Here is a 53,813-nt window from a genome sequence, read left to right as displayed (position 1 = left end):
ACTTGGGCGTAGGCGATGGCCAGATCGACCCCGGCGCGAAATTCTTCGACACGGTCCGGCAGGCAGGCAATCCCGCGCTCGCCTTTGGCCCAGTCGCCCGCGGGCAGGTTGAACAGCACCTGGGTCAGTTTGTTGGCATCCAGTTGGGCCTTGATTTCGGCAGAGCTGTAGTCGTACGGAAACAGGTATTCAACGCCGTGGAAACCAGCGTTGGCAGCCGCTTGAAAACGGACAAGAAAATCCTGTTCGGTGAACAGCATGGACAGGTTGGCGGCAAAACGCGGCATGGCGGACTCCTGCAATTTTGGTGTCCCCTCTCCCCGTGGGAGAGGGGCAAGGCTTAACGTTAATCGAGCATCGAAATAGCGGTCGGGGCGTCGTTGCCCACCAGTGCCAGGTCTTCGAACTCGTTCACGGCGTTGATTTCGGTGCCCATGGAAATGTTGGTCACGCGTTCGAGAATAATCTCAACCACCACCGGTACGCGGAACTCTTTGATCATTTCTTGCGCCTGGCGCAGCGCCGGCTGGATCTGGCCCGGCTCGAACACACGCAGCGCCTTGCAGCCCAAACCTTCGGCCACGGCCACATGGTCAACGCCATAACCGTTCAGTTCCGGTGCATTGAGGTTGTCGAACGACAGCTGCACGCAGTAATCCATTTCAAAGCCGCGCTGTGCCTGACGGATCAAGCCCAGGTACGAGTTGTTCACGACTACGTGGATGTAAGGCAGGTTGAACTGCGCGCCCACGGCCAGCTCTTCGATCATGAACTGGAAGTCATAGTCGCCGGAGAGCGCCACGACGTTGCGGTTCGGGTCAGCCTTGACCACGCCCAGCGCAGCCGGAATGGTCCAGCCGAGCGGGCCAGCCTGACCGCAGTTGATCCAGTGGCGCGGCTTGTAGACGTGCAGGAATTGCGCACCGGCAATCTGCGACAAACCGATGGTGCTGACGTAGCAAGTGTCTTTGCCAAATACCTGGTTCATCTCTTCATACACGCGCTGCGGCTTGACCGGCACGTTGTCGAAGTGGGTCTTGCGGTGCAGGGTGGCTTTGCGTTGCTGGCAGTCTTGCAGCCATGCGCTGCGGTTTTTCAGTTTGCCGGCGGCTTTCCACTCGCGGGCTACTTCAAGGAACACGTTGAGGGCTAAACCGGCGTCGGAAACAATGCCCAGATCCGGGGTAAAGACGCGCCCGATTTGCGTCGGCTCGATGTCCACGTGAATGAAGCGGCGGCCTTCGGTGTAGACCTCGACCGAACCGGTGTGGCGGTTGGCCCAACGGTTACCGATGCCCAGCACCACGTCGGATTTGAGCAGGGTCGCGTTGCCGTAGCGGTGCGAGGTTTGCAAGCCGACCATGCCCACCATCAGCGGGTGATCGTCAGCAATCGAGCCCCAGCCCATCAGGGTCGGAATGACCGGAATGCCGGTCAGCTCAGCGAACTCCACCAGCAGTGCGCTGGCGTCGGCATTGATGACGCCGCCGCCGCTGACCAACAGCGGGCGCTCGGCCTGATCGAGCATGGCCAACGCCTTTTCGACCTGCACGCGGGTAGCGCTCGGCTTGGCCAGTGGCAGCGGTTCGTAGGCGTCGATGTCGAACTCGATCTCGGCCATTTGCACATCAAATGGCAGGTCGATCAGCACCGGGCCGGGGCGCCCGGAGCGCATTTCGTAAAAGGCTTTCTGGAAGGCATATGGCACTTGGCCCGGTTCCAGCACGGTGGTTGCCCACTTGGTCACGGGTTTGACGATGCTGGTGATGTCGACCGCCTGGAAATCTTCTTTGTGCATACGGGCGCGGGGGGCCTGACCGGTGATGCACAAAATCGGGATCGAATCGGCCGAGGCGCTGTATAGACCGGTGACCATGTCAGTGCCCGCAGGGCCTGACGTGCCGATGCACACGCCGATATTGCCGGCCTTGGTACGGGTGTAACCCTCGGCCATGTGCGAGGCGCCTTCCACGTGGCGAGCAAGTACGTGATCGATGCCGCCGACCTTTTGCAGGGCCGAGTACAGCGGATTGATGGCGGCGCCCGGGATACCGAATGCGGTATCGACACCTTCGCGACGCATCACCAGAACGGCGGCTTCGATTGCTCTCATTTTGCTCATTGCTTTGTGCCTCTTACGTTTTGTAATTGTATACAAGTGGCTGTGGGCTGAGTGTATTCATCCGCCCCGGTGCAGGTCAATGGCTTTTGTTCAATCAATTGTTGATAGACCGACACCCTTGTATTAGGCAGGTTTAGAGATTTTTAAGGGGAAAGCCGCCAAATAATTGTATACAAGATGAATATTTATTGTGTTCTATTGGTGTTGTCGAGACGTCTTCCAAGACGCCCTAAAGGCTTTCCAATAACAAGACGAAGGACGGCAACCATGAGTGCGTTAACTTTGAAACTGGCGTTAAACCTAGCCACCCAGGCCCTTGCGGCCGGGCGTCAGATCGCGGCTGCGCCGCTGGCGGTGGCGGTGCTTGATGGCGGTGGACATCTGGTGGCGTTGCAACGTGAAGACGGCGCGAGCCTGCTTCGCCCCAGTATTGCCATTGGCAAAGCTTGGGGCGCAATCGCCCTGGGCAAAGGTTCGCGCCTGTTGGCGCTGGATGCGCAGCAGCGGCCAGCGTTTTTTGCGGCACTCAATGGCATGGGCAAAAGTGATGTTGTGCCCGCGCCGGGTGGCGTGTTGATACGCGACGAGCACGGGCAGGTAATTGGCGCGATGGGGATCAGCGGCGATACATCGGACATTGATGAGCAATGCGCGATCAGCGCCATCGAGGCGCAAGGCTTGCGGGCAGATGCAGGGGTGGTGGTCTGACCGGCGTTGTGTAATGGCTGGCGCAGCCTGCGCCAGCCATTAAGGACTGAGCGGTATTAGTCGGGCGTACAGCCTTTGAGCACCAAGCGAATGATGGTCCGGGTCGCCGCCTCGTAGTCGCCGTCGTCGAGTTTGGCTTTGCCGGTGATGGCGGAAATCTGCCAGTCGAAGTCAGCGTAAGTCTGGGTGGCGGCCCATATGCTGAACATCAGGTGGTGCGGGTCGATGGGGGCGATCTGGCCCCGGTCGATCCAGATCTGGATGCATTCGATGTTGTGTTTGGCCTGGGCATTGAGCAACTCGACCTGTTTTTCACTCAGGTGCGGAGCGCCGTGCATGATTTCGCTGGCGAACACCTTGGAGGCAAACGGCAGGTCGCGCGAGATCATGATCTTCGAGCGGATGTAATTGCTCAGGACTTCGTTCGGTTCACCGTCGGCATTGAACGGGGTCGAGGCCCGCAGAATAGGGTCGATGATGCTTTCGAGGACCTCGCGGTAGAGGTTTTCTTTGGATTTGAAGTAGTAATACACATTGGGCTTGGGCACGCCTGCCTTGGCCGCGATGTCGCTGGTTTTGCTGGCGGCGAAACCCTTGTCAGCGAATTCTTCGCTGGCGGCGCGCAAAATCAGCTCTTTATTACGTTCGCGGATGCTGCTCATAAACCCGTATTTCCTTGCCTGCTGGGGCGGTCGGGCATGGTAGCACCGGGCTTGCAAGCGGCTCAAGATTGCCGCTTGAGGGGTGCCACGCGTTATGCTTGACGTCATTCAATTCACAAGGGACTGACACCCATGGCAGGCAGCAGTTTGCTGATGTTGCTCGACGACATCGCCGCCGTACTCGATGACGTTGCGCTGATGACAAAAATGGCCGCCAAAAAGACCGCCGGGGTGCTGGGCGATGACCTGGCATTGAACGCGCAGCAAGTCTCCGGCGTGCGGGCTGAACGGGAATTGCCGGTGGTGTGGGCAGTCGCCAAGGGCTCGTTTCGCAACAAGCTGATTCTGGTGCCCGCTGCGCTGGCGATCAGCGCGTTTGCGCCGTGGGCCGTGACGCCGTTGTTGATGGTCGGCGGCGCCTATTTGTGCTTTGAAGGCTTTGAAAAACTGGCGCACAAGTTCTTGCACAGCAAGGACGCCGATCATCAAGCACGTGCGGCCTTGTCTGACGCCGTGGCCAACCCCGATATCGACTTGGCGGCGTTCGAGAAAGACAAAATCAAAGGCGCGATACGCACCGACTTCATCCTCTCGGCGGAAATTATCGCAATCACCCTGGGCACCGTGGCGGACGCGCCGTTGATGCAACAAGTGGTGGTGTTGTCCGGGATTGCCATTGTGATGACGGTCGGGGTGTATGGCGTCGTGGCCGGTATCGTGAAGATGGATGACGGCGGTTTGTACCTGACCCAAAAGACCGGGGAGGGCAGTTGGCCGCGTTTTCAGCGCAGTTTCGGCCAAGGGGTGTTGAATGCCGCACCGTACATGATGAAAGCGCTGACGGTGATTGGCACGGCCGCGATGTTCATGGTCGGTGGCGGGATACTGGTGCACGGGGTGCCGCTGTTGCATCACTGGGTTGAAAGCGTGGCCCTGAGCAGTGCGCCGTTTGTAGGGCCGCTGTCGGTTATCGTGCCAACCCTGCTTAACGCCGTGGCCGGCATCCTGGCCGGCGCGGTGGTGTTGGCGGGTGTGACGGCGGCCAGTGCAGTATGGCGCGCCATCAAGGGCTGAGGATCAGTGGCTGAGGTTGTCGAGCAGGGCGCTGACGTTCAGGCTGGCGCTTTCCATGTCGTTGATCTCCAGCAGCACCTGGCTCCAGTTTTTCTCCTGAGCCGCGTGCAGGGCGTTGTGCGCGGTTTCATGCACAATCCGGTGCGGCTCGTTGAGTTGCTGGAAGTCGCGGTTGTCGCCATAGCGCGCCTGGGTTTCAGGCGCCAGGTACCATTTGCCGAGGCGGCATGTGGTGTGGGTCGACAGGTGCAGGTTCTCGTCCTGTTTGAACAGGCGCTGGTAGACCATCAATTTGAACAGCAAGTGATCGAGCTTCACCGACTCGCAGAACGAGCGCAGGGCGATGCCTTCAATCAACTGGCCCATGTGTTCGCCCAGGGTCATCATCTCGTCGAGGGTTTCGGCCGAGCGCGACACATCGCCTGACAACCGCGAGGCTTCATCCGACAGCACGCCAATGGCGTTGCTCGCGGCTTCGGTCTCCTGGTTGATGCTCGACACCAACTGGCTGATTTCCTGGGTTGCGCCGTTGGTGCGTTGGGCCAGGGCGCGCACTTCGTCAGCGACCACGGCAAAACCACGGCCCTGTTCTCCGGCGCGCGCGGCTTCAATGGCGGCATTGAGGGCCAGCAGGTTGGTCTGGTCGGAAACGGCCTTGATCAGCTCGACAATGCGGCTGATTTCCCCGACTCGCTGGCGCAGCACGCCGACGCTTTCGACGCTGCTGACACCCTGATCGGCCATATGCCCCAGCGAACTGGAAAAGCCGGCCAGCAGGGCCGAGGTTTGCGCAAACACGTTGCTGTTGTCGCGCAAATGAACGACTTCGCCTTGCAGGCTTTCGGCCTGGGCTACCACGCCATCGCGGGTTTTTTGCAAGGATTCGTCAAAACGCTCCAGCTTGCTGTGCAAGTCTTGTTGGTAGCGTTCGTAGTGTTCCAGCACTTGCTGCTGGTCGTGGTCTTGAATCACCTGTGCACGCAGGGCTTGAACCTCCTGTTCAAGGGCCTGTTTATCCTGCTCTAACGCATTGAGTTGCGTTTCAAGGTTGGCGCAGCGTTGGCGCCATCGGCGGTTGAACATCCGTTTGTACTCCCGAGGCTTGAGACAGAGCGTCTGATAAAAAAATACAGCACCCTGTTTATCGGCCGTTTGGGGGTAAACATAATAGCCACAGTAAACGCATTGTCTTTGTTGAATCGATGCGCCTGGCAGCGCGCAGGCGCATCGGTGTGTATCAGGCCAGACGGGCACCCTGCGGCACGGTGCTGTTGCTGAGCAGGCGATAGCCCAACACGGCGAACACCAGCACCCCGCATCCCGCCCCCAACGACACTGCGAACCCGGCTTGCGCCCCGTAAGCGTCAATCACCCAGCCGCCGAGTACGGCCCCCAGCGCAACACCGATGCCGAGCCCGGTAATCATCCACGTCAGGCCCTCGGTGAGCTTGGCGGCAGGTACGATGTTTTCCACCAGCCCCATGGCCGTGATAAGCGTCGGGGCGAAAAACAGCCCGGCGACAAACATGGCAGCGGCCAGCGTGGCGATGCTATTCACCCACATCAGCGGCAGCACGGTGATCGCGGTGGCCAGGGCGCCGATCAGGAACTGTCTGGGCAGCGGCATCTTCAGTTTCAGTGTGCCGAAAACCAGCCCTACCACGCAGGAACCCAAGGCATAGACCGAGAGCACGATACTCGCAGCGGCGGGCTGACCCTGTTGTTGGGCGAAGGCGACACTGACCACGTCCACCGTTCCGACAATGGTGCCCATGCCCAGCAGTACCATCAGCAAAATCACCACGGCGCCCTGACGCAGCACGGTGCCACGCTGTTCAGTGCTGCGTGGGTGAACCGGCGGTTCGGTGCTGCGTTGCAACACAAACGTGGTCACGCCGATGGCCAGTAGCAGGGCAGCGGCCAATGGCCCGGCCTGAGGGAAGACTGCGACGCTCAGGCCAACGGAAATCGGCGGGCCAATGATGAAACTGACCTCGTCGAGCACCGACTCCAGTGAAAACGCCGTGTGCAGTTTGGGCGAACCCCGGTACAGCTCGGTCCAGCGCGCCCGCACCATGGCCGGCATGCTGGGGATGAAGCCTGCCAACGCGGCAAACACGAACAGCGTCCAGTCGGGCGTACCCAAGTGGCTGCACAGCAGCAGGGCCAGCAGCGAACTGACGCCCACCGCCGTGACGCCAGGCAACACGCGGCGTTGACCATAGCGGTCAACCCAGCGGGAAATCTGCGGGGCGATCAATGCCATCGCCAGGGCAAACGTCGCGGCCACGGCACCCGCCAGCCAATACGATCCGCGCAGTTGCGCCAGCAACGTGATGATGCCGATCCCGGTCATGGAAATCGGCATGCGTGCGATCAGGCCCGCGGCGCAAAAGGCCAAGCTGCCGGGGGCGCGGAAAATCTCGCGATAAGGGTTAGCCATACACGCTCCGAAACAAAAGTGAGCCGCGTGTTCCTGCCCGCTGCTTGATGCAGCGGCACTGTAGACATCTGACATACGCGGCGTATGCAGAAATATACGCATACGTGACGTATGTCAATTAACATACGCGGCGTATCTAAAAATGCAGGAGGCCGACATGGCGCCCAAAGCGCGTTCACAAATGATAGAAGAAACCCGCAACAAGTTACTGGAGGCGGCACGCCAGGCCTTCGGCGCAGTGGGGTACGCGCAAACATCGATGGATGAACTGACGGCCTCGGCAGGGTTGACCCGCGGTGCGCTTTATCACCACTTTGGTGACAAAAAGGGGCTGTTGCAGGCGGTTGTGCAGCAGATCGACGCTGAACTGGACGCGCAATTGGCAACAACGTATGAGCAGGCGGCCAGTCCGTGGGAAGGCTTCAGGGGGCGCTGCCGGGTGTTTCTGGAAATGGCCACGCAAATCGAGGTGCAACGCATCATGTTGCGCGATGCACCCTCGGTGCTGGGCTCGGAATACTTGCAGAGTAGCCAGTCGGCGTGCAGCGCATCGCTGGCGGCGATGTTGCGCGACCTGATGGACACCCACGTGATTCAACACACTGACCCTGAAGCGCTGGCGCGTTTGATTCAGGGTGGGTTGATGGATGCATCGTTCTGGATCGCGGCCGATCAGCAACCGCCGCAGCGCCTGACCTCGGCGCTGGACAGTCTTGACTTGATGTTGCGCGGGGTATTGCGGGCGCCTCAGCCGTGAGGGCAGGCTGAGGCCCGTGTATTAGAAGTGGTACTTGACCAACAGGCTGGCAGTGTCTTGGTTGGTTTTGAATGAACCGCTGTCTTCGATGCCGTACTTGTTCTTCCAGTAGTCGTACTCGATACCGACGTACAGCTGTTTGGCGCCCCAGTTCAACGCTTTGCCCAGGTCGTATTTGACCTGCGGGTTGAAGTGCAGGTTGGCGTGGTAGGTGCCGCGCGAATTCTGGTCGTTGTCGACCACCCAGTCCATGTAGCCGTCGATCACCACATCGGAATTGCCCAGCGGCAGGGTGTAGGACCATACCGGGGTGATCTGCCATACGCCCTTGCCGGGCCGATTGCCTTCGGGGAAGCGTTGGTAGAAGTTCAGCTGGAAATAGTCGAAGCCCGGCACATTGAGGTCGAAGCCCGGGCCGATCAGGTAAGCCTCGGTGTCGCCTTCGCCGTACTCATACGTCATGGCCAGCAAAACATCTTTGATCGGGCCGAACTCAAACTTCTGGTCGAAGATTTTGCCGAAGGACAAGCGTGGCGTGAACTCGCCGTAATAGGTGTTCGGGCCGACGTTGCCGTCTTCCTTGCCGTTATAAAAGATACGGTCGAGGAAAAAGAAGTTATCGCCGTACTTCCAGCTGTCTGCGTGTTCGAACGTCAGGGTTTGTTGAATCGACGGATTGACCTGAAAGTTCTTGCCCCACAAGTAAGTCAGGCTGTTGGTCTGCCATTGCAACAGGTCGCCGGCAACGGCCGGGGCCCCGCCCAGCAAGCTCCCCGCGAGCATCAGGCCGGTCAGTGTGCGCTTCATTCGGTTGCTCCAAAAAATAAGTGTTCCGCAGTGAATGGAACGCAGTGCTCGGTGTTGGCACTTTGGTTCCGTGTTTAAAAGTTGGCTCTTCGGTCAACTTTATTAGCCTGAGCAAGTCTTGGGCCACGCCTGACAATTGGCCAAGGAAAATCCCTCGGCTGCTATGGGCAGTTGAGTCCTAAGTTGCGTAACTACTTGATCTTACTGAATAAAGTTGGCTTTAAAGTCAGCTTCGAAACAGCGCCCTTATGTGAGCGCGGCGCAGAATACTGGCTCTGCCTGCGGTACTCAAGCGTTGCGTCACCACCGTTGGGCGGACGGTGACGCAATGTGCACTGAAAAGGCGCTAGAAGTGGAACTTGATCAGGGCACTGGCGGTGTTTTGGTTGGTGTCCAGGCGGCTGCTGTTCTCAATCCCGTATTTGTTCTTCCAGTAGCTGTATTCGAGCCCGACATACAGCTGCTTCTCCCCGATATTCAGCGCTTTGCCCAGGTCGTATTTCACCTGCGGGTTGAAATGCAGGTTGGCGTGGTAGGTGCCGCGTGAATTGCGGTCATTGTCGACCACCCAGTCCATGTACCCGTCGATCAGCACGTTGGAGCGGCCGGCGGGGATGGTGTAGGAAAACGACGGCGTGATCTGCCATACGCCTGTACCCGGCCGTGGGCCTTCGGTGTGGCGCCGATAGAAGTTCAGGGTGAAATAGTTGAAGCCGGGCACGGCCAGGTCGAATCCGGGGCCGATCAGGTAGGCCTCGCTGTCGCCTTCGCCATACTCATAGGTCATGGCCAGCAACACGTCCTTGATCGGGCCGAACGCCAGCGTGCGGTCGAGGATCTTGCCGAATGACAGGCGCGGGCTGAACTCGCCGTAATAGGTGTGCGGGCCTTTGTTGCGGTCGGGTTTACCGTTGTAAAAGATGCGGTCGACGAACAGAAAGTTATCGCCGTACTTCCATTTGTCTGCGTGTTCAAAGGTCACGGTTTGCTGGATGGACGGGTTAATCGCAAAGTTCTTGCCGTAGAGGTAAGTGAGGCTGTTGGTTTGCCACAGGAACACATCCCCGGCCATGACCTGACCGGCAACCAATAACCCACCCGCGAGCGTAGCGCCCCAGTGTATGCACTTCATGAGTAACTCCTTTTTTATTATTTTTGCAGAGCTCAAGCCCTTCACCCTGAGCGTCTGCGGCATAGAAACGCTCAGGGTGAAGGTGGGTACATCAATGCTGGTGCACGTGGCCACTCAAGGCAGCGCGCTCGGCGCCGCCCAGCACGTTGAACAGCAAGTTGAGGCAGACCGCGCTGACGGCGGCCATGGCGATACCGCTGTGGGTAATAGGACCCATCCACAACGGCAAGTGGGCGAAGAACTCGGGACGGACCACGGGGATCAGGCCCATGCCGATGCTCACGGCCACCAGCAACTGGTTGCGGCGGTCAGCGATGTCGGCTTCCTGAAGGATCTTGATACCCGTTGCGGCGACCATGCCGAACATGGCAATTGCCGCGCCACCCAGTACAGCAGGGGGGATCGACGCCACCAGAAAGGCTGCTTTGGGCAGCAGGCTCAAGGTAATCAGGAACGCGCCGGCCATGATGGTCACCGATCGGCAGCGCACCCCGGTCATTTGCACCAGGCCGATGTTTTGGGCGAAGGAAGAGTGGGTGAAGGTGTTGAAGAAACCGGCGATAAACGAAGCGCCCGCGTCACACAGCAAGCCGCGACGCAACATGCGCGGGGTGACTTCCTGACCGGTGATTTTGCCCAGTGCCAAAAACATCCCGGTGGACTCAACGAAGATGATCACCACCACCAGGCACATGGAGAGAATGGGTGCCAGATGAAACTCGGGCATGCCGAAATGCAGGGGCGTTACCACTTGGAACCACGGCGCGTTGCCAATACCGGTCAGGTCGACCATGCCGATAGCACCCGACAATACATAACCCAGCGCCATGCCGATCAGCACCGAGATATTGACCCAGAACCCGCGCATAAAACGGTTGATCAACAAGATCGTGCCCAGTACCAGCGCGGCGATGCACAGAAACACCGGCGAACCGAATTGCGCGGCAGCACTGCCGCCACCGGCCCAGTTCACGGCGACCGGGAACAGCGACAAACCAATCGATGTGATCACGGTGCCTGTCACCAGTGGCGGGAAGAACCGCACCACTTTGGACATGAACGGCGCGATGACCATGCCGAAGAAGCCCGCCGCAATGGTGGCCCCGAAGATGCCGGTCATGCCAATCCCCGGCATCCCCGCCATGGCCACCATACTGCCGACGGCCGCAAAACTGGCCCCCATCATCACGGGCATTCGGATGCCCATGGGGCCGATGCCCAGCGATTGAACAATGGTTGCGATCCCCGCCACCAACAGGTCGGCGTTGATCAGAAACGCAATTTCTTCACGACTCAGGCCCGCAGCTTGTCCGATGATCAGGGGCACGGCGACAGCGCCACCGTACATCAGCAACACGTGCTGCAAACCCACCAGAATCAACTGTAACAACGGCAGCCGCTGGATGGGCGGCGGGGCGGTCACGGCGGGTATGCGCGGTTCGGTTAGATCGGACATGCAACACCTCGGTCATTTTTATTGTTGTGAACTAGTGGTGTGGTTTTGTAGCCGCTACCGAAGACTGCGACAGACCCGACAGACTGCAAAACGCATCGGATCGGGCACCCGTCAAGGGCGGTCGCAGCCTTAGGTAGCGGCCACAAAGTGTGTGTATCAGTTAGTTTGGGCTCCTGTGTTAATCCAGGAACCGATGAGTTCACGCTCTTGCTGGGTCATTTGCGTAATGTTGCCCAGCGGCATGATTTGACTGGCGACAGCCTGTGCCTGAATGCGCGGTGCCATGAGCTTGATCTGTTGCGCGGTGTCAAACATCACCCCGGCAGGCGCTGCGCTGAACAGCGGGCTGGTGGGTTTGGAGGAGTGACACACGGTGCAGCGCTCTTGAATCACGGCATGCACTTGTTCGAAGTCAACTGTGGCAACCGGGGTAGCCGGGGCAGCGGGTGCAGTGACCGGTGCCGGGGTGGCGTCGGGCTTGGCACCGCTGACAGCGGTTTCCGGAATCGGTTGGTACTTGATGACCTTGGCGGTTTCAGGGGCTGTCGGCGCCGTGTTCGGGCCGGTGACATACGCCAGGCAGATCATGCCCAATGCGGCGACCGGCAAGGTCCAGGCATATTTATGGCTGTCGTGGCGGGTGTTGAAGTAGTGACGAACCAACACGGCCAGCACCGCGATACCGGCCAGAATCAACCAGTTGTACTGGCTGCCATAGGTGCTCGGGAAGTGGTTGCTGATCATGATGAACAGCACGGGCAAGGTGAAGTAGTTGTTATGACGCGAACGCAGCAAGCCTTTGGCCGGCAGGGCCGGATCGGGGGTGCGGCCTTCCTTGATCGCGGCCACCAGTGCACGTTGGGCCGGCATGATGATGCGGAACACGTTACCCACCATGATGGTGCCGATGATGGCGCCCACGTGCAGGTACGCGCCACGGCCACTGAACACCTTGCTCAGGCCGTACGCCGCCGCTACCAGCAGCACGAACAGGATGAAACCGAGCAACGCCGGGCGTTTGCCGAGGGCGGAGTCGCACAGAAAGTCGTAAACAAACCAGCCGGCAATCAACGAGCCGATACCGATGGCCACCGCTTCAGGCCCGCTCAGGGTGCTGCCGGGGGCGATCAGGTACAACGCCGGGTTGAAGTAAAACACCAGGCAAAGCAGGGCGATCCCTGACATCCAGGTGAAATAGGCTTCCCATTTAAACCAGTGCAGGTTTTCCGGCATGGAGGGTGGCGCCAGCTTGTATTTTTCGAGGTGATAGATACCGCCGCCGTGGATGGCCCATAAGTCGCCGGACAGGCCGTCCTTGGGGTTGTTGCGGTTAAGGTTGTTTTCCAGCCATACAAAGTAAAACGACGCACCGATCCAGGCCACGCCCGTAATCATATGAATCCAGCGCACGCTCAGATTCAGCCATTCCATCAAATGTGCTTCCACAGTCTTTACCTCTACCCGTCGCTCTTTTTTGAGCGTTTGGGCCTTCTCTTATTGGTGGGGGGCGAGGATCAGCAACTCATCCTCTTTAAAGAAATGCTCATCGCAGTTATTGCCTGTGCCACTGCGATCAACCACCAGGAAGTCATCCCGCTTTTCGATCGTCAGCACCGGGTGGTGCCAAACGCCGCGATGGTAATTAATGCCCTGCCTGCCGTTGGTGACGAAGGCGCGGACCAAGCCTGATACAGGTTCATCGCCAAGTGGCGCGACCACGATCAGAAAAGGGTGGCCGAGCAGCGGAATAAAAGCCTGGCTGCCCAACGGATGTCGCTCCAGCATGCGCACGGTGAACGGCATGTCCTGCGCATCGGCGCGGAAGATGCTGATGATCGCCTTGTCTTCTGGAGTAGCTGTTTCAACTTCGGCCAGACGATGAAAGCGCATGGTCGAACCGTTATTGATCATGAAGTGGTCGCTGCCGTCGGTTTCGATCACGTCACCGAACGGGGCAAAAGCTTCTTTGGTCAAGGGTTCAATCGTTAATGTGCGCATGGTCTGTCTTCTTGTTCTGGTTTCTGTGGTGTGTAGCGTGTGCCGTCGCTGCCGCGGGTGGCGGCAGCGACGGCAGATCAAGCCTTACTTCGCGACTTTGCCCAGTACGCGTAGGCGGCTTACACCGCCGTCCGGGAACAGGTTGAGGCGAATGTGGGTGATCGGGCCGAGGTCTTTCAGTTGCTCGCTGTAAGTATGCTCAGCGTGCATTTCCATCTTCTGGCTCGGCAGCAGCTCACGCCAGAACAGGCTCTGGGTTTCGATCTGGCTGTCGGTACCGCCTTTGACGTAGGCGCCCTGGATCGAGCAGCTGTCCGGGTAGTTGCCCTTGAAGTGCAGGGTGTCGACGATGATTTTTTCGATCTCGCCCGGATGGCCCAGCGCCACGATGACCCAGTCATTGCCCGGTGTGCGACGGCGCGCAGTTTCCCAGCCATCGCCCATGTTGATGCCGCGGCCCGGGTTCAGGATGTTGCTCATGCGGCCGAAGTGTTCATCGGAGCAAGCCAGGGCACGACCGCCGTTCAGGGCAGCAGCCAGGTCAACCTGTTCGTTGTCGCCGATCGAAGACCAGTCGCGGAACGGCACACCGTACACGCGCAGACGGGCTACGCCACCGTCCGGGTAAATGTTGAAGCGCAAGTGGCTGAATGCCTGATCGTTGCTGATCTCGTGGTAGTGATGGCTGTTGCCTTGCAGCTCAACGGCGGACAGCACTTCAACCCACTGGGTGGTTTCAGTCGGCTCGCCTTCGGCCAGGAAGCAGGCTTCCAGCGAGGCAGACGGCGGGAAGTTGCCGGTGAAGAACGAAGTGTCGATGTCCACGCCTTTGATCGAGCCGGGAACGCCCAGGCGGATCACTGCGCTGTCGTAGCCTTCAAAGCGCTTGCGGCGTGACTCCCAGCCGTCCATCCACTTGCCGTTGTCATCGAAAACGCCCTCCTTCCATACGGCCGGGGTCGGCTGGAACATGCGGTTGGCGTCAGCAAACCAGTCATCGGTCACGGAGATGATTTTGGTACCCAGGCGGGCGTCGGCCAGGTTGACGAACTTCTCGAACGGTACGGCGTAAGCTTTCATTCTTCTTGTCTGCCTTTGAATAAGTGGCTGGAGATGCCTGACCGGCAAGTGCCGGTTCGGCTTAGAGCTGGAGTAATCGGAACAGGGCTATTTTGTTGATTTCTGCCAACGCGCACGTGAACTCGGCGTCTGCCTCGTTGTGGATGCGGGTTTCGAACGCGGCGAGGATCTGATGCCGGTCGCTGCCTTTTACCGCCATGATGAAGGGAAACTTGAACTTGGCCTTGTAGGCGTCGTTCAGCTCGGTGAAGCGTTGGAACTCTTCGGCCGTGCATTGGTGAATACCGGCGCCAGCCTGTTCATGGGTGCTGGCTTCGGTCAGTTGGCCCTGAACGGCAGCTTTGCCGGCCAGGTCCGGGTGAGCGTTGATCAGTGCCAGCTGACTGGCGTGATCGGCGCTCAACAAAATTTCACTCATACGCTGGTGCAGGCTTTCGATCTGATCGACGCTGGCATCCAGGCCCAGGTCGTAAGCCTTTTCAGCGACCCACGGCGAGTGCTCGTAAATATCGGCAAAGGCCTGGACGAATGCTTCGCGGCTCAGGGTTGAAGGCGTGAGGGTCTTGAAGGTGCTCATCGGGCATTCTCTGCTTTAAACGGGTGTGTGGCTTGCCAGTGGCGGGCGATGTCGACACGGCGGGTGATCCACACGTGGTCATGGCCTTTGACGTACTCAATGAAGCGCTTGAGGGCAGCCAGGCGGGCAGGGCGGCCGATCAGGCGGCAGTGCAGGCCAATGGAAAGCATTTTTGGCGACTCGGCACCTTCGGCGTAGAGCACGTCGAACGCGTCCTTGAGGTACTGAAAGAACTGCTCGCCGTTATTGAAGCCCTGCACCTGGGTGAAGCGCATGTCATTGGTATCCAACGTGTACGGGATCACCAGGTGCGGCTTGCCGGTCGGGTTGTTGGGTTCCCAGTACGGCAGGTCATCGTCATAGGTGTCGCAGTCATACAGAAAACCGCCTTCTTCCATCACCAGACGGCGCGTGTTCGGGCCGGTGCGACCGGTGTACCAGCCCAGCGGACGTTCACCGCTGATTTCAGTCAGGATGCGGATGGCTTCGAGCATGTGTTCACGCTCTTGGGCCTCATCCATGTACTGGTAGTCGATCCAGCGGTAGCCGTGGCTGCAAATCTCATGGCCGGCGGCAACCATGTCTTTGATGACTTGCGGGTGACGCTGGGCTGCCATGGCCACAGCAAACACTGTCAGCGGCAGGTCGAATTCCTTGAACAGCTTGAGAATCCGCCAGACGCCGACACGGCTGCCGTATTCATAAAGCGATTCCATGCTCATGTTGCGCTCGCCTTGCAGCGGTTGCGCAGAGACCATTTCCGAGAGGAAGGCTTCAGATTCTTTGTCACCGTGCAGGATGTTGCGCTCGCCGCCTTCTTCGTAATTGAGGACAAACGACAGGGCAATGCGGGCGTTGTTCGGCCAGTGCGGGTGGGGAGGGTTGGGACCGTAACCGATCAGGTCGCGTGGGTAATCAGCGCTCACTACAGTCTTCCTTATTATTCGTGTTGACAGTCGATCGGCCACATCTGGCTTCACTGCGATGGCCTGATTGTATACAACTTAATAAACACTTTGTAAGCCTGATTTTTTGCTTTTTTAACATGAATTGTGCTCGATGTGTACAAGCAAGAAACCTGCCTGATCGGTCATGCCGTGAATATAAAGTCGTGGAGAGGGGCGTCGTTGACGGGAAATCGCTGTGAGGCCGCGTGAACCGGGGCCTGCGTAAATGTGTGATTTTAATTGTGTACAATTTTTTTGATAAATGTCTTAATCATGGCTTCGCTGGCGCCCAATCGTGCTCCATACGGGTGCAGCGGCTCTTTTTATCAACTGACACCGGGAGGCGCGAGGCCTGCACGATCGACGATTCGGCAGGCGCGCAGAATCAATGGGACGTTTGACCACTCACGTTTTGGATGCCGCACACGGTTGCCCTGGCAGCTCGATCAAGGTCGAGTTGTTTCGGGTTGAAGGTTCACAGTTGGAACTGGTTGCCACGGCCCTGACCAACAGCGACGGTCGTTGCGACGCGCCGCTGCTGGAGGGTGATAATTACCGCTCCGGGGTCTACCAGGTGCAGTTCAGTGCCGGCGATTACTACCGCGCCCGCGGTGTGCAATTGCCAGAACCGGCCTTTCTGGATGTTGTGGTACTGCGCTTCGGTATTGATGCCGAACAAGCGCACTACCACGTACCGTTGTTGATTTCCCCTTACAGCTATTCCACGTATCGCGGAAGCTAGTTTCACCCTGCGCATGTGGTTTTTTGCCCGCTCACACTGCGGGCTTTTTTTATTTCACGGCCCAATCATTCGTATGCCTTGAGCACGCACCAGTACGCGTATCGGGCAGCGCCAGGCAGGGTCCAGACTGTCGCGCGCTTCGAGTTGGAATTCCCCCCAGTATTCGCCCATGCGCAAAGAGCCATTGTCACTCAGGTGGTACTCCAGGGTGAAAAACAGACTGGATCCCTCAGGGCAAGGCTGGTTGTTATTCATTGGGCTTTTAGCGCACCCGCCTATAGATCTGGAGGCTCTGAGTTTAACGCTCGTTTGGGCGCCTGAAGGCCCTGTCACGCTAACGTTCAGCAAGGTGAAATTTTGCTCCTCGGCCCGATCAGTCAACTGGGTGGGGCCGACTCCCGAATTTAAGGCAACGACACCGGATTCGCTGAGTGCAGGTCGGGGAATCTTGATTTGAGCAGCGCTTAGAGGGCTGTTATCTGTGCTGAGTCGCGAGAGCACCATCAATTCTGTGGTGCTTTGATTCAACGGCTGCCATGTGCTGTTGAGCAGGGTGAAAACCACAGAGTCATTGTTACGTAATGCATAGCGAGCGCCTTCCGGGGCCACGATGTCGGCAGGCAATTGGGCGGAAGAAACCGCATGGATAACGGCATGTTCAGGCGTATTGGCCGGTAGCAGGACTTCTCGCGAATAGTGTCGATTCGACATCTTAAACGCGAGGGTTGGGTAGCGTGATGTGAGTGCGTGCACAGTATGGCGATCTGACTGGGTCGGATTCTCCACGGGGGAATGTAGTTTCCACCGCCGCAGTGCACCGTCATAGATAAAGAAAAAACAAAGGCCATTACTTAATGGCAGGTGCTCAACATTCAGGTCCAGATTGCTGCCATTGATAAGCGTGACGCGTTGGGCCGTTGACGTGATAACGATCGTGTCATTGTGTGATGCACTGCTGGAGAAGAATACTTCCCGGCACCATTGACCATCGTGGAGCACTATCGTCAGTGCCCGGTGCTCGCCGGGCATAATCCCTTTAACAAAATGACTGCTATCGGGGCTTAATTGCACCGCTGGCCTTAATGCAGCCACCTTTATCAGATTGGCATGTCGGCAATTACCCACGATGTAGCTTCTTAATGTCCAGTCCGTATTGATTATTCTAAATGTTTGAATGTAGCTGTTGATATCCTTCGAGGCGAACCATTGACCGACTTTGTCGGAGAAATCATCGGGTGTGGGTGGGAATTTATTATATTTTGCGCATTGGATGGAGCGTAATTCTCCCTCTGGTATGGTCTCCTGCGCGACGCTGTCCATGAACGTTTTCAACGCATTGGTCGAAGGGGAGAAGTCACCTTTCCAACGCTGATTGACACCCCCCCAAAATAACGCGTCGCGCAGGCCTCTGTTATAGGCAATTACCGTATTCATGGGGCCTCTGGATTGAATCTGTTTTAGCGTAAAGGATCTGTAATGCGCAGGAATGAGCGCGTCAGTTCCCAGAGTCGTTTTAATAAGCGTAGCCAGTTCGGCATGTGCATCAGGGGTGAAATGTTCAAAGGTGTGGAAGTCCAGAATAACCAGTTCTTTGCCACCGGTGCGCTGGTGGAAACTGTTCAGTGCATCCAGAATGTCTCTTTTAATATTTCTTCCGGACCTTATGTGGTGAACCAGTAAGAAACGCTCTTGCTGCGTGCGTGCGGTCGGGTCGAACTCCACGCGCAAATCCAGAACGCGAACACCCCGGATAAGTTGGTTGAAGGGAGAGTAATCTTGGCAGGTTCCGAAACTGGACGTATATAAAGCCTCACTGTCGACGCCCGAATTATGAGTGCCTGGCAATATAAGGTCTTCGATTCTTAAGTTCTGAATATCTGGCGTTTCTGAAATCCAGCGGTCCCAGCGATCAAGTTCAGTAATTTGAACACTTTGTGGTGTCATGGTTTTGCACGTCCTTGTGGAGAGAAAAACCATCATGGAAATGCGTGAGCGATTGCTCAACTGCCAATATGTAAGTTTGACGTGATTATAAGTCACAGCATATGTATAGCACGGTTAACGAAAAAAACCGTCGGGTTCAGGAAGGAGGGCACAAGCCAGACAATCTATGTTCTGGCTTGTTTGAAGTACTTAATGAATCAGCGGCTCAACAGTGACGCTGTTCCCGCGACACTGAACAGCCCTGCACTGACCCGGTTGAACCAGCTTTGGCCCTTGCCGCTGCGCAAGTACGACGCAGCCCCGTGGGCGCCCAGGCCATAGGCCAGTTTGCAAAGCAAGTCGAGTACGGTCCAGGTCGCAATCATCACCAACAACTGATTAAGGAACGGCAAGTCGGGATTGAGAAATTGCGGCAGAAAGGCGGCAAAAAACAGGATGTCTTTCGGGTTGCTCGCACCCAGCACAAACGCGCGCCCGAACAGTGCACTGAAGCGCGGCTTAGGGGCGGCTTCAGGCACAGTGGCTGCTTGTGCGGGCTGGCGCGACTGCTTCCAGCTTTGCCACGCGAGGTAGAACAGGTAGAGCGCGCCCACGATCTTAAGCGCGCTGAACAGTTGCTCCGAGGCCAGTAGCAATGCGCCCAACCCCAGCGCCGATGCGCTCAACAGGCAAATCGAGGCGAATACCCCGCCCAAAAAGGCCGGGTATGACCGGCGCAGGCCGTAGTTCAAACTGTTGCTGATCATCAATAACGACAACGGCCCCGGAATCAGGATTACCACTAATGCCGCGCTGCTGAACAGCAGCCAGGTTTCCAGACTCATCACTTCCTCCATGTCACATGCGCCCCGCACAGCGGCGGGGCAGGTTGATATCACCCCGTTTACAGGTAAATAAACTTGGCGACGAAAATGGCGCACAGCACCCACAGGCTGATAGAGATTTCACGGTACTTGCCCGTACCGGCCTTGAGTGCCACGTAGCTGATGAAGCCCAGGGCAATGCCATCCGCTACTGAAAAGGTCAAAGGCATCATGATCATCGTCACGATGGCCGGAATGCAGTCAGTCGGCTCGTCCCAATTGATGTGTTGCATGCCGCCTACCATCAGCATGGCGACGTAGATCAGCGCACCGGCTGTGGCATACGCGGGGATCATGCCTGCCAGTGGGGCGAAAAACATGGCGGCAACAAACAGCACGCCCACGGTCACGGCTGTGAGTCCGGTACGTCCGCCTGCCGCCACGCCGGCAGCACTTTCAACGTAACTGGTGACGGGGGGGACGCCCACCACGGCCCCGAAGACGCTGGAGGCGCTGTCGGCCTTGAGCGCGCGGGACAGGTTTTCGATTTTGCCGTCAGCGTTCACCAGCCCGGCGCGTTGGGCCACGCCCATCAACGTGCCCGCAGTGTCAAACATGTGCACAAACAAAAAGGCCAGCACCACGCTGATCATGCTGATATTGAACACACCCTTGAGGTCCATGGCCATCCAGGTCGGCGCCAGGCTCGGTGGGGCAGAGAGAATGCCGTTGTAATGCACCAGATCCAGCCCCCAGCCGGCCAGCGTCACGGCGATAATGCTGATCAGGATCGCGCCAAACACGCGGTGATAACTGAGCACGGCAATCATCAAGAAGCACACGGCGGCCAGTAGCGGCGCGGGGTCACGCAAGGACCCAAGTTTGATCAGGGTCGCCGGGCTGTCGACAATAATGCCCGAGGTTTTCAGGCCAATCAGGCCCAGAAACAGGCCGACGCCGGCACCCATGGCGTAGCGCAGGCTAACGGGAATGCTATTGAGCAGCCATTCGCGGACGCGCGACAGGGTCAAAATCAGAAAAAGTACCCCGGACACGAACACGGCGCCCAGCGCGGTTTCCCAGCTGTAGCCCATGGTCCCGACCACGGTGTAGGTGAAAAACGCATTCAAGCCCATCCCTGGGGCTAGGCCTACAGGCCAGTTGGCATACAGGCCCATGAGCAGGCTACCGAGTGCGGCTGCAATGCAGGTGGCGACAAAGGCCGCGCCATGGTTGATGCCAGCGTCAGCCATGATGTTGGGGTTGACGAAGATGATGTACGCCATGGTGATAAACGTGGTCAGCCCGGCGATCAATTCCGTTTTGACTGTGGTGCCATGCAGCGACAGTTTGAACAGGCGTTCTAGCCAGCCACGTTGAATGGGCGGCGATAGATCCAGGGCAGGGGCGTGCGGTTTAGGGCTGTCCACAGTGATTTCCTCAGGCTTTTATTGTTTTTGAGTGCGCTGGTTGAGGCAAATGACGCAAGAAACAACAGCTTCCTGACTGAAGGGTCAAGAAAGTGCGTGAGGTGAATTATGCTTTTGTATACAAATAAAGCAAATAATGTTTTCAGAATTGTGCGGGGGATTGAGCGGGCAGGTGTGGGGTCGCGATGACTCAGGCCCGGGTTTGACCCAACGCATGATTGATGGCCAGCCATCCATTAACGGCGTCTTCACCCTCTTGGGCGAAGACACGCTGCAACAGTTTGACTTGTTCGCGACGCAAATTTCTTTCAAAACGCACACCGTCCGGGGTCAGTTCCAGCAGACGTTTGCGTTTGTCGGTTTCGGGCGCGACGCTGCGGACCAGGTTCATTTCAATCAACTGACGCAATGGCGTGTTCAATGCTTGCTTGCTGACCCCAAGCAGGGTCAACAGCTCTTTGACGCTCACGCCGGGGTAATGGGCGATAAAAAACACGATGCGCTGATGCACCCGGCTCAGCCCGCGACGCGCCAGCATTTCATCCGCCTTGGCGGTAAATGCTTGATAGCCAAAGAAGAAGGCTTGCATGGCGGCACGCTGGGTGGTCGGATTTTTAAGGTCAAGCATATTGACGTATCTAGGCTGCGCGGCGTAATTTCGGTCAAGCAGTTTGACTTATTTCTAATTACTTCCGCTACCGGTGATCTGTATGGCCTTCTCCGAACGTGTTTCCCGCCTGAAAAGTTCTTTGATTCGCGAAATTCTGGCTGCGGCCCAACGTCCGGAAGTCATGTCGTTTGCAGGCGGTCTACCGGCTGAAGCGATGCTGCCCAAAGTCGACTGGGCCGACATGCCGGCCTCGATGGGGCAATACGGCATGAGCGAAGGCGAGCCGGCGCTGCGTGAAGTGCTGGCGGCCGAAGCGCGTGCCTTGGGCGTTGACTGCGACGCCAGCCAGGTCATGGTTCTCAGCGGTTCGCAGCAAGCCCTTGATCTGGCGGCCAAGCTGTACATCGACAAGGGCACTGAAATCATGCTCGAAGCGCCGACCTATCTGGCGGCCTTGCAGATCTTTCAATTGTTCGGCGCGCAGTGCCTGACCTTTCCCTTGCAGGCTGACGGCCCCGATTTGGCGGCACTGCGCAGCGAGCTGGAAAAACACACCCCCGCCTTCATCTACCTGATCCCGACGTTCCAGAACCCCTCGGCCGTGCGCTATAGCGAAGCCAAGCGCGATGCCGTAGCAGCGCTGCTGGATGAGTTCGGCGTGACATTGATTGAAGACGAACCCTACCGCGAGCTGAATTTCGACGGCGGCAGTGCCACACCGATTGTCAGCCGCTTGAAAAAGGCCAGCTGGATCTACACCGGTACGGTCTCCAAAACCCTGCTGCCGGGTCTGCGCGTGGGTTTCCTGATCGCCAGCCCAGATTTGTTCCCCCACTTGCTGCGCCTCAAGCAATCGGCGGACCTGCACACCAACCGTGTAGGGCAGTGGCAGGCGTTGCAGTGGATCGGCACTGAAAAGATGCGCAATCACTTGGCCGAACTGCGTGACTTTTACCGCGTGCGCCGCGATGGTTTTCAGTCTGCATTGCAAGAACACTTCGCGGACCTGGCCGACTGGCACGTGCCGCAGGGCGGGTTGTTCTTCTGGCTGACCCTCAAGCAGCCGCTCGACACCCGAACCTTGCTCAAACCGGCGCTGGACCAGAATGTCGCGTTCATGCCGGGTGAACCGTTCTTTGCCGAGCCTGACCAAAACATCGGTAGCTTGCGTTTGAACTTCAGCCACATCGATCCGGAGCGTTTGCACGAGGGCCTCAAGCGTCTGGCCAACGTCATTCGTCAAGCACAGGCCGCCGAGGCGGCATAGAGGGTTCGGGATGCTTAAGGTTTATGGCGATTACAACTCGGGCAACTGCTACAAAATCAAGCTGATGCTGCACCTGTTGGGGCTTGAGTACGAGTGGCAGTCAGTGGACATCCTCAATGGGGAGACTGAAACCCCGGCGTTCCTGGCGAAAAACCCCAACGGCAAAGTGCCGGTCCTTGAGCTTGAGGACGGGACGTGCCTGTGGGAATCCAACGCGATCCTCAATTACCTCGCGGACGGTAGCGAGTTTCTGCCGACAGAGCCGCGTTTGCGCACCCAAGTGTTGCAGTGGCAGTTTTTCGAGCAGTACAGCCATGAACCCTACATCGCCGTGGCGCGCTTCATTCAGTTCTATCTGGGGCTGCCTCAGGCGCGTATTGAGGAATACCGCGCATTGCAAAAGCGCGGTTATAAAGCGCTGGACGTGATGGAGCAGCAACTGGCCCGCACCCCGTATCTGGTGGGTGAGCACTACTCGATTGCCGATGTGACGCTGTATGCCTACACCCACGTCGCGCATCAGGGTGGCTTTGATCTCGCGGCTTACCCGAGCATTCAAGCCTGGTTGGCACGCGTGGCCAGTCACCCGCGCCACGTGACCATGCTGGGTTAAACAACCGCGTACAAAAAAACCGGCCCTGTGCCGGTTTTTTTGTGCCCGTCGGGAGCCGCCGGTGTTGGCGTGTTACACGTTGGCGAAACGGTTGTTGAGGTAATCAATGATGACGTTGGACTCGTACATCCAGGTGGTCTTGCCATCTTCCTCGATACGCAAGCAAGGGACTTTGATTTTGCCGCCTTGTTCCAGCAGGGTTTGACGGTCCTGCTCGTTGTTTTTTGCATCCCGCAACGCGACCGGTACATTCAGGCGGCGCAACGTGCGACGGGTCTTCACGCAAAATGGGCACGCGTGGAACTGGTACAGGGTCAGGCTTTGGGCGGCTTGGTCGACCTGCGCCTGAGCGGTGGCGGGGCGCTGTTTTTTGCTGGGGCGGGTCAGGAAATCGCCAGCGATAATCAGCTGGCCCAGGCCTACGCGGAGCGCTTTGATAAACACAGTAATAGCCTCATGGGCAAGAAAGAAGGCCCGCAGCTTACCTGAAAACCGGGTGCGAAAAAAAACCGGCGATGAGCGCCGGTTTCTTCAGGGAGCGGATTTCACTTGATCAGGCTGAGAAACTCGCTGCGCGTGGCGGCATTGTCGCGAAACTCACCGAGCATCACCGACGTGATCATCGACGAGTTCTGCTTCTCGACACCGCGCATCATCATGCACATGTGCTTGGCTTCAATCACCACGGCCACGCCGAGTGCGCCAGTGACTTGCAACACTGCATCAGCAATCTGGCGGCTCAGGTTTTCCTGAATCTGCAAGCGGCGCGCATACATGTCCACGATACGTGCGACTTTCGACAGCCCGAGCACTTTGCCACTCGGAATGTAAGCTACATGTGCTTTGCCGATAAAAGGCAGCAAGTGGTGTTCGCACAGCGAATACAGCTCGATGTCCTTGACCAGTACCATTTCGCTGTTGTCCGAGCTGAACAGGGCACCGTTGGTGACTTCTTCCAGCGTTTGCTCGTAACCGCGGCAAAGGTACTGCATGGCCTTCGCTGCACGCTTTGGCGTGTCCAGCAGGCCTTCGCGCGAGACGTCTTCGCCAAGCTGACCGAGGATGGCGGTGTAGTTTTGTTCCAATGTCACAGGGCTATATTCCGTGCGGATTTCATCGTGGTACCTCATCGGGTTGTACCAAATTTGTACCAATCATGCTGTTGGCGAGTGTCCCGAGCTCGCTCCAGGGTGTACTGGAATTCAGCCATATTGCGGCAGTGGATCACACACTTTGTACGCGGTGGCCCAGATGATTGGCGATAAACGCAGGGTTCATGCCTGCCAGGGGGCACATGGTAGCCCAGGAGTGCGTGCAGGTGTATTGGCGGTGTGACCTGATTTTCATTTTGTGGGGGCGTGCTACGTAATCGAAGGGTGTGAATGCGTAGAGCGAGGGAGAAAAGCTTCACGCATTCAGTGCAAACCCGCTGGAGTCCACTAGTCTGGTGCATCAGGCGTTGATTGCCCCTCGCGCATGTCCGGGCTGTATGGGGCCTGGAGCCGAGTGACGAGAGAATGACTCACAGGAGGATGCCCATGAAAAAACGAATAAAGGCCGGGCATATCCTTGCTCTGGTTGTGGTCGGGTTTGCTGTGTTCAGTTTTCTGATGATTAATTGGGATCAATCCCTGTAACCCTAAATGTCCAAGGTATGAGGTACGGCATGTCTGCTTGTTCTCATCTGCGCGCGGCGTGTTTCATCGAGCTTGAGGAACACCCTGTCTGCACCTGTCATTCGCCCCAGATCCAGGCATTTCATGATCGAATCATGACTGATTGTGCCCGCAAACAAGCGTATGGCGGCACGGGTGCAAACCGCGTTCAATCCCCCGCGCCGATTCCACTGGGGCACCTCGCAGGTGCCGACGCCTCAATCAACCCCATGATCCGGCTCACCCGACTGCGCTTATTTGATGGCACGTCCACGCTTCGCGAGCACGTGGACGTCCTCATAAAGGGGGCGGCCATCGAGGCGATAGTGCCGGCAGGGACGTCGATTGAGGACGCGGTTGTCATTGATTGCCGGGGACTGGTGCTCATCCCCGGGCTGATTGACGCGCATTGGCACACCACCTTGGCAGGCATCACCCAGATGGATGCGATGACAGCCGATCCTGCTTATGTGCACCTGGTCGCTGCACGTGAGGCCGAGCGCACCTTGATGCGCGGTTTTACATCTGTACGCGACCCGGGTGGGCCTGCATTCGCATTGAAACGTGCAATCGACGAGGGGATTGTGGTGGGCCCCCGTATTTACCCTTCAGGTGCCATGATTTCGCAGACTTCGGGCCATGGCGATTTCAGGCAGCGGTCGGAAGTGCCACGCAGTGGTTTGACCCCTGTCAGCGTTGCCGAACAGATGGGCGCCGCCTCAATAGCAGATGGCGATTCAGAAGTACTCCGGCGTGTGCGTGAGCAACTCATGCTCGGCGCGTCGCAGATAAAGCTCATGGCGGGCGGCGGGGTGGCATCCTTTCACGATCCTCTGGACAGCACTCAGTTTCTGGAGTCGGAATTGCGCATGGCGGTTGAGGCCGCTGCGGACTGGGGGACGTATGTCATGGTGCATGCCTACACGCCGCGCAGTATTCAGCGCGCCATACGGGCCGGGGTTAAATCCATCGAGCACGGACAGCTCGCGGATGAGGACACCGTGCGAATGATGGCCGATCACGACATTTGGTGGAGCCTTCAGCCTTTTCTTCAGGATGAGGATGCCAATGTGTACCCCGACCCGGCGCGTCGGGAATCACAGCGGGTGGTGGCCACCGGGACACTGCGTGCTTATGAATGGGCGCAGCGGTTTAATATCAAAACGGCGTGGGGAACGGATGTGTTGTTCAATCCGCAAAATACCGTCACCCAGGGCAGGCAACTTGCAAAAATGACCCGCTTTTATGCGCCGCATGACGTGCTGAACATGGCAACGCGCGACAATGCTGCGCTGCTGGGCATGTCGGGAGCGCGTAATCCTTATCCTGGCAAGTTGGGCTGTATTGAAGTGGGTGCATTGGCCGATTTGTTAATCGTCGATGGCGATCCCACCGTGAGCCTGGATTTTTTGAAGACGCCGCAAACCAGCATCAAATTGATTATGAAAGGCGGAAAGTTATACAAAAAAGACGTTTAGGGCATCGGGCCTGGGCGCGTGGTGTGTCGCGCTTGCGGCCCTTTTGTTGAGCGCCTACTCGTCGCGGCCTTCCATCATGGTGCGCTTGAGCATGACGTAAACCGCACCTGCGCCGCCGTGTTTGGCCTGGCACGAACAAAAGCCCAGTACTTTGCTGTGCTGGCGCAACCACGTGTTGACGTGGCTTTTGATCATGGGGCGTTTGCCGTCAAGGCGCACCGCTTTGCCGTGGGTGACGCGCACGCAGCGCACTTCAAGCTGGGTCGCTTCGGCCAAAAAGGCCCACAACGTTTCGCGGGCTTTTTCGACCGTCATGCCGTGCAGGTCAAGGCTGCCTTCAAAGCTGATCTGGCCCAGTTTGAGCTTACGCATCTGGCTTTCTTGCACGCCGTCTCGCGACCAGTGCAAGTGGTCTTCAGGCCCGACATCGATCACAAACTGATCGGACAAACCGTCAATGATCGTTTCATTGCTGCGCACAATCGCGTGTTGGCGCAACTTGGCCAGTTGCGCGCGGTCGGCTTTGGGTTTGCCTGTGTCAGCGCGATCGTGCTTGATCGGCTTAACGCCGCGGATCTCGTTTTTGAACAGGGAAAAATCGTCGTCTTGCATGTCAGCCTCCGCGAAGGGCCGCTAGTTTACCCAAGTCGACACCCTGCGTGCGGCAGATCTGGCCTAATCGTGCTTTTTCATCAAGTGTGCAGACATACTCAACCCGAGCGGTTGGCGCATGTAGCGACGGCGTCGACGCCACATCCAGATCCCCAACCAGGTGACCAGCAGGCCCAGCCCCGTGATCAAGGCAGCGCCCGCCGGGCTGGCGTTGAGCTCACCCAGCGCCGGTGAGTGCCCGATCAGGCTTGCCATGCCGGTCAGTGCCATCAGCAAGCCACATACCGTGATCAGCGCAGCAATCGTCAGTACGACGCGAGAACGCCAGTTGCTGGGGCTTTTGGGGCGTAAACGTCGCGCATCAAAACCATCGGAGATCTTCATTCCGATCTTTCCTTAAAGAGTATCGGGCCTTCGACAGGGAGAGTCGCATCTTGTTCCTGAGTGGGGTAGGAAATAGATGTTATACGTGTAGGAAAGGAGGTTTACAGATAGGCGGTCAGCATCCGCCGCCTATCAGCAGAACGTCAGATCAAATCAGATCAAGCGTGCGGGCAAGGGTGGCGAAGTTGTCATTCATGATGGCCATTTCGGTGCGTTGCACGTCGGCGGCCGGGATGATGCCGTCGCGGGTCGGCAGGTCGCGGGTGGCGCAGGCGTCCTCCACCAGCGTGCAGCGAAAGCCGTAGTCCTTGGCCGCCCGCACCGTGGTGCTGACGCTGGAATGACTCATGAAGCCGCAGACGATCACGTCCAGAGACCCCAGGTTCTCGAGCGCTTTTTGCAAACCAGTGTCGTTGAACGCATTGGGCATGCGTTTTTCGATAATGACCTCGTCACCTTGCGGCTCCAGGCCTTTGATGAATTCACCGCGCTCGCCTTGCGGGTCAAACATGCCGCCAACCGTGCCCAAATGGCGAATATGAACCACGGGGCGTTTGGCTTTGCGGGCGGCGTCCAGCAGAAGCGCGATGTTGGCGGTGGCAGCGGGCATGCCGGACAAGGCCAGCGGGCCGCTCAGGTACTCGTTTTGCGCATCGATGATCAGCAGGCTGGCATTGTTCAGAGTGGCGGCGGCATAACCACGTCCAGTCAGTTGAAACATCGTTTTTAAAGCAGGCATTCGGGGCTCCTTTGAGTGGGGCTTTTGCGACATTCTCCACTGGCGGAGCGTTTATGTGAATGGCCATTCTTGAAAGCAGCGTGGTTGCTGGGCTGTAGCCAAGTCAATAGCTACATTCCCGGCCACGCAATGTGCAAAACAGGGCAAGGTTGGGTGTGGAGACGGGCAATTGCGCAAGTACGTTCGACCGCCGGGCACAACTTTGGCCGCGCCGTGTTTTGGCTGATAGAATCGTCGGTCGATTTTGAGGAGTAAGTCCGTTGATCACTTCCCGTCTGCGCACACTGCGCGACCATATTCGTTGGGCCGTCAGCCATTTTCATGGGGAAGAGCTGTTCTTCGGTCATGGCACCGATAACGCGTGGGACGAAGCCCGCCAACTGGTGCTGGGTGCGTTGAACCTGCCGTGGGAAATCGCTGACAGCTACCTGGACTGCCGTCTTGAAGACGACGAGCTGGTCAACCTGCAACATTTATTGAAGCGTCGTATTGAAGAACGCGTACCGACCGCTTACTTGTTGGGCGAGGCCTGGTTTTGCGGAATGTCTTTCATCGTCGACGAGCGCGTCCTGATCCCGCGCTCGCCGATTGGCGAGTTGATTGAAAAACGGTTTGAGCCATGGCTGGCAGCCGAACCTGCGCGCATTCTGGATCTGTGCACGGGCTCGGGCTGTATCGGCATCGCTTGCGCCTATGAGTTTCAAAAAGCGGAAGTGGTGCTGGCGGATCTATCGTTCGAAGCCCTTGAAGTGGCTAATCAGAACATTGAACGTCACGGCGTCGATGAGCGTGTCTACACCGTTCAGGGCGATGGCTTCGACGGCCTGCCGGGTCAGCGCTTCGACCTGATTGTGTCCAACCCGCCGTATGTGGATGCGGAAGATTTCGCTGACATGCCAGCGGAATACCAGCACGAACCCGAGCTTGGGTTGGCATGCGGAGACGATGGCCTGAATCTGGTGCGGCGCATGCTGGCCGAGGCTGCCGATCACTTGACCGAAAAAGGCCTGTTGATCGTGGAAGTGGGCAACAGCCAGGTTCACGTTGAGTCGCTGTACCCGGAAGTGGATTTTGCCTGGCTCGACTTTGAGCGCGGCGGTCACGGCGTGTTCATGCTTACCGCCGAACAGTGCCGCGATCATCAGGCGTTGTTCGCCTCGCGGGTGTAACCCGGCCCAAGGGTTGCTGGCGGCATCAGGCGGGGTGTTTCCCCGCCGATGTGGCCGGCATTCACAGGGTGTGCTCAGCGGTGTGTTGCAATCCAGATCAACAGCCCCGCCTGAAACACCGCGAAGGCCACCAGGCAGGTGATGGTGAAACGCAACCCGGTGTCTTCGCGCTGGAACTTGCTGACTTTCTCTTCTTTCTCCCGCAGTTTGACTTCCTGTTCCTGCAAAGTTTGCTCGGCCTGTTGCAGCATTTGTGCGGCTTCAAGGATTTCCACGAACTGCACTTTTTCAGTGTTCCAGTTGTTCAGCAACTCGCCCACCTGTACGTCTTCGATGCTGGCTTTCAAATGCTGGGCATCGGCATACACCACATCAAATCCATGCATGCGTAAAAAATGGTCACGACGCAGACGCGTGTCTTCGTTCAGCGCGTCTTTGCTGGCCAGCGGCATGCCGTCGACGCGGTATTTCGACCATTTTTTCTGGCTCCACAAAATGCCTTGGGCCATGAGGAAGCGGCCGATGCCGCGGTTCCACGGCTCCACTTGCAGGCCACTGTCAGGGCTGATGCTGACACGCTGGGTCTCATGGTTGACCCAGATGTCGAGCTGGTTTTGTTCTTTGCGCACGCGTTGCCCCGGCAACAGGATGCTCATGCGTAACAGGCTGTGTTCTTTGTTATGGCGCTCGGCATAGCCGAACTGCACGAAGCGCAGCGGCCGTCCGCCGGTGTTGCGGTCCGTTTGCAGGGGGGCAAGCCGCAGCATTTTGAACTGCTCGGGTTGCACCTCTGCCCACGGCAATGGCGGCGCTTGTGGGGGCGCCGGCTCTTGAGTTTCAGCGGGTTTTTGTGGGGTGTCGGTCATAACGGCAAAATCCTGTGCAAGCCCGGTATGCCGGCAAAGCAAAGGCTGCCGACATAAACGTATCGGCCGTTATGCGCAGGACTGGAGGGCGGTCGGCTCAGCGATCGATGACTTTAGTGACAAAGCGCACAATTTTGTCACCCAGTTCGCTGGATAATCGCTGGTTGGGGTCGTTGTAAGACTGCACTTGACGCTTGATGTCCATCGGGACGATGCGCATCACATGGTTCATGCCGTCGATCAGTGCCAGATCGGCATCAGGCTTGGCCGCTTTTAGCAGGCGCGCATCGTTGACGTCGACCTGAATGTCGTGGGTGCCCTGAATAATCAACGCAGGCATTTTCAGTGCGGCGAATGCCTTGGCCGGGTCGTAGCGCAACAGGCTGATCAGGTAGGGCTGCACGCTGGGACGGAAAATCACGTGCAGGGCTTCAGGCACGTTGTCGTCAGTGCGTCCGCTTTCGAGGGCGTGAATCAGTTCGAAGCTACGTTGCAGCAAAGCAGGGGGCATATTGTTGCGTTGCAATTGTTCGCGCAACACCTGGCCCACAGGCCGCGCAGTGCCGGCAATGGAGATGACCCCTGCGGCGTCCATGCCGGGTGCCGCGAGGCTGGCAATCAGTGCGCCTTCGCTGTGCCCGAGTATAAATACATCGGCAAAGCGAGGATCGGCCTTGAGCTTGTTGCCCCAGACCACAGCGTCGGTCACGTATTGGTCAAGGTTGAGGATGCGCTCGTCTGGGGCGGCGGGCCGGCTTTCGGCGATCCCGCGCTTGTCGAAACGCACGCTGGCAATGTTGTTTTGCGCAAGGTGCCACGCCAGTTTCTTCAGGCTGTCATTGCGACCGCCCTGGGTATTGTTGCCGTTGCGGTCAGTGGGCCCCGAACCGGCAATGATCAGTACCACGGGCACCGGCTTGTCGCTTTTGGGCAAAACAAGCGAGCCATACAGCGTGCCGGTGGGCGTGTTCAGCTCGATAGGGCGCAACAGCACCGAGGGGGCAGCGGCAGTTGCCACGCCACTGAAAAGGGTGAGTACCACTAGCAGAATCCTGAGCATCATTTCGCCATCTATAACGGAGTGCCGGTTGGACAAACCCGGATGAATAAGGTTCGAGGATGAACTACTGGGGCAGCCTGCGTATACTGGCGCGCTTAGTTATCCCGGCTGAGTCCGATCGGCTGATTTTCACGGAGCGTCCTGCATGTCCGGCAATACCTACGGCAAGCTGTTCACTGTCACCACCGCTGGCGAAAGCCATGGCCCGGCGTTGGTCGCCATTGTCGATGGCTGCCCGCCAGGGCTTGAGCTGTCCCTTGAAGATTTGCAGCGTGACCTGGACCGCCGCAAGCCGGGCACCAGTCGCCACACCACGCAGCGTCAGGAAGCAGACGAAGTCGAAATCCTCTCCGGCGTTTTTGAAGGCCGCACCACCGGCTGCGCCATTGGCCTGCTGATCCGTAACACCGACCAGAAGTCCAAGGACTACTCGGCGATCAAAGACCTGTTTCGACCGGCCCATGCCGATTACACCTATCACCACAAGTATGGCGAGCGCGACTACCGTGGCGGTGGCCGCAGTTCGGCCCGCGAAACCGCCATGCGCGTGGCTGCCGGTGCTATCGCCAAGAAGTACCTGGCCACTCAGGGCATTGTGATTCGCGGCTACATGAGCCAACTGGGTCCGATTGAAATCCCGTTCAAAACCTGGGATTGCGTTGAAGAAAACGCCTTCTTCAGCCCTGACCCGGACAAGGTGCCCGAGCTCGAAGCCTATATGGATCAGTTGCGCCGCGATCAGGACTCGGTCGGGGCTAAAATCACCGTCGTGGCTGAAGGGGTAATTCCGGGCTTGGGCGAGCCGATTTTTGACCGTCTGGATGCTGAGCTGGCCCATGCATTGATGAGTATCAACGCCGTGAAGGGCATTGAAATTGGCGCCGGGTTTGCCAGCGTCGCCCAGCGTGGCACCGAACACCGCGACGAGATGACGCCTGAAGGGTTCCTCAGCAACAATGCCGGGGGCATTCTGGGCGGCATTTCCTCCGGCCAGCCCATCGTCGCGCATCTGGCCCTCAAACCGACGTCGAGCATTACCACGCCGGGCCGTTCGATTGACGTGCACGGCAACCCGGTGGATGTCATCACCAAAGGCCGTCACGACCCCTGTGTTGGCATCCGCGCCACGCCCATCGCAGAAGCAATGATGGCCATTGTGTTGATGGACCATTTGTTGCGTCATCGTGGGCAGAACGCCGACGTGCGTGTCAGCACGCCTGTGTTGGGCCAGTTGTAATGCCGGAACTGTTGAGTGCCACGGTCTGACGACGGTGGCGACACTTCCTTACTGGCGACTGTCCGGTTTCTATCTTTTCTATTTCGCGTTACTGGGCGCCACGGCGCCTTTTTTGGCGTTGTATTTCCATTACCTCGGTTTCTCCAGCGCGCGCATTGGCGAGCTGGTGGCGATCCCCATGCTGATGCGCTGCGTAGCCCCCAATCTATGGGGCTGGCTGGGGGACTACACGGGCCAGCGCCTGTTGATCGTGCGCGTGGGTGCACTCTGTACCTTGCTCAGCTTTGCACTGATTTTTGTCAGCAAGAGTTATGCCTGGCTGGCGCTGGTCATGGCCCTGCATGCGTTCTTCTGGCACGCAGTGCTGCCGCAATTTGAAGTCATCACCTTTGCTCATCTGCGTGAGCAACCCGAGCGCTATAGCCAGATCCGCTTGTGGGGGTCAGTGGGTTTCATCCTGACGGTGGTGATTCTGGGGCGGGTGTTTGAAGGCCTAAGCCTGGATGTGTACCCGGTGACGCTGATCGTGGTGATGGCCGGGATTGTGCTGTGCAGCCTCTGGGTACCCAATGCGCAACCGTCCAGCGCCGGCCGCACGCCGTTGGCTGGCGGTTTTTTGAAGCAGTTGCGCAGCCCCGGGGTACTGGCCTTTTATGCCTGTGTGGCGCTGATGCAATTAAGCCATGGCCCGTATTACACCTTCCTGACCCTGCACCTTGAGTCGCTGGGCTACAGCCGTGGAATTATCGGGCTGCTGTGGGCGCTGGGTGTCGTGGCCGAAGTGCTGATGTTCATGGCCATGCGCCGGATCCTGTTGCGTTTTTCGGTACGCCGTGTGCTGCTGTTCAGTTTTTTGCTGGCTGGCGCACGCTGGCTGTTGCTGGGCTCGTTTGCGCAATACCTTTGGTTGCTGTTGCTCGCGCAGGTTCTGCATGCTGCGACCTTCGGCAGTTTTCATGCGGCGGCCATGACCTTTGTGCAGCGCAGTTTCGGGCCGGGCCAGCAAGGGCAGGGGCAGGCACTCTACGCGACGCTGGCCGGTATCGGAGGGGCCGCAGGCGCGCTCTACGCCGGGTACAGCTGGAACAGCCTCGGCCCGACTATCACCTTTAGTATGGCCAGCGTCGCAGCGCTGGCCGCAGCCGTTATCATTGCCACTCGACTGCAAGAGGACAGGCCATGAGCCTTACCCGTGAACACCTGAGCCTGGAAATCATCGAAGCCGGGCGCTTTTTATATGGCCGCGGTTGGTCCCCAGCCACCAGCAGCAACTATTCCACCCGGCTCTCGGCAAGCGAAGCGCTGCTGACCGTATCAGGTAAACACAAAGGCCAGTTGGGCCTTGACGATGTACTGGCGACAGATATGGCGGGCAACAGCCTCGAACCCGGTAAAAAACCGTCTGCCGAAACCTTGCTGCACACTCAGTTGTATAACTGGCGACCGGAGATTGGTGCGGTGCTGCATACCCACTCGGTGAATGCGACCGTGCTCTCGCGCTTGACGCCCGGCGACAGCATCACGTTTGAAGATTACGAACTGCAAAAGGCGTTCAGTGGGGTTTCGACTCACGCCTCACGTGTGCGGGTGCCGATCTTCGATAACGATCAGGACATTCCCCGCCTGGCCGGTAACGTTCAGCCTTGGCTGGATGCGCATCCGGACTGTGTGGGTTACCTGATTCGCGGGCATGGGCTCTACACCTGGGGGCCTTGCATGAGCGACGCCCTGCGCCAGATCGAAGCCTTTGAGTTTTTATTTGAATGTGAACTGAAAACCCGCGCCGTGCTCCACCGTTGATGCGACGTCGCCCATTAGCGCCGTCCCCCAGATTTGAACGGCACGCCGAACGGTTTGTAAAAGCTGTGCGCGTGCCGCAGCCGAGGAATTACACCCTATGAGCAGTCTGTCCGTTTATCACGTTTCAAGCCCTGAGCTGCCGAACAAAGTGTTGACCCACTTTGATGACATCGCCGCCACGCTCGCCGAGCAGGGCGTGCGATTCGACCGCTGGAAAGCGGCGGCGCCTATTCAGCCGGGTGCCAGTCAGGACGAGGTGATCAGCGCCTATCGTCCGCAGATCGATCAGTTGATGAGCGAGCGGGGGTACATCACCGTCGATGTGATCAGCCTCAACAGCGATCATCCGCAAAAAGCAGAACTGCGCGCAAAATTCCTCGATGAGCACCGCCATGCTGAAGATGAGGTACGCTTTTTCGTTGCCGGACGTGGCCTGTTTACCCTACACATCAATGACTATGTGTATGCGGTGTTGTGCGAAAAGAATGACCTGATTTCGGTCCCGGCAGGCACGCCGCACTGGTTCGACATGGGTGAACACCCGCATTTTGTCGCGATCCGCCTGTTCAATAACCCCGAAGGCTGGGTTGCGAACTTTACCGGTGAAGACATCGCCAGCCGCTTTCCGCGCCTCGAAGATTAAGGAGTTCGCATGCCCATCAAAGCCATCCTGACCGATATTGAAGGCACCACCAGTGCAGTGAGTTTCGTCTTCGACGTGTTGTTTCCCTACGCGGCCAAACACCTGCCCGCCTTCATTCGCGAGCACGCAGAAGACCCGGATGTCGCGATGCAGCTGGGGGCTGTGCGTCTGGACAGCGGGGAGCCCGAGGCCGACGTGGAACGGGTGATTGAAATCCTGCAGCAGTGGATCGCCGAGGATCGCAAGGCCACGCCGCTTAAAGCGTTGCAAGGGATGATCTGGAAGCAGGGCTATGAAGCGGGCGAGCTGAAGGGGCACGTTTACCCTGACGCCGTAGCGGCGCTCAAGGCCTGGCACGATCAGGGGTACGCGCTGTATGTCTATTCGTCGGGTTCGATTCAGGCGCAGAAATTAATTTTTGGCTGCTCGGAGGCGGGCGACCTGACCCCGCTGTTCAGTGGGTACTTCGACACCACGTCGGGGCCCAAACGTGAGGCGCAATCGTATCGCCACATTACCGAAGCCATTGGCTGCCCGGCGGGGAAAATTCTGTTTCTCTCCGACATCGTCGAAGAGTTGAATGCCGCGCAAGAGGCAGGCATGCAAACGTGCGGCCTGGCGCGTGACGGTGGCGAGCTGACGGGACATAAAACAGTGCGTAGTTTTGCCGAGATCGACCCGCCAAAGGTCTGAAGACGAGCGGGGCAATAAAAGCGAGGCAATAAAAAGCCAGCAGGCGCTTTGTTAGCGTGTGCTGGCTTTTTAAGTTCTGAGGGGGACTCAGGCGTTGTGATACGTCGGCAGAGCAAAGCGGTTCTGGCTTTGCAACAGCGAGATCGTTGGCAATTCACTGGCCTGGCCCGCGAGGTCACGGCGAATCGCGCTGATCACCCACGTCAGTTGCTCGGCTGTGTGCAGTTGAGCGTAAGAAATAGAGCGCTGGGTCTGCTTGCCATCACTGTCACACAGCGTCAGCAACACACCGCCATCCGGGCGGGCTTTGGTGGTGACGGTGTAGTTCGAGAACAGCGATGCGAATTTTTCTTGAATCATGCTCATGTCTTTCAGCTCCATTAGCTCATGAAGGGCTTGCATGGAGTAGGTATTGCAGTGATTGTGCCACTATCGAGATTTTATAAATTCCTTATAAATCAATAGCTTGGGATTGTGTTCAAAACTGCGCGTCGTGCATTCTGCATGAATGGCCATCGTGCATCCTGCATTTTGCCCAATTTCTGAAGGGGCAACCCGATTCAGATTTTTGCTGAAGGGAAAATGACGGCTGATAATTTTTGCCTATCGCTGCTTTGCGTAAAAAAGGGATGACACACCCGGCACGTCTCAGGAAACTACATTCTTTTTGTAGCGCATCTGGAGCCTCAAATGTCAGACACCACCCCAGCAGATCAACCCCGGCAGATGACCCCGGAAGAAGCAGCCGATTTTGCCGAACAGGTGTTCAATAAAGCCCGCGAAGGGGACGCGGCCATGCTGGCGGCACTGCTGAGCAAAGGCTTGCCGGCGAACCTGCGCAATCACAAGGGCGACACCTTGCTGATGCTCGCCAGTTACCACGGGCATGTGGATGCAGCGAAAGTGCTGCTCGAACACAAGGCCGATCCTGAAATTCGCAACGACAATGGTCAGAGCCCGATTGCCGGTGCTGCGTTCAAAGGCAATCTGGAGATGGTCAAAACATTGGTCGAAAACGGTGCTGACATTGAAGGTGCTTCGTTCGACGGACGTACTGCGCTAATGATGGCGGCGATGTTCAACCGCACCGAAATCATTGAGTACCTGATCGGTAAAGGTGCAGATCCAAAAGCCAAGGACGCCAATGGCATCACCGCGCTGGATGCGGCCAAAACCATGGGCGCGACCGATTCGGCTGCCCAACTTGAAAAGCTGTTGGGCTGATGCCCTGCCTTGAGGGCCGCAATTGATATATCCTGCGCGCCCTCAAATTTCCCTGCGACAGGCCGTGCCCATGAAAACCACACTCGTTGAACTCATCAGCAAAATCAGCTCGGGGTGCATGGGCGAGGACGAAATCATCAAGATCGCCGACGAAGCGGCTCAGGCTTACGCCGACCCTGAGGCGTTTCTGGCTGCTAATCCGGATATCAACTACGACGACACCTTCCCGATTCCGCTGGGTGAATGGGTGGTGATTGGCAGCCTGCCAGAGACTGTTTTGTTTCAGGCTGACACCTACATGGATTTGTTCGCACAAATCGTGGCGTCTTTTGGCCCTGGCGTGGCGTTCAACATCAAGCCCAAGCAGTTGGCCAAGACTGAAGCGTTGACGGCCTTGAATCGTATTCAAATACAAATGGGCAGCATGAATCCGGAAAACGGCGGCTATGTGCTGATGAACCTCAGTCAGTTGCTGGATGACGAAATTCAGGTGGTGCTGGTCTACGGCAATGATGTGCCACGCGTACTCGCCTTGTGTGCCGAAATCGGTATCCATGCCGAGCCGTCGCTCGAAGCACTGAAAGTGGCGGTTCACGTTTAAGCCCTGAGAGGGAATAAATAACGGAACCCTTGCCAAGCCTGACTATCCTAAGTGAACAAGCCCTTCACTCAGGAGCGTCATCATGGGTTCCACGTTCAACGGCCTGATTGGCCTGATCATTCTGGCTCTGGATATTTGGGCCATCATCAACGTGCTGAAAAGTGGCGCTGAGACCGGGATGAAAATTCTCTGGGTGTTGCTGATCATCTTCCTGCCGGTGCTGGGGCTGGTGATTTGGGCCATTGCCGGTCCGCGCGGCAATGTCAGGATTTAACCCTGGCTGAGTGAGCTGTCGCACAAAAATGCGGCAGTTCACTGCGTTTGTCCGCGTCAAGGTTCGACCTGTCATCTTCCCCGAAGTAGAATGCGCGCCTTTCTTGGGCAATTGAACGTGTGTGCCGCAGTGCGGCGTGCAGTTTGGCTGTCGATCATGGGCGGGTGACCGTCCGTTGCCACCAGCATTCAAGGGGACTTCCCATGACCGAAGTTAAAAACGACTATCTCGAAACGCTGTACGAAGGCTATGGTCAGCGTTTCCGTATGGACATGTTGCTGCACGAAGTGCGCACTGAACACCAGCATTTGGTGATCTTCGAAAATCCGGTTATGGGCCGCGTGATGGCCCTGGACGGCGTCATTCAGACCACTGAAGCGGATGAATTCATCTACCACGAAATGCTCACCCACGTGCCGATCTTGGCCCACGGTACGGTCAAGCGCGTGCTGATCATTGGTGGCGGTGACGGCGGCATGTTGCGTGAAGTGACCAAACATCGCGGCATTGAACACATCACCATGGTCGAGATCGACGGCACGGTCGTGGACATGTGCAAAGCGTTTTTGCCTAACCACTCCAAAGGCGCCTATGACGATCCTCGCCTAAATCTGGTGATCGACGACGGCATGCGTTTTGTGGCCACCACTGAAGAAAAATTTGACGTGATTATCTCGGACTCCACCGACCCGATCGGTCCGGGTGAAGTGTTGTTCTCGGAGAATTTTTACCAGGCTTGCCATCGCTGCCTGAACGAAGGTGGTGTTCTGGTCACGCAAAACGGAACGCCCTTCATGCAATTGGATGAAGTGAAAACCACAGCCGGGCGCATGCGCAGCCTGTTTGCTGACTGGCACTTTTATCAGGCCGCCGTACCAACCTACATTGGTGGGGCGATGACGTTCGCGTGGGGCTCCACCGACAGCGCGTACCGCAAGCTCCCGCTTGAAACCCTGCGTCAGCGTTTCGCAGGCAGCGGCATCGTGACGCGTTACTACAATCCCGAGGTCCACATGGGTGCATTTGCCATGCCGCAGTACGTGTTGCAGGCCATCAACAAGCCCAGTAACGATTAAACATCTGAAACACAAGAAAGGGCCTTAAGGCCCTTTCTTGTGTTTCAAAATATGCTTTAAACGAAATTTTCACGTTTCATTTAAGAGAATCCGCGCCAGTATTGCCGCGCCTAAATTTGCTTGCAGGGCTCTGGGTCGGTGCTTTTGCACCGCGACGGAGCCGGATTCTGCGCTGCTCCCGCACCTCTCCAGTGGTAAACCACCGGGGATCGTGCAACATTTGCCCACCGCGCATGACCACTCCACGGCACTGCCTCGCGGCAGCGTTGCCATGGGGCAAGATGCGCACTCGATGTCACACCAACCGAATCAATGGGTCCTAAAACGACATGGCAAACCCGGACGCCCTAAGACAACCCAACGCTGGCATGCGTGTGTTGCAACCGACCGTCAAATCGCATCTGGCTTTTACGCTGTTATGCGCGTTGGTCATGATGGTGATGTTTACCCTGCTGAGGGTTGCATTGCTGGTTTATAACCGTGAAATGATCCTCGACACACCCGCGTCGACTTTCCTGGAAGCGTTCGCTAACGGCTTGCGTTTTGACCTGCGAATCGTGGTGTACCTCAGCATTCCGCTGCTGTTGGCTTTGCTCAGCGTGAAAGCGATGGCCCTGCGCGGTGTGATGCGCTTCTGGTTGACGGCGGCGTCAAGCCTGGCGCTGTTTTTGGGCCTGATGGAGATGGACTTCTACCGTGAATTCCACCAACGGCTTAACGGTCTGGTATTCCAGTATGTGAAGGAAGACCCCAAAACCGTGATGAGCATGCTTTGGTATGGCTTCCCGGTAGTGCGTTATTTGCTTGCGTGGGCGGTGGGCACTTGGGTGCTGTACGTTGCATTCCGTGGTGTGGACCGCGTGACGCGTCCGCCAATGCCTGCCGCGGGTACAGGCGCGGTTCGCGCTGCCGCCCCTTGGTATGCGCGCATTGCTGTGTTCGTTGTGGTGCTGTTGGTGTGCGTGGTCGCAGCACGCGGCACGTTGCGTCAAGGTCCTCCGCTGCGTTGGGGAGATGCCTACACCACGGATTCCAACTTCGCTAACCAGTTGGGTCTCAACGGTTCGTTGTCATTGATTGCCGCAGCCAAAAGCCGGTTCTCAGACGAGCGCACCAACATCTGGAAGGCCACGCTTGAAGACCCCGTCGCGGTAGGCACAGTGCGTGACATGCTGCTGACCGAACACGACAAGCTGGTCGATCCCGATACCGCCCCTGTGCGTCGCGACACCACGCCACCGGCAGAGCAAACGCTGCCGATCAAGAACGTGGTGGTGATCCTGATGGAAAGTTTTGCAGGCCATTCGGTCGGTGCGCTGGGTCGTCCGGGCAATATCACGCCTTACTTCGACGCGCTGTCGAAAGAGGGGCTGCTGTTTGAGCGCTTTTTCTCCAACGGTACGCACACCCATCAGGGCATGTTTGCCACGATGGCGTGCTTCCCGAACCTGCCGGGTTTTGAATACCTGATGCAGACCCCTGAGGGTAGCCACAAGCTGTCGGGCTTGCCGGAGCTGCTGGGCGCCCGCAACTTTGATGACGTGTATGTCTATAACGGCGACTTTGCCTGGGACAACCAGTCCGGTTTCTTCAGCAACCAGGGTATGACGACCTTCGTTGGGAGGAACGATTTCGTTGATCCAGTGTTCTCTGATCCTACATGGGGGGTGTCCGATCAGGACATGTTCAACCGTGGGCTTGAAGAGCTGAAAAAACGTGAAGGCAAAGCGCCTTTCTATGCACTGCTGCAAACATTGTCCAACCACACGCCTTATGCGCTGCCAACCCCCTTGCCGGTTGAGCCCGTTACTGATCGCGGGTCGCTGAACGAGCATTTGACGGCCATGCGCTACTCGGACTGGGCGTTGGGCCAGTTCTTTGAGAAGGCCCGCAAGGAACCGTACTTCAAGGAAACCCTGTTCGTGATCGTAGGCGACCACGGCTTTGGTAATGAGCAGCAAATTTCCGAAATGGATTTGGGTCGCTTCAACGTGCCGCTGCTGTTCATTGGCCCGGGCATTCAGGAGAAATTCGGTCCGCGTAGCGATATCGTCGGTACTCAGGTCGACATCGTGCCGACCATCATGGGGCGTCTGGGCGGCGAGTTCCGCCAGCAATGCTGGGGACGTGACCTGCTGACCCTGCCGGCGGGCGACAAGGGCAGTGGTGTGATCAAACCTTCGGGTAGCGATCAGACGGTCGCCATCATTAGCGATGACCATCTGCTGGTTCAGCCCAAAGACATGCCGGCCAAGGTGTGGCAATACACGCTGGGTGCCAATCCTGAGGCCAAGGTAGTGACGGACTCTGCACAGGAAGCCGCGCTCAAGCAAAAGCTCGAATCATTCTTGCAGACAGCGACCAAAAGTTTGCTGGATAACACTGCTGGCGTAGCAGATCCCAAGTAAACGATGACGCAATAAAAAAGAGGCCCAAGGGCCTCTTTTTTATTGCGCGTGTCGCAGGGTGAAGCGCTAGATCTTGCCCAGTAACAACAGAATCAAAAGCACGACCAGTACGGCACCAATAATCCCTGAAGGTCCATAACCCCAACTTTTCGAGTGAGGAAACACGGGCAGACCGCCTACCAACAGCAGAATCAGGACGATGAGAAGAATCGTGGTCATGATGAATTCCTTATTAATGTGATCAAGCAACATGCAAGGTTCAAAGGGCGCTGCTTGAGAAACAAGGTTGTGCAGTGCTTATAACGTCCGACTGTGGCGATGGTGGATTAATTCAAACTTATTTAAGTTGATTCAAAAGAAACGGGTATTGCCCAGGCCCGGGCGCGCAGGTAGGGTGGCGCGCCTGCCCATCGACAGAGGTTGCATATGCTTAATTACGTCTGGTTTTTTTTGGCCGCGCTGTTTGAGATTGCCGGTTGTTATGGCTTCTGGATGTGGCTGCGGCAGGGTAAGAGTGCGTGGTGGATTGTGCCTGCGGTGTTGAGCCTGACGCTGTTCGCCTTGTTACTGACCAAGGTGGAAGCGTCGTATGCAGGCCGCGCTTACGCCGCTTATGGCGGTATTTACATCATCACGTCCATCGCCTGGTTGGCAGTGATAGAAAAAGCCAGGCCGCTGACCACCGATTGGGTCGGGGTAGGGCTGTGCGTAATCGGTGCGACCGTCATTTTGCTGGGGCCGCGTTTCACCAGCGCTTGAGCGGACGTTCAGGTGGGTGCTTTACGAGTCAGTGTATAGGTCTTTGGTTTTTTCTAGGTAGGAATTGTTCGGTGTAGAAGTAGGGCGCGGATGTTTTTTGTTGTAGGGATTGAAGCGTGTTTTTGCGCGATGCAGTCTTGATGGCCACCCATCAAGCAGAGATGAGCGCCATGCTGATTTTGAGCCGTTCAGTCGGCGAATACATTTCGATCAACCAAGACATCACGGTCCGGATTGTTGCCGTCAATGGCAATCATGTGCGCTTGGGTATAGAAGCGCCTAAAGACGTGAATGTGCATCGGTCCGAGGTCTATGAACGTATTCGTCAACAGCAGGGTGGTGGGGTATCCAGTCACCCAGCGCACAAAGGTTAATCAAAGAACTCTTTGGGCACGGCATGCTTGGCCATTAACTGGCATTGCTGGCTTTCAAGGTCAAAAAAAATCACCGCCTGACCTTTGTTCAAAGCTTGTCGAACGCGCAGCACGCGGGTTTCTTGAGGGGTATCGTCGCCATTGTCAGTGCCATCGCGGCTGACGAAATCTTCGATAAGGTGGGTCAGTGTGTCGGGTTCAAGCTGGTCGTAAGGGATAAGCATGAGGCGTTCTCTTGATCAATGCGCAGATGCTACTGGCACCCGCCGCCCGGTGCCAGTATTGAAACGTGCTTAGGCGCTAGCGAGTAAAAATTCCGCTTCCCTTCAAGTGCTCACGGTCGTGGGCTGCGGTAATACTCAGATCTGGCCCTTTGGGGATGATTCCTGTGGGGTTAATCGTGCGGTGGCTGGCGTAGTAATGACCTTTAATGTGAGTGAAATTAACGGTTTCACTGATACCGGGCCATTGGTACAGCTCGCGCAGCCAATTGGACAGGTTGAGGTAATCATCGATTCTGCGCTCATTGCATTTGAAGTGGCTGTAATAGACCGCGTCGAATCGGATAAGGGTGGTGAACAGACGGATGTCTGCTTCCGTCAGGTATTCACCGACCAAATAGCGATGTTCTGCCAGGTGCCGTTCGACGTGGTTGAGTTCGCTGAACACATCGTCGAATGCGGTTTCATACGCCGCTTGGGACGTGGCAAAACCGGCGCGATATACGCCGTTATTGAGAGCCGGGTAGATACGTTCATTCCAGCCATCGACGTCGGTAGCCATTGAGCTCGGGTATAGGTCCAGCCGGTTGCCCGTCAGGTGGTCAAAGGCGTTGTTGAACATGCGAATGATGTCCGCCGATTCGTTGCTGACGATGCGCTTTAGATGGGTGTCCCAAAGCACCGGTACGGTTACGCGGCCGGTGTAACCGGGGGTATCCCGGGTGTACAACTGATGCAGGAAGTCAGCGTTGTACAAGGGGTCGCCGCTGGAACCGAACGCAGGATCAAACGTCCAGCCATTTTCCAGCATCAGCCAGCTGACGACCGACACGCCGATCAATGATTCAAGGCCCTTAAGTGTGCGGGTTATCAGCGTGCGATGAGCCCATGGGCAAGCCAGGGAGACATAGAGATGATAGCGACCTGCTTCGGGTATGAAACCGCCAGTCCCAGTTGGGCCGGGCGCACCATCGGGCGTGATCCAGTTTCTGCGCTGTGCCTGCTCTCGTTGGAACGCGCCGTCTTTGCTGCTCTCATACCATTGGTCATGCCAACGGCCATCGATCAATAAGCCCATGTGAAGCTCCTGGCGGTTTGGCTTTGGCGTTCAGTCTAAAGGTCTGAGTTCGAGCGAATAGCGCAAAACCTGGGCTTTACCTATCGATTAAATCGATTTGTTGCGGTTTTCCCAGTACGTGTTGGCTGTCACAAAAGCCTGTTCTCGGGGCATACCAAGGCCGCGCAACGCCAGAGCCATGGTCGATAACAGTGCCTTTTTCGCATAGCTGTCTTCTAGGTCGCCGCGCCAAAACGCGTTGAGCTGTCGGGTGTCCAGAAAGGCGGGTTTTACGTGTCGCTGTGCCGACAACGCTGGCCATTCTTCGTCCCAGTGGACGCCCGATTCCGTGCCGTAAAGGTGGCTGATGGCGTCGGGGTTAATCTCGATTTCACCGCCATCGCCTTTAACCACAATGCAGGTATCCCCTAGCAGCGCGCTGGCTTCCCGATGCACGCTTTGATAGCCCGGATGGAAAATGCTTTGCAGTCCACAGCGGGCCTCGAGGGGATTCAGCAGGCGCGCCAATGAGTGGATTGGCGAGCGAAGGCCTAGCGTGTTGCGCAAGTCGATCATGTGTTGCAACTGCGGTGCCCAGTCCTGCAAAGGGAAAAAGGCCAGATTGCACTGCTGCAACGCGTCCTGCACCTGTGCCCAGTCACGGCACAACGGGATGTTCAATTCGTCGAGCAGCTGCTCGCTGTAAAGTCGGCCGGCCGTGTGAGCGCCACCGCCATGCATCAGGATGCGCACACCGTTTTGTGCCAGGCATTTGGCGCAAAGCAGGTACCAAGGTAGGTGACGTTTTTTGCCCGCGTAGGTGGGCCAGTCGATATCGACATGAATTTTCGGCGCGCAAAGCCGCTCGCGCACAGCGTCCACAAAGCCAGCCAGCTCTTGAGGGCTTTCTTCCTTATGCCTGAGCAGCATCAGGAAGGCGCCCAACTGTGTCTCTTCGGTTTTCTTGTCGAGTAGCATCCCCATTGCTTCACGCGCTTCATCGCGGGTCAGGTTGCGCGCGCCGCGTTTGCCTTTGCCCAAAATGCGTACGAATTGAGCGAAAGGGTGTTCGGCGGGCGTGGTGAGCGTCAGCGGAGCAAGTATGTTCATAGGCAATTGGTCGGTTTGGGCAGGCCCGCCAGTTTTGCGGCGAGTTTGGCAGGGGTGCCATTGAACAGGCGATTGAGGTGCAAACTGTTGCCTTTTTCAGCACCCAGTTTGAGCGCGGTGTATTTGATTAAAGGCCGCGTGGCGGGCGAGAGCTGAAACTCTTGGTAGAAGTTGCGCAGCAGCTGCAGAATTTCCCAGTGTTCCGGGGTCAACTCGATGTCATTTTGCACCGCCAGTGCCGTGGCAACCTCGGGCGACCAGTCATTCAAATCGGCCAGATAACCGTCCTTGTCCAGCTCAATGGTTCTGTTATCGAGAGTGAGGACCGTCATAGCCAGGTGTTGACCTTGTCATAGTGAAGGGACAGCGCGACAAATGCCGGGTAGTCGATGCGGGTGACCCACTCCGGGTGCAGGAGGTTGCGCGCTTGAAGGTCTTCATCGAGCACGTACAGCTTGAGCGCCGGGCTCATTTTATCGAGCGTCTCGCGTGGAAGGGTGCCCGGTTGCAGGGCATATACCGCATCGCCGCAGAGCAAAAGGCCGTCATTAGCCGAGAGTAGGCGCAGGCAACTTCCGAGACGCGTATCAGAAAAGGGAGATTGGCTCAAAACGTGTAAGGTCGACATCAAAGGGTTATCACCTGGTCATGACGGGCGATGAGATCGCTGATTTGTGTCGGGGACAGCGTCTGCACGCCCTCCACAGCCAACGTTGTGTTTACGAGTCCGCGCTCGTTCAGGCTGGAATCGCATGCGAACAATTCGTCAACGCCGAACATCGACAAAGCCTGCAAATTGGCCGTCAGGTTCTTTTGCTCAAGGGCGGTGGGGTGTTGCCGGGGCAACAGTTGAAACACGCCGTCGTCGAGAAATAGAAGTCCAATAGGGAGGTCGAAGGCGCCGCCCGCAAGCGCGATGTCCAAAGCTTCGCGCGCTCCCAGACCAGACCACGGGGCTTGTCGGCTGATAATCAGTAAAGACTTGGGCATTTTAATCCCCTCCGAAGCAAATCAGTCGATCCGCGGTCTGAATGGCATCGTGCAATTGCCCCAGGCCGGACAAATCCCAAGGCGCTTTCAAGTTCACTGCAGAGCGCTGATAGCGGGTGGCCTCTGCATCATTCAACACACCTCGACGCAAGGCGGCGGCAATGCAGACCACGCCATCCAGTTGGTGCCGAGTCACAAAAGCGGCCCATTGCTGTGCGAGATCAGGCTCATCTTGGGGTGTCACGATGTTGCTCGACGCGCTGTGCACCCCGTCCTGATAGAAGAAAAGACGCACAATTTCATGCCCACCCGCCACAACGGCTTCGGCAAAGCGCAGGGCTCGACGGGAAGATGGGGCATGGGCCGCAGCATATAGGGCGATAGCAAATTTCATGGGTGGCTCTCTGCAAAACTCGCACAATGATAAAGCCCCAAAGCTAAACATGCTTGCACAAGGCAACAAAAAGCCCGCCGAAGCGGGCTTTTGCCAAACGTTGGTTCAATCAGTCGTCGCGGCTCATGATGCCGAAAATTTGCAGCAAGCTGATGAACAGGTTGTAGATCGAAACATACAGGCTAATGGTCGCCATGATGTAGTTACGCTCGCCGCCATTAATGATGGCGCTGGTCTGGAACAAAATGCAGACCGAAGAGAACAGAACAAACCCGGCGCTGATAGCCAACTGCAAGCCGCTAATCTGAAAGAAGAAGCTTGCCAGCGTTGCGCCCAGCAGAACAAAGAAACCGGCAGTGATGAAGCCGCCCAGGAAGCTCATGTCTTTACGGGTGATTAATACGTAAGCAGACAGACCGCCGAAAACCAGTGCCGTCATCGCAAAGGCAGAAGCTACAACCTCAGCGCCGCCTTGCATGCCCAGGTAACGGTTAAGGATCGGACCGAGCAGGAAACCCATAAAACCGGTCAGTGCAAACGTCGACACCAAACCCCATACCGAGTCACGCAGCTTGTTGGTGAGAAAGAAAAGGCCATAAAAGCCGATCAATACAACGAAAATGTTTGGGTAGCCGACGCGCATCTGCTGCGCTACGAACGCCATCACACCGCTGAAAGCCAGGGTCAAAGCCAGTAAACCATAAGTGTTGCGCAGGACGCGGCTAACCTCTAGCTGCTCGGCCTGCACGCTGTTATTAACTGCGTAATCCTGTTCGCGCATGGCGATACTCCTGTGTATTGAAATGTTAAGTAGCAAAGATCATAGCAGAGGCTCTGCAACAAGCGATCAAGAGAGTTTGACAACGTGTTTCGTTCAGGTATTATGGCGTCCGCAACAACGTTAGGAGGTGTGGCCGAGTGGTTTAAGGCAACGGTCTTGAAAACCGTCGACTGTAACAGGTCCATGAGTTCGAATCCCATCGCCTCCGCCATATTGCTACACCGCAGAGCCCGCCTTTTGGCGGGCTTTGTCGTTTCTGGGGTTTGGGGAAGACGGCGCCGGACTGCTAGGCGTTCCGAAACTAGCGCTATTTTGAAGGCTTCGCGGTAGTACCAAGCAGCCTGTAAACCCGTTTTGTAATGTCGCTTTTTGTGTGTCCCAAGAGCATGCTGGCGTCTTCAATATTCTTGATTTCAGAGGCAGCTTTAGGGCGTATGTCCCGGAAATGGAAAGCAGCAATCCGGCCGGCAAGCAATAGATCCTCTCCCTCAATCGCAGCTTTCATGGCTTGCTCTCTCGCTTCATCCCATCGCTTACGCAACATGGCTGCGGTCATGCGCTTGCCATGCTTGCTCACTACAAGGTAGCTCGAGCTTTGCTAAGCATTGCGCTCAGCAATCACGCGAAGTAGGGCTCCCAGACTATTCTCCATCCCGTCATCCCTTCGCATCATGAGTACGTCAGCAGGCCTTTGCCGTGTGAGGTAAGCCAGATCCATCGCTTCCTTCAGTGCTGGCGGCGCTTTTTTATACACCGGGTCCCACACAACATCATTGGCATAGTAATCCCTCGGCTTTTCCTTGTTTTTTACGCACCCTCTGACATGGATTCTCTTTGGTAGTGATGCCCCACTCTCTGACCATGTTGAACACGTGGGACAAAGTGGCGATCTCGCGGTTGGTCCGAACCTTGGCAGTCCGGGCGTCCCGGTATCCGGCAATTGTCGCCGGCGTGATCGAGTCGATCGGGGCATCATCGAACAGCTCGCGCAGCTTTTTCAGTTCTGCCAAGTTGTCCTTCTGCGTTCGGGGAGCCTTCTTCAGATTGATGTCGCGGGTGCAGACGCTGTTAGCGTTGGCGGTTCGATGCCCAGCTTCATGCGGGTGAACATCCTGCCCACCAATGGCCGGCCACCACGGCTTTCTAAGAACACCCAGCCGCGATCTTTCAACCATTAGCGCTAATAGCCCCGAGTTTTATAGTCTGTCAGCTCGGCCAACTCTTTCTCGGACTGGAATTCAGTTTCCATCGAAGCCCCTTGGACGCCGGACTGTGAAAAAAGACTGATCGTTGCGAGAACGCATAATCTCGGGAGCGTGCCCATACCCCACCACAAGCTGCGCGAGCGGGCGGTTTTGAGTGTTTAGCGTTGCATCAACACGCGCTGCCCGGCGCCGCGTTACGTGGGGTATAAGCACTCTCGCAGTGGCGCGAAGGGCTTTAATAACGCCGGTGATGACAATAAGGAAGGTTGCAAGGGCTCCTAGGTCCTGGCCCTCGCTGAGATCGGGTTGAAAGTGTTCGGCGGTAAAAAGGACGGTGATGACGATAACGAGCAAGGCGGCAACGAAGACTCGGGGCCGTAAAAGGTGTTTGTGGTCAACGCCGCCGCCATGGCCTACATGGAAGATCTGCAGTCGGGGTTGAAGTGCCTGACTGCAGCGGGGGAAACCGGGCGTCGTAGCCTGGACGGCATGCTTGGGCCGGTGAACGGCGCCATTGACGAAATCACCGGCGCCGGCTCCGAACTGAGCGACTTGCCGTTCATTGGCCCTGCGGTCGGGGCCAAGGTCGGCGCGGTGGTGGCCACCTACAACAAAGCCACACGGGCGGCCTCGCAAATTGTGGAGCGCCTCGGCGTGCTGAAAGAGCAGGTGTGCAAAGCCGCGACTGCGATCAACAAAATCGCAGGCAAAGTCAGCCCGTCACTGAATAACATCCTACCCACCGGCGCGCTGGGGGCAGACGCGACCCCGGGCGCCGAGGCGGTGAAGCCATTCCCGCACCTGCTGATCATGCAACCGCTCAAAGCGGCGACGTACTCGACACCCTCTGCCAGAACTACTACGGCCACCTCTATGGCTCGGTCGAGGCCGTGCTCAATGCCAATCAGGGGCTGGCCGAGGAGGTGCAGCCGTTCAAGGCCGGGCTGGTGATTCACTTGCCGGATTTGCCCGCGCCGAGTAATGAGGGGTGATGTTGTGGGGGTAGATTAAAACGGGGTGCTGGTAGATTCAGACTGTTCCTACAAAGTGTGTCTAACCCTGCGTAGTAACATCCGCAGATGACTCAAGCGCTGAGGGAATATGTGTTTAATGAAAAGCACTGCTCGCGGGGCGAGTGATGCAGAGTCGTCACACTCTGCCGAGAGCACTGTTAGAAAAATGCTGGAGGGCAATCGGTCAAACCTCGAAGGGCTGGATGAACTCTTGCGGGAGCATTACACAATCAACAGTAATCAGGACATTCTCAATGCCGTCAGAAACGGTGATTGGGTGCTGGTTACAAACAGTTCCAATACGGCGGGCGGCGGTGGTTTTTTCTGTCCCATACCTGAGCCAGATCCTGTTTACATGTTGAAAGAGGAATGGCCAGCCCCCAAAAATCGGACTGACCTTACCTTCGCCAAGTCCATCAGCACGGCCCCTTGGGGTACTACCCACGCCGGTACCGGCAGTGAGCCCGCGACGAACTTCGGCAAAACCATGATTATGGCTTCCTCCGCGACCGAGGTCGGGTTGAGGAGAGTCGCGGGAGAACTCATTCTAAGAAGTTTCGTCTGGTCACTTGAAATGGCGGGGATGGCGCTTAAAACCGCGGCGGGGCCTGTAGGGCGCGTGCTGATAATGGCCATGACCCCGACAATGCTCGGGGACGATTCTTTCTATACAGAAGAACAATTGCGCGACATGCGTACTGCCACGACGCGAGTTCGCTTCCAGTTTCGCAATGACACTAATGGGGCATTGCAGGTCTACGGTATCCACACCAGCGCCCAGTCAGGTCAAGACTCGGTACCGGTGATCAAGGCCAAATGGAACGCCGATAAAAGTGCTATGGAAGCCCATCTCGGCTCGATCACTATCATCTGGACGCCGAACAAAGGAGCCGTGGTAACGGCACCCACCAGTTACCCAGGCGTGACCGATGAACTGGCGAACATTTTGGTTCACCCGATCAGTGAAGGGGGCGACAGCAAAATCGAGGGCTCGCCTATTGATGAGTTCACAGTCGAGGACTGCATCATCACTTTCCCGGCGGACTCCGGGATCAAGTCGCTGTACCTTGTTTTTGCAAAGCCGATGGTCAATCCTCTGGAGGTCGGCCCAGCTAATGACCTTTCCAGTCGGAGTGCAAAGGACGGTCTCGACATCGATCACATGCCGTCGCAAAGAGCTTTAAGGGAGTATGTGGTTGCAATCGATCCACGCATACTTCCAGATGACCTGAAAAAAATCCTGAAAAATGCGCCAAGTATTGCTATTCCACGTGAGGCGCACCAAAAGTACAGTGAGACATATGGCGGTAGAAATACCAAAGCTAAGCAAATTATGGATGCCGCTGACCTGCGCGCAGCTGTAGATTCCAATCTCAACGCCATTAAGCCTTATCTACTCGACGAAGGTTTTACCGATGAGCAGATCGAAACAGCACGTACCGACCTGCACAACCTCCATCAGCAACAAGGCTGGTATTGATATGAGCGCAGCAATGATTGATGACTTGGTTAAAAGTCTTGGCCGCACTTACTCCGAATTGATTGCCTCCGGCATGTATCTTCCGGGCGGGCCTCCCAAAGGTATGTTTGATGGTGATGAGGCCTCGTATATGTCGCCTGCGCCTGGGATAGATTTGGGGTTTTCAGCGAATAAACACCTTGGGTCTGTATATATTTATTTGCATAAAACTTCGAACGACGGCCCAGCATATGAAGGGAGCTTGCCATACCAGCTCCAACGTCAAATGGATCAAGCGTGGGTAAGATCTCATTACGGCGAACCTTTAGAGTCTAAGGCTCCTTTCAGAATGCCAGTACTTGGAATGACGGGGGGCTGGGATGCATACCGCCTTCCGAATACAGCTAAAAATATCGAGACGGTATTCCAGTACAATCCCGAACTGGAGGTGAAAGGAGTCGTTTTCAGCATAATAGGCCAGGGCACGTAGGCAGATACGATCATAGGTATTTGAGGGCGAAAATTTTCCCGGCGCGCAGATCAAAACTGCGCGCCTCGACTTTCGAAAACATCATCAACAACAAGGCCTATTTTGATATGAATGCTGCAATGATTGATGACTTGGTTAAAAGTCTTGGATGTACTTACTCAGAATTGACTGCATCCGGCATGTATCTTCCGGGCGGGCCTCCCAAAGGTATGTTTGATGGCGATGAGACCTCGTATATGTCGCCTGCACCCGGGATAGATTTGGGTTTTTTAGCCAATCAACACCTCGGATCAATCCATATCTATTTGCTTAAAACCTTCAATGACGACTCGGTATACGAAGGGTGTTTGCCATACCAGCTCCAACGTCGAATGGATCAAGCTTGGGTAAGATCACATTACGGCGAGCCTTTAGAGTCAAAAGGGCCTATCAAAATTCCAGTGATTGGGATGACGGGGGGGGATACATATCGTCTTTCAAATACAATTAAAAATATCAAAACTGTATTCCAGTACAGCCTCGAATGGGCTGTGAGTGGACTGGTGTTCAGCCTCATAGGCCAGGACACTTAGGCAGATACGATTATACGTATTTGCGGGCGCAAATTTTACCGACGCGCAGATCAAAACTGCACGCCCCGAATTTCACAAATATCATCATCATCAACAACAAGGCCTATGTTGATATGAATGCAGTAATGATAGAAGGCTTGGTTAAAAGTCTTGGACGCACCTATCCTGAAATGGTCGCGTCAGGTCTTTATCTTCCGGGCGGTCCGCCAATAGGCATGTTCGACGACAGTGACACCTTATCAATGATGACGGCGCCGGGCGTTGAGCTTGGCTTTTGGGCCAGTAATAAACGATTTGAAAAAATTTTTATTAGCTTGCTGGAAAGTTTCGAAGGAGAATCCCTTTATAAGGGAACATTACCTTATGAACTTAAAAGCTATATGAATCAGGGGTGGATTATTTCCAAGTTTGGCACGCCGTTGGAGTCAAGGGCACCGTTCAAAGTTCCCGTTCTCGGCATGACGGGTGGACACGATATCTATCGTCTTCCAGGAATGCTCAAAAATGCCAAAGTTGTTTTTAAATACAGCTTAGAGATGGAAGTGGACATGGTGGTGTTCAGACTTAACGAAGTATCACATGCCTAGTATTTTGGCAGTGAACGACTATTGCCTGCGACCGCATAGAAGTCTACAGCGTGGACGAGATCTAGCCGCAACGGCAGTTAGCAGGGGGAGCTTGGCCAGCATCTCACGTTGCGGCGGGTCGCCGGTGTATCTGCATAATGCTTTGTTGCGAAGTGCTCGATGCCAATCTAAAACTGGCGGGCGAGGGGTGATATTGAGGGGGGTATGAAGTGCTATCAATATAATATCTCTGATTTCCATGTAGTATATTTTCAGCGTTCTCGTGCTGAAAAATTCGATTACGATGAATTGAGTTCTTAAGGTTGATAGTTTTGCTTGGAGGGCGCATGTTTATTCGGCAAGTCCAATAACTCAATAAAGGAATATTGATGATGATTGTCGAAACTAAAGACTGGAAAGCTCGAATTAACCGTATGCCTGGCGATAATTTTTTTCGTGTCGAGGGCGTTGTTACTGTTCCTCATTCAGCCGTGATACCCAAGCTGGTCATTGCTCCGGTACAAGATAAATCTTTCGATTTGCGAATGGAATTGACTTTAGATGTCCCTCTGGATATTGCTTTGAATGTATTAACTGATAAAAAAGTTACCTATAAGGTCTCTGGCAACCCTAATGTAACTGGCGTGAGCATATTCTTTGAAGGTGATAGGGTGCACCACATTGACGAAATTTACATAACTGATTGATAGGTTCCGCATTCCGCGAATTATTAAGTGTTGCCGCGTAACGAAATCAGTTAACTATAAGTTTGTTGGGGGGTTGAGGCTTTTGGGTCTCAGTATTTTACCTAGAACGCTCTATTAAGCCCGCGCCGTGCGGGCTTTTTAGTTCTTGCAGTTTGCTGATACCCCCAAGTTGCCGCATCGCCGCAGACAGCAGTGTGCCATTGTCAAGCCTCGGGAATTTGGTAAGTGCGGTCGATAACGGGTCAATTTAAGGATATGGAAACGGTCATCTGGGTATGACCGTCCTGTACAACCTGCGCGTATGGGGGGTTATAGCTCGCCTCCGAAGGAACGTTGGAAGGTTGGAAGGTTGTAGCGTCCAACTCCCGCTTCCACATACCGTGGGATTTCGATGGCGTAAATTTGCGGCTTTGGGGCAGTGATTGAAGCCTGCGCGCCCGAGGCAAGAAAACGAAAGAGGAGTTCCGTGCAAAGTCGCTACCGTGAACCAGTACCAAGCCTTAAAGGAATAGGCTGCACTCACCTTTCCGGATTCGAGCGGAGCATGTGCTGTCCCGCTTTGTGTCTGCATGAGTAGGGGGAGCGGTAGCGCGAGAAACAGGGGACCTTCACGACGCGTCTTATAGAATTGCGACGCAAGAGGTCAGGCCGTGTGCAGTAAAAGCACTGTCCGACAGCGCCGAGCAGCGCTTGACGGCGCAGAAAAAAGAAAGCATAGGGTTGAGTACTGATTAAAGGCCTCAGCCTTGGGAGTGATTGGCGTGACGCGTAACGCATGTGAGGTATGAATTTTTTGCAGTATAAGTGCTGCGCAATAGCTCCACCGTATGAGCTCAGGGCTGACATCAATACATCAGCATGCGGAATATGAAAACGTATAAGAAATTGAGCTATTAGGGATGCTCCGATCAACTTGTCGTGCAGCCGCGGCAAGTTGCAATTTTCCAGGCACCTACAGCGTCATTGGACGAAAAGTGACCGAAAAATCATGTACGGAGAGCTTTTTCGACCGGTTCTCCGTGTT

60 protein-coding genes, 1 tRNA gene and 3 pseudogenes (1 of these 64 running past the window's edge) are annotated in these 53,813 nt (G+C 56.5%); 28 read left to right on the top strand and 36 right to left on the bottom strand.

All coding sequences use genetic code 11. The annotated features are described in order from the left end of the window. Both hyi and gcl read right to left on the bottom strand, forming a co-directional pair. Window positions 1-287 carry the start of a hydroxypyruvate isomerase gene (hyi, locus tag HBN61_RS01410; RefSeq protein WP_094992241.1) on the bottom strand. Its footprint begins 496 nt before the window's first position, so the window shows 287 of its 783 coding nt (coding positions 1-287); it begins with the start codon at window positions 285-287; the stop codon falls past the left edge of the window. A 59-nt stretch (window positions 288-346) separates the two neighbouring features. Further along, window positions 347-2,122, bottom strand: coding sequence for a glyoxylate carboligase (gcl, locus tag HBN61_RS01405; RefSeq protein WP_169963484.1), 1,776 nt, complete (start codon window positions 2,120-2,122; stop codon window positions 347-349). A gap of 267 nt (window positions 2,123-2,389) precedes the next feature. Between gcl and HBN61_RS01400 the strand changes: the two genes are divergently transcribed. Continuing rightward, window positions 2,390-2,830, top strand: a complete 441-nt coding sequence (locus HBN61_RS01400) for a GlcG/HbpS family heme-binding protein (protein ID WP_094992239.1) — start codon at window positions 2,390-2,392, stop codon at window positions 2,828-2,830. A 56-nt stretch (window positions 2,831-2,886) separates the two neighbouring features. Here HBN61_RS01400 and HBN61_RS01395 read toward each other — a convergent pair whose 3' ends face one another. Then, window positions 2,887-3,492 (bottom strand): TetR/AcrR family transcriptional regulator, encoded by a 606-nt coding sequence (locus HBN61_RS01395; RefSeq protein WP_094992238.1) that lies wholly within the window; start codon window positions 3,490-3,492, stop codon window positions 2,887-2,889. A gap of 132 nt (window positions 3,493-3,624) precedes the next feature. On the opposite strand from HBN61_RS01395, the gene HBN61_RS01390 reads away from it, so the two are divergent. Next, window positions 3,625-4,566, top strand: coding sequence for a DUF808 domain-containing protein (locus HBN61_RS01390; RefSeq protein ID WP_170046019.1), 942 nt, complete (start codon window positions 3,625-3,627; stop codon window positions 4,564-4,566). A 3-nt stretch (window positions 4,567-4,569) separates the two neighbouring features. Here the strand turns inward: HBN61_RS01390 and HBN61_RS22880 are convergent, their stop codons facing one another. The 3 genes and pseudogenes from HBN61_RS22880 to HBN61_RS01380 all read right to left on the bottom strand — a co-directional run bounded on the left by HBN61_RS22880 (window position 4,570) and on the right by HBN61_RS01380 (window position 7,009). Continuing rightward, a complete protein-coding gene (locus HBN61_RS22880; RefSeq protein ID WP_262373485.1) occupies window positions 4,570-4,932 on the bottom strand; it encodes a CZB domain-containing protein in 363 nt (120 codons plus the stop codon). Window positions 4,933-4,962: 30 nt separating this feature from the next. Further along, window positions 4,963-5,241, bottom strand: a pseudogene (locus HBN61_RS22875) (methyl-accepting chemotaxis protein); the annotation flags it as partial. A 562-nt stretch (window positions 5,242-5,803) separates the two neighbouring features. Continuing rightward, entirely contained in the window at window positions 5,804-7,009 is a 1,206-nt protein-coding gene (locus HBN61_RS01380; RefSeq protein ID WP_169963480.1) for an MFS transporter, read from the bottom strand. Between the two features lie 157 nt (window positions 7,010-7,166). On the opposite strand from HBN61_RS01380, the gene HBN61_RS01375 reads away from it, so the two are divergent. Continuing rightward, window positions 7,167-7,766 (top strand): TetR/AcrR family transcriptional regulator, encoded by a 600-nt coding sequence (locus HBN61_RS01375; RefSeq protein WP_094994618.1) that lies wholly within the window; start codon window positions 7,167-7,169, stop codon window positions 7,764-7,766. A 21-nt stretch (window positions 7,767-7,787) separates the two neighbouring features. Here HBN61_RS01375 and HBN61_RS01370 read toward each other — a convergent pair whose 3' ends face one another. From HBN61_RS01370 to puuE, 8 genes are all read right to left on the bottom strand, one after another. After that, complete coding sequence (locus tag HBN61_RS01370) at window positions 7,788-8,573, bottom strand: outer membrane protein OmpK (protein ID WP_094994619.1); 786 nt, start codon at window positions 8,571-8,573, stop codon at window positions 7,788-7,790. A gap of 346 nt (window positions 8,574-8,919) precedes the next feature. Then, window positions 8,920-9,705, bottom strand: coding sequence for an outer membrane protein OmpK (locus HBN61_RS01365; RefSeq protein WP_170046017.1), 786 nt, complete (start codon window positions 9,703-9,705; stop codon window positions 8,920-8,922). Window positions 9,706-9,796: 91 nt separating this feature from the next. Beyond that, entirely contained in the window at window positions 9,797-11,161 is a 1,365-nt protein-coding gene (locus tag HBN61_RS01360; RefSeq protein WP_094994621.1) for a nucleobase:cation symporter-2 family protein, read from the bottom strand. 156 nt (window positions 11,162-11,317) lie between these two features. Beyond that, window positions 11,318-12,607: a urate hydroxylase PuuD gene (locus tag HBN61_RS01355; RefSeq protein ID WP_094994622.1), complete on the bottom strand. Its 1,290-nt coding sequence runs from the start codon at window positions 12,605-12,607 to the stop codon at window positions 11,318-11,320. Window positions 12,608-12,655: 48 nt separating this feature from the next. Next, entirely contained in the window at window positions 12,656-13,159 is a 504-nt protein-coding gene (locus tag HBN61_RS01350; RefSeq protein WP_094994623.1) for an ureidoglycolate lyase, read from the bottom strand. Between the two features lie 84 nt (window positions 13,160-13,243). Further along, window positions 13,244-14,239, bottom strand: coding sequence for an allantoicase (gene alc / locus HBN61_RS01345; protein ID WP_094994624.1), 996 nt, complete (start codon window positions 14,237-14,239; stop codon window positions 13,244-13,246). A 61-nt stretch (window positions 14,240-14,300) separates the two neighbouring features. Then, window positions 14,301-14,816 (bottom strand): 2-oxo-4-hydroxy-4-carboxy-5-ureidoimidazoline decarboxylase, encoded by a 516-nt coding sequence (gene uraD, locus HBN61_RS01340; RefSeq protein WP_170046016.1) that lies wholly within the window; start codon window positions 14,814-14,816, stop codon window positions 14,301-14,303. Beyond that, complete coding sequence (gene puuE, locus HBN61_RS01335) at window positions 14,813-15,742, bottom strand: allantoinase PuuE (RefSeq protein WP_094994626.1); 930 nt, start codon at window positions 15,740-15,742, stop codon at window positions 14,813-14,815. Before puuE ends, uraD begins: the two co-directional genes overlap by 4 nt. Window positions 15,743-16,151: 409 nt before the next feature. Here puuE and uraH point away from each other — a divergent pair, with 409 nt between their 5' ends. Beyond that, complete coding sequence (gene uraH / locus HBN61_RS01330; protein WP_169963472.1) at window positions 16,152-16,505, top strand: hydroxyisourate hydrolase; 354 nt, start codon at window positions 16,152-16,154, stop codon at window positions 16,503-16,505. A 54-nt stretch (window positions 16,506-16,559) separates the two neighbouring features. On the opposite strand, the gene HBN61_RS01325 is transcribed toward uraH, so the two are convergent. The 4 genes from HBN61_RS01325 to HBN61_RS01310 all read right to left on the bottom strand — a co-directional run bounded on the left by HBN61_RS01325 (window position 16,560) and on the right by HBN61_RS01310 (window position 21,310). After that, window positions 16,560-18,449 (bottom strand): hypothetical protein, encoded by a 1,890-nt coding sequence (locus tag HBN61_RS01325; RefSeq protein ID WP_170046015.1) that lies wholly within the window; start codon window positions 18,447-18,449, stop codon window positions 16,560-16,562. A 197-nt stretch (window positions 18,450-18,646) separates the two neighbouring features. Continuing rightward, window positions 18,647-19,273, bottom strand: a complete 627-nt coding sequence (locus HBN61_RS01320; protein WP_094994629.1) for a LysE family translocator — start codon at window positions 19,271-19,273, stop codon at window positions 18,647-18,649. Window positions 19,274-19,332: 59 nt separating this feature from the next. Next, window positions 19,333-20,682, bottom strand: coding sequence for an NCS2 family permease (locus HBN61_RS01315; RefSeq protein ID WP_169963466.1), 1,350 nt, complete (start codon window positions 20,680-20,682; stop codon window positions 19,333-19,335). 190 nt (window positions 20,683-20,872) lie between these two features. Then, a complete protein-coding gene (locus tag HBN61_RS01310) occupies window positions 20,873-21,310 on the bottom strand; it encodes a MarR family winged helix-turn-helix transcriptional regulator (RefSeq protein WP_094994631.1) in 438 nt (145 codons plus the stop codon). 82 nt (window positions 21,311-21,392) lie between these two features. On the opposite strand from HBN61_RS01310, the gene HBN61_RS01305 reads away from it, so the two are divergent. Both HBN61_RS01305 and HBN61_RS01300 read left to right on the top strand, forming a co-directional pair. Next, a complete protein-coding gene (locus HBN61_RS01305) occupies window positions 21,393-22,559 on the top strand; it encodes an aminotransferase-like domain-containing protein (protein WP_094994632.1) in 1,167 nt (388 codons plus the stop codon). 10 nt (window positions 22,560-22,569) lie between these two features. Then, window positions 22,570-23,172, top strand: coding sequence for a glutathione S-transferase family protein (locus HBN61_RS01300; RefSeq protein ID WP_094994633.1), 603 nt, complete (start codon window positions 22,570-22,572; stop codon window positions 23,170-23,172). A gap of 72 nt (window positions 23,173-23,244) precedes the next feature. Here HBN61_RS01300 and HBN61_RS01295 read toward each other — a convergent pair whose 3' ends face one another. Then, entirely contained in the window at window positions 23,245-23,616 is a 372-nt protein-coding gene (locus HBN61_RS01295) for a glutathione S-transferase N-terminal domain-containing protein (RefSeq protein ID WP_170046014.1), read from the bottom strand. Between the two features lie 101 nt (window positions 23,617-23,717). After that, window positions 23,718-24,263: a GTP cyclohydrolase I FolE gene (gene folE, locus HBN61_RS01290; protein WP_047276193.1), complete on the bottom strand. Its 546-nt coding sequence runs from the start codon at window positions 24,261-24,263 to the stop codon at window positions 23,718-23,720. A gap of 563 nt (window positions 24,264-24,826) precedes the next feature. On the opposite strand from folE, the gene HBN61_RS01285 reads away from it, so the two are divergent. Then, complete coding sequence (locus HBN61_RS01285) at window positions 24,827-26,305, top strand: metal-dependent hydrolase family protein (protein ID WP_262498662.1); 1,479 nt, start codon at window positions 24,827-24,829, stop codon at window positions 26,303-26,305. 54 nt (window positions 26,306-26,359) lie between these two features. Here the strand turns inward: HBN61_RS01285 and HBN61_RS01280 are convergent, their stop codons facing one another. The 3 genes from HBN61_RS01280 to HBN61_RS01270 form a co-directional block, all read right to left on the bottom strand. Beyond that, window positions 26,360-26,917 (bottom strand): Smr/MutS family protein, encoded by a 558-nt coding sequence (locus tag HBN61_RS01280; RefSeq protein WP_094994636.1) that lies wholly within the window; start codon window positions 26,915-26,917, stop codon window positions 26,360-26,362. 63 nt (window positions 26,918-26,980) lie between these two features. Next, window positions 26,981-27,301, bottom strand: coding sequence for a hypothetical protein (locus HBN61_RS01275; protein WP_169963464.1), 321 nt, complete (start codon window positions 27,299-27,301; stop codon window positions 26,981-26,983). Between the two features lie 148 nt (window positions 27,302-27,449). Continuing rightward, complete coding sequence (locus HBN61_RS01270; protein ID WP_094994638.1) at window positions 27,450-28,040, bottom strand: cysteine hydrolase family protein; 591 nt, start codon at window positions 28,038-28,040, stop codon at window positions 27,450-27,452. A 260-nt stretch (window positions 28,041-28,300) separates the two neighbouring features. On the opposite strand from HBN61_RS01270, the gene prmB reads away from it, so the two are divergent. Further along, window positions 28,301-29,209 (top strand): 50S ribosomal protein L3 N(5)-glutamine methyltransferase, encoded by a 909-nt coding sequence (gene prmB / locus HBN61_RS01265; protein ID WP_094994639.1) that lies wholly within the window; start codon window positions 28,301-28,303, stop codon window positions 29,207-29,209. A 74-nt stretch (window positions 29,210-29,283) separates the two neighbouring features. On the opposite strand, the gene HBN61_RS01260 is transcribed toward prmB, so the two are convergent. Together HBN61_RS01260 and HBN61_RS01255 are read right to left on the bottom strand one after the other, a co-directional pair. Continuing rightward, window positions 29,284-30,075 (bottom strand): hypothetical protein, encoded by a 792-nt coding sequence (locus HBN61_RS01260; RefSeq protein WP_169963460.1) that lies wholly within the window; start codon window positions 30,073-30,075, stop codon window positions 29,284-29,286. A 97-nt stretch (window positions 30,076-30,172) separates the two neighbouring features. Further along, entirely contained in the window at window positions 30,173-31,138 is a 966-nt protein-coding gene (locus tag HBN61_RS01255; RefSeq protein ID WP_170046013.1) for an alpha/beta hydrolase, read from the bottom strand. A gap of 142 nt (window positions 31,139-31,280) precedes the next feature. Between HBN61_RS01255 and aroC the strand changes: the two genes are divergently transcribed. The 5 genes from aroC (at window position 31,281) to mtnC (ending at window position 35,508) form a co-directional block, all read left to right on the top strand. Further along, entirely contained in the window at window positions 31,281-32,372 is a 1,092-nt protein-coding gene (aroC, locus tag HBN61_RS01250) for a chorismate synthase (RefSeq protein WP_094994642.1), read from the top strand. 34 nt (window positions 32,373-32,406) lie between these two features. Then, the gene (locus tag HBN61_RS01245) at window positions 32,407-33,555 is read left to right on the top strand and encodes an MFS transporter (protein ID WP_170046012.1); all 1,149 of its coding nucleotides are present in this window, start codon (window positions 32,407-32,409) and stop codon (window positions 33,553-33,555) included. Further along, window positions 33,552-34,172: a methylthioribulose 1-phosphate dehydratase gene (locus HBN61_RS01240; RefSeq protein ID WP_169963454.1), complete on the top strand. Its 621-nt coding sequence runs from the start codon at window positions 33,552-33,554 to the stop codon at window positions 34,170-34,172. The genes HBN61_RS01245 and HBN61_RS01240 overlap by 4 nt, the downstream gene beginning before the upstream one ends. 97 nt (window positions 34,173-34,269) lie before the next feature. Beyond that, a complete protein-coding gene (locus HBN61_RS01235; protein WP_094994645.1) occupies window positions 34,270-34,815 on the top strand; it encodes a 1,2-dihydroxy-3-keto-5-methylthiopentene dioxygenase in 546 nt (181 codons plus the stop codon). 9 nt (window positions 34,816-34,824) lie between these two features. After that, window positions 34,825-35,508, top strand: a complete 684-nt coding sequence (gene mtnC / locus HBN61_RS01230; RefSeq protein WP_094994646.1) for an acireductone synthase — start codon at window positions 34,825-34,827, stop codon at window positions 35,506-35,508. Window positions 35,509-35,595: 87 nt separating this feature from the next. Here mtnC and HBN61_RS01225 read toward each other — a convergent pair whose 3' ends face one another. Then, window positions 35,596-35,874: a DUF3509 domain-containing protein gene (locus HBN61_RS01225; protein WP_047276189.1), complete on the bottom strand. Its 279-nt coding sequence runs from the start codon at window positions 35,872-35,874 to the stop codon at window positions 35,596-35,598. Between the two features lie 324 nt (window positions 35,875-36,198). Between HBN61_RS01225 and HBN61_RS01220 the strand changes: the two genes are divergently transcribed. From HBN61_RS01220 to HBN61_RS01200, 5 genes are all read left to right on the top strand, one after another. Next, window positions 36,199-36,732 (top strand): ankyrin repeat domain-containing protein, encoded by a 534-nt coding sequence (locus HBN61_RS01220; RefSeq protein WP_170046011.1) that lies wholly within the window; start codon window positions 36,199-36,201, stop codon window positions 36,730-36,732. A 70-nt stretch (window positions 36,733-36,802) separates the two neighbouring features. Then, window positions 36,803-37,333: a hypothetical protein gene (locus HBN61_RS01215; RefSeq protein WP_094994648.1), complete on the top strand. Its 531-nt coding sequence runs from the start codon at window positions 36,803-36,805 to the stop codon at window positions 37,331-37,333. An 82-nt stretch (window positions 37,334-37,415) separates the two neighbouring features. Then, window positions 37,416-37,607, top strand: a complete 192-nt coding sequence (locus tag HBN61_RS01210; RefSeq protein WP_048366153.1) for a PLDc N-terminal domain-containing protein — start codon at window positions 37,416-37,418, stop codon at window positions 37,605-37,607. Between the two features lie 203 nt (window positions 37,608-37,810). Further along, entirely contained in the window at window positions 37,811-38,683 is an 873-nt protein-coding gene (gene speE, locus HBN61_RS01205; RefSeq protein WP_170046010.1) for a polyamine aminopropyltransferase, read from the top strand. Window positions 38,684-39,012: 329 nt separating this feature from the next. Next, a complete protein-coding gene (locus HBN61_RS01200) occupies window positions 39,013-41,091 on the top strand; it encodes an LTA synthase family protein (RefSeq protein ID WP_094994650.1) in 2,079 nt (692 codons plus the stop codon). 66 nt (window positions 41,092-41,157) lie between these two features. On the opposite strand, the gene HBN61_RS01195 is transcribed toward HBN61_RS01200, so the two are convergent. Further along, on the bottom strand, window positions 41,158-41,310 hold the full coding sequence (locus HBN61_RS01195; RefSeq protein WP_047294031.1) for a DUF3309 family protein: 153 nt from the start codon (window positions 41,308-41,310) through the stop codon (window positions 41,158-41,160). A 207-nt stretch (window positions 41,311-41,517) separates the two neighbouring features. Between HBN61_RS01195 and HBN61_RS01190 the strand changes: the two genes are divergently transcribed. Beyond that, entirely contained in the window at window positions 41,518-41,850 is a 333-nt protein-coding gene (locus tag HBN61_RS01190; protein ID WP_094994651.1) for a YnfA family protein, read from the top strand. 170 nt (window positions 41,851-42,020) lie between these two features. Continuing rightward, complete coding sequence (gene csrA, locus HBN61_RS01185; RefSeq protein WP_170046077.1) at window positions 42,021-42,224, top strand: carbon storage regulator CsrA; 204 nt, start codon at window positions 42,021-42,023, stop codon at window positions 42,222-42,224. On the opposite strand, the gene HBN61_RS01180 is transcribed toward csrA, so the two are convergent. The 8 genes from HBN61_RS01180 to HBN61_RS01145 form a co-directional block, all read right to left on the bottom strand. Next, window positions 42,221-42,448, bottom strand: a complete 228-nt coding sequence (locus HBN61_RS01180; protein WP_169893051.1) for a YheU family protein — start codon at window positions 42,446-42,448, stop codon at window positions 42,221-42,223. The two genes, csrA and HBN61_RS01180, sit on opposite strands and share 4 nt — an antisense overlap. 76 nt (window positions 42,449-42,524) lie before the next feature. Beyond that, the gene (locus HBN61_RS01175) at window positions 42,525-43,523 is read right to left on the bottom strand and encodes a glutathione S-transferase family protein (protein ID WP_170046009.1); all 999 of its coding nucleotides are present in this window, start codon (window positions 43,521-43,523) and stop codon (window positions 42,525-42,527) included. An 87-nt stretch (window positions 43,524-43,610) separates the two neighbouring features. Continuing rightward, the gene (locus HBN61_RS01170) at window positions 43,611-44,612 is read right to left on the bottom strand and encodes a glycosyl transferase family protein (protein WP_094994654.1); all 1,002 of its coding nucleotides are present in this window, start codon (window positions 44,610-44,612) and stop codon (window positions 43,611-43,613) included. Then, a complete protein-coding gene (locus tag HBN61_RS01165) occupies window positions 44,609-44,944 on the bottom strand; it encodes a TusE/DsrC/DsvC family sulfur relay protein (RefSeq protein WP_094994655.1) in 336 nt (111 codons plus the stop codon). Before HBN61_RS01165 ends, HBN61_RS01170 begins: the two co-directional genes overlap by 4 nt. After that, window positions 44,941-45,240, bottom strand: coding sequence for a sulfurtransferase complex subunit TusB (gene tusB / locus HBN61_RS01160; protein ID WP_094994656.1), 300 nt, complete (start codon window positions 45,238-45,240; stop codon window positions 44,941-44,943). Before tusB ends, HBN61_RS01165 begins: the two co-directional genes overlap by 4 nt. Continuing rightward, window positions 45,240-45,602: a sulfurtransferase complex subunit TusC gene (tusC, locus tag HBN61_RS01155; RefSeq protein ID WP_094994657.1), complete on the bottom strand. Its 363-nt coding sequence runs from the start codon at window positions 45,600-45,602 to the stop codon at window positions 45,240-45,242. Before tusC ends, tusB begins: the two co-directional genes overlap by 1 nt. A 1-nt stretch (window position 45,603) precedes the next feature. Further along, on the bottom strand, window positions 45,604-45,996 hold the full coding sequence (tusD, locus tag HBN61_RS01150) for a sulfurtransferase complex subunit TusD (protein ID WP_094994658.1): 393 nt from the start codon (window positions 45,994-45,996) through the stop codon (window positions 45,604-45,606). A gap of 109 nt (window positions 45,997-46,105) precedes the next feature. After that, the gene (locus tag HBN61_RS01145) at window positions 46,106-46,777 is read right to left on the bottom strand and encodes a Bax inhibitor-1/YccA family protein (protein ID WP_047276250.1); all 672 of its coding nucleotides are present in this window, start codon (window positions 46,775-46,777) and stop codon (window positions 46,106-46,108) included. 123 nt (window positions 46,778-46,900) lie between these two features. Between HBN61_RS01145 and HBN61_RS01140 the strand changes: the two genes are divergently transcribed. After that, a tRNA-Ser gene (locus HBN61_RS01140) sits at window positions 46,901-46,988 on the top strand. A gap of 96 nt (window positions 46,989-47,084) precedes the next feature. Here the strand turns inward: HBN61_RS01140 and HBN61_RS01135 are convergent. Next, window positions 47,085-47,832: pseudogene (locus HBN61_RS01135) on the bottom strand (phage integrase); the annotation flags it as partial. Window positions 47,833-48,390: 558 nt separating this feature from the next. On the opposite strand from HBN61_RS01135, the pseudogene HBN61_RS01130 reads away from it, so the two are divergent. From HBN61_RS01130 to HBN61_RS01100, 7 genes and pseudogenes are all read left to right on the top strand, one after another. Beyond that, window positions 48,391-48,807 (top strand): annotated as a pseudogene (locus tag HBN61_RS01130) (phage tail protein); the annotation flags it as partial. Next, a complete protein-coding gene (locus HBN61_RS01125; protein ID WP_170046076.1) occupies window positions 48,774-48,974 on the top strand; it encodes a tail protein X in 201 nt (66 codons plus the stop codon). The pseudogene HBN61_RS01130 and the gene HBN61_RS01125, both read left to right, overlap by 34 nt. Before the next feature lie 118 nt (window positions 48,975-49,092). After that, window positions 49,093-50,475 carry an S-type pyocin domain-containing protein gene (locus HBN61_RS01120; RefSeq protein ID WP_262498661.1) on the top strand — a complete coding sequence of 461 codons (1,383 nt, stop codon included), beginning with the start codon at window positions 49,093-49,095 and terminating at the stop codon, window positions 50,473-50,475. Between the two features lies 1 nt (window position 50,476). After that, window positions 50,477-50,944: a DUF6392 family protein gene (locus tag HBN61_RS01115; RefSeq protein WP_169893061.1), complete on the top strand. Its 468-nt coding sequence runs from the start codon at window positions 50,477-50,479 to the stop codon at window positions 50,942-50,944. A gap of 107 nt (window positions 50,945-51,051) precedes the next feature. Beyond that, the gene (locus HBN61_RS01110; RefSeq protein WP_170046075.1) at window positions 51,052-51,516 is read left to right on the top strand and encodes a DUF6392 family protein; all 465 of its coding nucleotides are present in this window, start codon (window positions 51,052-51,054) and stop codon (window positions 51,514-51,516) included. 113 nt (window positions 51,517-51,629) lie between these two features. Beyond that, entirely contained in the window at window positions 51,630-52,103 is a 474-nt protein-coding gene (locus HBN61_RS01105; RefSeq protein WP_170046074.1) for a DUF6392 family protein, read from the top strand. A 368-nt stretch (window positions 52,104-52,471) separates the two neighbouring features. Next, window positions 52,472-52,789, top strand: a complete 318-nt coding sequence (locus tag HBN61_RS01100) for a hypothetical protein (RefSeq protein ID WP_346266450.1) — start codon at window positions 52,472-52,474, stop codon at window positions 52,787-52,789. Window positions 52,790-53,813: the final 1,024 nt, after the last annotated feature.

The organism is Pseudomonas sp. WS 5071, assembly GCF_012985765.1.
GTDB lineage: Bacteria > Pseudomonadota > Gammaproteobacteria > Pseudomonadales > Pseudomonadaceae > Aquipseudomonas > Aquipseudomonas lundensis_A.
Note: the sequence above shows the minus strand (reverse complement) of the source record. Positions and strands in the feature narration are given on the sequence as shown.

What these genes read in the sequence shown, in the direction of transcription:
- gcl (WP_169963484.1), bottom strand. Translation starts at nt 2,122, where the DNA reads ATGAGCAAAATGAGAGCAATCGAAGCCGCCGTTCTGGTGATGCGTCGC.
- HBN61_RS01400 (WP_094992239.1), top strand. Translation starts at nt 2,390, where the DNA reads ATGAGTGCGTTAACTTTGAAACTGGCGTTAAACCTAGCCACCCAGGCC.
- HBN61_RS01395 (WP_094992238.1), bottom strand. Translation starts at nt 3,492, where the DNA reads ATGAGCAGCATCCGCGAACGTAATAAAGAGCTGATTTTGCGCGCCGCC.
- HBN61_RS01390 (WP_170046019.1), top strand. Translation starts at nt 3,625, where the DNA reads ATGGCAGGCAGCAGTTTGCTGATGTTGCTCGACGACATCGCCGCCGTA.
- HBN61_RS22880 (WP_262373485.1), bottom strand. Translation starts at nt 4,932, where the DNA reads ATGGGCCAGTTGATTGAAGGCATCGCCCTGCGCTCGTTCTGCGAGTCG.
- HBN61_RS01380 (WP_169963480.1), bottom strand. Translation starts at nt 7,009, where the DNA reads ATGGCTAACCCTTATCGCGAGATTTTCCGCGCCCCCGGCAGCTTGGCC.
- HBN61_RS01375 (WP_094994618.1), top strand. Translation starts at nt 7,167, where the DNA reads ATGGCGCCCAAAGCGCGTTCACAAATGATAGAAGAAACCCGCAACAAG.
- HBN61_RS01370 (WP_094994619.1), bottom strand. Translation starts at nt 8,573, where the DNA reads ATGAAGCGCACACTGACCGGCCTGATGCTCGCGGGGAGCTTGCTGGGC.
- HBN61_RS01365 (WP_170046017.1), bottom strand. Translation starts at nt 9,705, where the DNA reads ATGAAGTGCATACACTGGGGCGCTACGCTCGCGGGTGGGTTATTGGTT.
- HBN61_RS01360 (WP_094994621.1), bottom strand. Translation starts at nt 11,161, where the DNA reads ATGTCCGATCTAACCGAACCGCGCATACCCGCCGTGACCGCCCCGCCG.
- HBN61_RS01350 (WP_094994623.1), bottom strand. Translation starts at nt 13,159, where the DNA reads ATGCGCACATTAACGATTGAACCCTTGACCAAAGAAGCTTTTGCCCCG.
- alc (WP_094994624.1), bottom strand. Translation starts at nt 14,239, where the DNA reads ATGAAAGCTTACGCCGTACCGTTCGAGAAGTTCGTCAACCTGGCCGAC.
- uraD (WP_170046016.1), bottom strand. Translation starts at nt 14,816, where the DNA reads ATGAGCACCTTCAAGACCCTCACGCCTTCAACCCTGAGCCGCGAAGCA.
- uraH (WP_169963472.1), top strand. Translation starts at nt 16,152, where the DNA reads ATGGGACGTTTGACCACTCACGTTTTGGATGCCGCACACGGTTGCCCT.
- HBN61_RS01325 (WP_170046015.1), bottom strand. Translation starts at nt 18,449, where the DNA reads ATGACACCACAAAGTGTTCAAATTACTGAACTTGATCGCTGGGACCGC.
- HBN61_RS01320 (WP_094994629.1), bottom strand. Translation starts at nt 19,273, where the DNA reads ATGAGTCTGGAAACCTGGCTGCTGTTCAGCAGCGCGGCATTAGTGGTA.
- HBN61_RS01310 (WP_094994631.1), bottom strand. Translation starts at nt 21,310, where the DNA reads ATGCTTGACCTTAAAAATCCGACCACCCAGCGTGCCGCCATGCAAGCC.
- HBN61_RS01305 (WP_094994632.1), top strand. Translation starts at nt 21,393, where the DNA reads ATGGCCTTCTCCGAACGTGTTTCCCGCCTGAAAAGTTCTTTGATTCGC.
- HBN61_RS01300 (WP_094994633.1), top strand. Translation starts at nt 22,570, where the DNA reads ATGCTTAAGGTTTATGGCGATTACAACTCGGGCAACTGCTACAAAATC.
- HBN61_RS01285 (WP_262498662.1), top strand. Translation starts at nt 24,827, where the DNA reads ATGAGGTACGGCATGTCTGCTTGTTCTCATCTGCGCGCGGCGTGTTTC.
- HBN61_RS01280 (WP_094994636.1), bottom strand. Translation starts at nt 26,917, where the DNA reads ATGCAAGACGACGATTTTTCCCTGTTCAAAAACGAGATCCGCGGCGTT.
- HBN61_RS01275 (WP_169963464.1), bottom strand. Translation starts at nt 27,301, where the DNA reads ATGAAGATCTCCGATGGTTTTGATGCGCGACGTTTACGCCCCAAAAGC.
- HBN61_RS01270 (WP_094994638.1), bottom strand. Translation starts at nt 28,040, where the DNA reads ATGCCTGCTTTAAAAACGATGTTTCAACTGACTGGACGTGGTTATGCC.
- HBN61_RS01260 (WP_169963460.1), bottom strand. Translation starts at nt 30,075, where the DNA reads ATGACCGACACCCCACAAAAACCCGCTGAAACTCAAGAGCCGGCGCCC.
- HBN61_RS01255 (WP_170046013.1), bottom strand. Translation starts at nt 31,138, where the DNA reads ATGATGCTCAGGATTCTGCTAGTGGTACTCACCCTTTTCAGTGGCGTG.
- aroC (WP_094994642.1), top strand. Translation starts at nt 31,281, where the DNA reads ATGTCCGGCAATACCTACGGCAAGCTGTTCACTGTCACCACCGCTGGC.
- HBN61_RS01240 (WP_169963454.1), top strand. Translation starts at nt 33,552, where the DNA reads ATGAGCCTTACCCGTGAACACCTGAGCCTGGAAATCATCGAAGCCGGG.
- HBN61_RS01235 (WP_094994645.1), top strand. Translation starts at nt 34,270, where the DNA reads ATGAGCAGTCTGTCCGTTTATCACGTTTCAAGCCCTGAGCTGCCGAAC.
- mtnC (WP_094994646.1), top strand. Translation starts at nt 34,825, where the DNA reads ATGCCCATCAAAGCCATCCTGACCGATATTGAAGGCACCACCAGTGCA.
- HBN61_RS01225 (WP_047276189.1), bottom strand. Translation starts at nt 35,874, where the DNA reads ATGAGCATGATTCAAGAAAAATTCGCATCGCTGTTCTCGAACTACACC.
- HBN61_RS01220 (WP_170046011.1), top strand. Translation starts at nt 36,199, where the DNA reads ATGTCAGACACCACCCCAGCAGATCAACCCCGGCAGATGACCCCGGAA.
- HBN61_RS01215 (WP_094994648.1), top strand. Translation starts at nt 36,803, where the DNA reads ATGAAAACCACACTCGTTGAACTCATCAGCAAAATCAGCTCGGGGTGC.
- HBN61_RS01210 (WP_048366153.1), top strand. Translation starts at nt 37,416, where the DNA reads ATGGGTTCCACGTTCAACGGCCTGATTGGCCTGATCATTCTGGCTCTG.
- speE (WP_170046010.1), top strand. Translation starts at nt 37,811, where the DNA reads ATGACCGAAGTTAAAAACGACTATCTCGAAACGCTGTACGAAGGCTAT.
- HBN61_RS01200 (WP_094994650.1), top strand. Translation starts at nt 39,013, where the DNA reads ATGGCAAACCCGGACGCCCTAAGACAACCCAACGCTGGCATGCGTGTG.
- HBN61_RS01195 (WP_047294031.1), bottom strand. Translation starts at nt 41,310, where the DNA reads ATGACCACGATTCTTCTCATCGTCCTGATTCTGCTGTTGGTAGGCGGT.
- HBN61_RS01190 (WP_094994651.1), top strand. Translation starts at nt 41,518, where the DNA reads ATGCTTAATTACGTCTGGTTTTTTTTGGCCGCGCTGTTTGAGATTGCC.
- csrA (WP_170046077.1), top strand. Translation starts at nt 42,021, where the DNA reads ATGCTGATTTTGAGCCGTTCAGTCGGCGAATACATTTCGATCAACCAA.
- HBN61_RS01180 (WP_169893051.1), bottom strand. Translation starts at nt 42,448, where the DNA reads ATGCTTATCCCTTACGACCAGCTTGAACCCGACACACTGACCCACCTT.
- HBN61_RS01175 (WP_170046009.1), bottom strand. Translation starts at nt 43,523, where the DNA reads ATGGGCTTATTGATCGATGGCCGTTGGCATGACCAATGGTATGAGAGC.
- HBN61_RS01170 (WP_094994654.1), bottom strand. Translation starts at nt 44,612, where the DNA reads ATGAACATACTTGCTCCGCTGACGCTCACCACGCCCGCCGAACACCCT.
- HBN61_RS01165 (WP_094994655.1), bottom strand. Translation starts at nt 44,944, where the DNA reads ATGACGGTCCTCACTCTCGATAACAGAACCATTGAGCTGGACAAGGAC.
- tusB (WP_094994656.1), bottom strand. Translation starts at nt 45,240, where the DNA reads ATGTCGACCTTACACGTTTTGAGCCAATCTCCCTTTTCTGATACGCGT.
- tusC (WP_094994657.1), bottom strand. Translation starts at nt 45,602, where the DNA reads ATGCCCAAGTCTTTACTGATTATCAGCCGACAAGCCCCGTGGTCTGGT.
- tusD (WP_094994658.1), bottom strand. Translation starts at nt 45,996, where the DNA reads ATGAAATTTGCTATCGCCCTATATGCTGCGGCCCATGCCCCATCTTCC.
- HBN61_RS01145 (WP_047276250.1), bottom strand. Translation starts at nt 46,777, where the DNA reads ATGCGCGAACAGGATTACGCAGTTAATAACAGCGTGCAGGCCGAGCAG.
- HBN61_RS01120 (WP_262498661.1), top strand. Translation starts at nt 49,093, where the DNA reads ATGAAAAGCACTGCTCGCGGGGCGAGTGATGCAGAGTCGTCACACTCT.
- HBN61_RS01115 (WP_169893061.1), top strand. Translation starts at nt 50,477, where the DNA reads ATGAGCGCAGCAATGATTGATGACTTGGTTAAAAGTCTTGGCCGCACT.
- HBN61_RS01110 (WP_170046075.1), top strand. Translation starts at nt 51,052, where the DNA reads ATGAATGCTGCAATGATTGATGACTTGGTTAAAAGTCTTGGATGTACT.
- HBN61_RS01105 (WP_170046074.1), top strand. Translation starts at nt 51,630, where the DNA reads ATGAATGCAGTAATGATAGAAGGCTTGGTTAAAAGTCTTGGACGCACC.
- HBN61_RS01100 (WP_346266450.1), top strand. Translation starts at nt 52,472, where the DNA reads ATGATGATTGTCGAAACTAAAGACTGGAAAGCTCGAATTAACCGTATG.